Genomic DNA, 57,671 nt, shown 5'->3' with positions numbered 1-57,671 from the left:
TATCTATCCATTTCAGGATTTTTTTCTTCAAAAAAACTCATACAATTTTAATTTAAACAAATTTACGGATTTTAAACTTCTTTTTAAACAAACCACTTCTGTTCGGTATAAAATACAAAAAAGAGAGAAATGAATTCCTCTCTTTTTCTTAGATGTATCTGACTTTTATGCAAAAATCATTATACAGCTATACAATATTGTCTTATACCAGCACAGACCCATCCCGGGCAACACTTTGTCTGTGGACTCGTACAAAAGATCTGTGGATTACATCCTCTAATTGCACCTTGTACATTTTTCATTGCTCCTCTTGAAAGTTTTTTTAGATTTTTCATAATTATTTTGGTTTAGTATTAATTTCCTACTCTTTAAGATTTTCGGACTCCTCTCTGTTTTATTTCCTTTTACGGAGACTTAAATATACACATTCTTTTATTAATCAATCAATTATAATCAAAACAATCAACACCAAACCAATTAAAAACAGATTATACCGTGAAAAGCCCTATATAAAATACCGTGAAAATACGGATGGTATTTTTGTGGTATTACATATAATTTTGCAGGAGAAACAGGGGTAAAAACACTAAGAAACTAAAATGATTGCAGGAGAGAACCAAACTAACCATGAGAATCAAAAAAGGGTGTTACCGAAAGGTAACACAAGTTCTCCTGCCCCTAAAAACAAGACAGAAATATCCAATTCATTTTTGCAAAGAATTATTTCTCTCTTGAAAAAGGAAGAATTAATTTGATTAAAAAATAAACCCCGAATCTCCTTGGGGTTTATTTTTTTTCTTATTATTCAAACCAGACAGACATTAAAAACTGATAATCAATTACCAAAATATCCTTACGAACGGATAACAAATCTTCCTCAGGACATCTTAATACGAATCGGACATCTATTCCGACACTAAACCGGGTCATTGTGACTGCCTTCAGGAAATATCTATGACTACCCGTTCCAATACTACTTCAAGTTATTTTTATTCTCTACTCTCCTAATCAAAAAACAAGAGTGACTTCATTTAAAAGCAGTAAAAATACTGAACCACTCCTGATCATATAGATCTACCTTTGATAGAGATTTCCAGTGCTATGAAAAAAATATCATACAGGAGGAACCCGAAAAGCCTTAAATAGAGTAGGGAGTTAATTCTAAAAACAACCACATGAAAACAAAAACCTTATTTTTAATTGGTGCAATCGTGGGATTAGTAATTATTTTTTCCCAGCTCACCCCTCAGGAAATGTCTTTTTACAAAGAGAAAGGCAATTACATTGTTGACAACAATTACATGATCAAAGATGTAAAAAAAATCTCTGATGATGATATTAAGACTCTTTTAAATCTCCAAAAAATTCATCAGAATGGCTTAGGAACAAACTTCATTGTATACAAGATGAATCGCCAGTACATTATCCGCGGCTGTCTGATGAAAGCAAATATTGACTGGAAGAAATATGGGGACTTACGATCCAAAGTTGATGGTATCCTGAAAAAATACGGTGCCAAAGAACTTGGAAACGATTATTACGCTATTCAGAACAATCAGTTTGCGACGAATGCAGCATTATTAACTCAAAGAGATATAGCTTCTTTAAATAAGCTGACTGTAAGAGGTGCTGATGAGTATACCATCTGCCCTCCTACTATGGGAAGAAAAAACCTCACCTATGTCATCATGAAGTCTGTAAAAACCAATATTGCTATTGATCCAAAAATCAATGTAAAACTCAACAATGTCCTGGTTAATTACAAATAACAACAAAGGGCTGTTTTATATCCTTTAAGACAGCCTTTTTAACACTGATTGCCATGAAAAGAAAAGTTCAATTATCCGGAATTTTCATTCTACTCTCTCTGGTTTTCATCATAGGTTTGAAAGGGACATTTGACGGCTATTATGGTTTTTACTATGAAAACAAAACATATAACAAGCCTTTAATTTATACAGTTTCCGAAGAGATCACTCAGGCCAAACCTGTAAGCATGTTTACCTCTTACACAGGTTTCGACACAGGCTATGGTTTTTATGCACCCAATGTAGCCAGCGATTTTGTCATCAAGTTTGAACTAAAAGACATGCACGGGCATATTCTTGAAGAAAAAATAATGCCTTCCTTTAAAAGCAAAGAAAGCAGGGTAAGATACACCACAGTCTTCAATATGCTTCTGGATAAGCTTTCTGATAAAAACAAATATGACCCTGCCTATGAGCAATATCTTGATATCATTGTACAACAGATCGCAACTCATGTAATGAGTGAAAACCCTGAGGCCTCAGGCGTCACCACAAAACTATATTTGTATGACTACCCTAGCATCGTCGATTATAAGCAGGGAAAAGTGAATGAAAATTTTATCCTCATTGATGAATTCAAACACTAAACCAATGAAGACACTTAATTCAATGTATGCAAACGTAGAAGATTTCTTTTTTAAGAGAGATGACCGAACAGAATTCCTGAGTTTCTTCAGGGTTTCAATTGGGTTGATTATTCTTTTGCAATTTCTGGCCGTCATCGAAGATTTTGAAACATTATTTTCGAGCAGCAGCATTATCCCTCAGGATATCATGAATGTTTTTACACCGGATTGGTTGATTACCTTTCCGAAAATAGTAAGTTTTTTTCAATCTTTGGGTATTGCAGAAAGTACAACCATCACGATCACCAAAGTCTCATTTATCAGTCTATCAGCTTTTATAATCATAGGATTTTACTCCAGAGTTTCGGCAATTATTCTACTTTTTTTACAAATTGCACTCTTAAAAGGGAGTTCGTTTTTTGCCTATGGAGCAGACTTTTTTACAAGTATGTCTTTATTTTATTTGATTCTTTTTCCTTCTGACCAGAATTTTTCGCTTAGAAATTTAATTTTCAGCAAAAAGACCAGATACATCAGTATCACTCAGGTCAAAAGACTATTTCAACTGCATATTTGTATTGCTTACTTTTTCTCGGGTCTGGATAAAGGTTTGGGATTTAACTGGTGGAATGGGGAATCAATCTGGAAAGCAATTCATTTGCCTTACTCCAATCGGGATTTGAATATTGATTTCAGCTGGTTGGCAGAACATTCTTATTTTTTAATCATTATCGGATGGAGCACGATCCTGATCGAGATGTGCTATCCATTTTTTATATGGCAGAAAACAACACAAAAAACATGGCTTTTCCTGACCATATCAATGCACTTAGGAATTGCTCTTGTCCTCAATCTATACTATTTTTCTGCGATTATGATTATCTGGAATATTACCAATTTCTATTTTGAGCAACCCATAAAAAAAACATCTCATTCAGCAAAAAAAACCTCAACCAATCCATTGGGTGAGAGAGTTATCTAATAAAAAAAAATCCCGAATTTCTTCGGGATTTCTATTTTTATTTTGATTTGTTGATTACTTCTTCGGAGTGATATCCATTAGTTTCATAAACTCATCCAGTTTAGGCATGATGATAATTTCTGTTCTTCTGTTTTCAGATCTGCCGGAAACACTCATGTTTGTCGCCTTAGGGTTATACTCAGAACGACCACCTGCTGTAATTCTTGCAGGATCTACCCCAAATTGTGTCTGAAGAACTTTAGCAACGGAAGTACCTCTTAATGCAGAAAGGTCCCAGTTATCTCTTGGAAGATTGGCAGAATTTAAAGGTGCATTATCTGTATTACCTTCAATCAATACAGAATATTTATCATAATCATTGATCACTTTTGCTACTTTACCTAGCACCTCCTGTGCAGCAGGAAGGATGTTATAATCTCCTGTTTTATACAACATTTTATCAGAAAGGGAAATCATTACCACTCCCTTCAATACTTTCACCTGTACATCTTCATCAGAAACATTATCTAACGATCTCTTCAATTTATTAGACAAAGCAAGATTTAAACTATCATTTTTAGCGTTGCTGGAGATCAATTGCTTGATATATGAATTTGAAGCGTTGATCTCACCTACCAATTTATCAATATTAGCAGAACTTTTCCCGGTGTTTGAAAGACATGCATCTAGTGATGATTTTAAAGCATCATGCTGACTTTTTAGTAAATTATTCTCACCTGCCAATGCAGAGTTTTGAGATTTCAAATCCTGGATTTCTCTTTGTCTTTCTCCAATATTTTCGATACACTGCTTATAGTTTGTGCTCAATGCATCATACTGCTTCTTGCTCACACAAGATGTCATTCCTAGCGCCATTGCAGAAACTGCTAAAATTTTTAAAATCTTCATAAATAATCATTTTTAGACCAATCAAAGTTAGGAAAATTCAATTGAATTATATAGGTTATCTTTGCATAAAAGAAATTCTCAACATCGATGTTGAAAAAATCAAGCTTTATCAATCAATTAGAAAATCTCGTTCAACAGCCAGAAAAACAAACTTTTCTTTTGGCGGTAAGCGGAGGTGCAGACTCTATGGTTTTAGCCTCTCTGTTTAAGGATTTAAGAGATGAAATATCAAATACCGGACAGGCATTTCAGGTAGCTCATATCAATTATAAACTTCGGGGTGAAGATTCAGATCTTGACCAAAAAGTTGTACAGGATTTCTGTGAGAAAAATCATATCAAATTTCATTTGTACAAAGTTTCGGAAAAAGATAAAAAACCGGAAAATTCTATTCAGCTTTGGGCAAGAGAACTGCGGTATAATTTTTTTAAAGAAATTCAGAAAAAAGAGAATCTGACTTTTCTTGTCACCGCTCATCATCTTAATGACCAGCTGGAAACATTCATTATTAATCTGTCAAAAGCTGCGGGTATTAATGGATTGAGTGGTATTCCTTCTCATGATAATAATATACTCCGACCGCTTTTAAGTTTCTCAAAAAAAGAAATTTATGAATTTGCAGAACAAAATGATATTACATTCCGGGAAGATCTTTCGAATAAAAAAAGTGATTATTTACGAAATAAAATCAGAAATGAGGTTGTTCCAAAACTATTGGAGACCAATGATCATTTTCTGGAAAACTTCAGGAAAAGTTCGTTATACCTTAATCAAACCAAAGATTTTGTTCAAAAGCAAATTCTGGAAATAGAAAATAAGCTCACTCTATTTAACCAAGACCATAAAATCTTATCAAAGGAGAAGCTGGATCAGGAAAGTGATTTCGTCAAATTTGAGATTTTAAAAAAATACGGTTTTAATCAGGAAGAAGAAATACCGAAAATTTTTAAAGCAGAAAATAATAGTTCCTTTTTTTCAAAAGAATATAAATTAATTGTCAATCGGGATGAGCTGATCTTTATTGACAAAAACAATGAAAAGGAAATTAAAGATGAAAAAATAGTGATCCATCATTTTAATTTTTCCGAAAACCAAAGGACCATCAATCTCGTAGATTATATTGAAAACATTGATCACATCAATACATCTTTTGAATGGAATTTTGATGCTGAAAAAATTCATTTCCCACTAAGTTTGAGAAAACAAAGGGACGGAGATGAGTTTTACCCAACAGGTTTTTCAGGAAAAAAGAAAGTTTCTAAGTTTTTTAGGGACGAACGACTATCTGCTTTGATAAAGGAAAAGATCTGGTTATTATGTGATTCCAGAAATCATATTCTGGGAGTTATTCCTCTGAGGCAGGATCGCAGGTATCAAACAGATAGAGATACTCAAAAAAAGATAACTGTAGCATGGACAGAAGAACAACTAATTCGTTAGCTGTTGATGATTTTAAGAAAGACAGCAATATTGCTTTTGGTGTTTTATACCAACAGTATTTCGGCTATACCAAAAAATTTATCCTTAAAAACAAAGGTAATGTGGAAGATGCGGAAGATATTTTTCAAGATGCATTACTCATCCTTTATGAAAAATTACACGCTGACAATTTCGAAGTTCAAACCTGCCTGGGAAATTATCTCATTGGAATTTCTAAAAACTTGTGGTTAAAAAGATTGAGAAACAGAAATTTTTATGTAGAATCTCCTGAAAACTATTTTGCAGAAAACTATCAGGAAATCAACTCAGCGATTGAAGATGAAAAGTATTATTGGGAAAAACTTGTTGGCTATGTGAAGTCTATCTCTGTGCACTGTCAAAACCTGATCCATGATATTTTTATTGAAAATAAAAGTATTGAGGAAATTCAGAACAAATACCACTACTCCAGTAAGCATAATGCTCAAAATCAAAAATATAAATGTGTAGAACAAATCAGAAAAATCAGAAACAATGGTATTTTTACAACCTGAAATCCAACACATTATACAAACAATCAAATTGACGGGTGATTTTTTTCTTCTTAATGGAACATATAAAAAAAGAAATAGTATGTTCAAAAAAATAGTATGGAGCCTCCTCCTATTTACAGGAGTTCTATTGAATGCTCAAAGCACAGGTATCAATTTCCAGAAAATTGATTTAGAGGCAGCGAAAAAAATTGCAGCAAAAGAGAATAAACTTATTTTCATTGACTTGTATACTACCTGGTGTGGACCTTGCAAACTTATGGCAAAAAACACCTTCACCGATCCACAAATCGGAGAGATGTTCAACAAAAATTTTGTAAATCTTGCTATAGATGCAGAAAAAGAAGGGGTAAAACTCGCAAAAGAGTTTAAGGTTGTTAATTATCCTTCTTTTTTATTCCTTGATCCTCAGGGTAAACTGGTTCAATATGATTTCGGATATTATAATCCTGAACAGTTTTTAGAAGTTGGAGCTTCTGTTGTAAGAAAAAAGATGTCTCAGCCAAGCAAAACAATAGAACAGGTAAAAGGAAAAATGATTGGAGATAAGATCGAAAATTTCAATGCAAAAGATCATTTGGGGAATACATTTTCTTTGTCAAAAGAAAACAAAAAGCTGGTCGTTGTTTTTATCAGAGGGCAGTGGTGTCCATTTTGTAACAAATACATCGAAACATTACAAAATCTTGCCCCTGAACTCAAATCAAAGAACGCCAGACTCGTTATTATATCTCCTGAAAAACCGGAATTCATAGAAAAGACGATTAATAAAACAAAGACTGAGTATACGGTTTTATATGATGAAGGGTATAAAATTGCAGAGGCCTTTGACGTTCTTTACACTCCGGACAGTGAAACTCTGAATTTCTATAATTCAAAATTAAAAGATGATTTTGCTAAAAGCAGATCAGATAATTCAGGAAGACTCCCTGTATCTGCAACATTTATCCTTAATGGGGATAAAGAAATTACATGGAGACATTTTGACCCTGATTATAAAAACAGAGCTTCTATAGAGGATATTTTAAAAAACTTAGAGTAATTTTTTTAAATCTGTTGCATTGGAAAAGCACTTAGTGTTGTAAAAAAATGAAAATCAATAATCGTTTTGAAATGAGAGAAGAAATAACACTTCTAATACAATTACAGCAGAAGTCTGAATATTTTACCTATCGCACCTAAAAAGAAAGTTTCTAAGTTTTTTAAGGACAAAAAATTATCTATTTTAGCGAAGCAAAAAATTGGATACTGGCTGAAAGGAATAATTCTATATCTGGAGTTATCATTTTCAGATAGGACATAAGATTACACAAAGGATGAGAGAACAAAATGGAGTCTCAAAATTTTTAATGAAACGAAAAAATGAAATTTAGAAATTGGTTTTTATTAATTCTACTATTTTTAGCGACGGGAATTAATGCACAAATAAAAAATCCGGTAAAGTTTAAATTCACGGTCAATGATCTGGGAAACAATCAGTATGAAGCGGTTTTAAATGCCACCATGGAAAGTGGATGGCATATTTACTCCAAAGATCTTCCTGAGGATACAGGAATTCCTACAGAATATAAAGTTTCAGGTAAAAATATTGAACTGATCGGTAAATTTACTGAAATAGGTAAAAAACATGAAGAGTTTTCCGAGGCATTTGGAGGAACTATTGTTTTCTATTCCAATACTGCAGGATTTAAACAGAAGTTTAAATTAAAAGATCCTGCAAAACCAGCAGATGTTACTTCTGAAATTACTTATCAGACTTGTGATGACAGAGTCTGTCTGGCTCCCAATACCCTTGAATTTAATCAAAAAGTGACCCCAAAAGGAGCGACAGAAGAAGTTGCAGATAATGGGAATGCAGAACCTTCGAAAGATTCTGTAAAAGCAGTTGAAACTGTTACAGAGAATACCCCGAAACAAGAGGTTACTGTGTCTGAAGGCTCAAAACTGGATCCTAAACAGCTGAAAATTGAAACGATAGATTTCAAAAAACCATTAACAGATTGCGGTGCCGCTTCAGTTAAAGTGGAAGAAAACTACTGGACTTATTTGTTCTTAGGATTTATCGGAGGATTGATTGCTCTATTAACGCCATGCGTTTTCCCAATGATCCCGTTAACGGTTTCATTCTTTACCAAAGGAAGTAAAAACAAAGCTAAAGGAAAAAGAGATGCCCTTATCTATGGGTTCTTTATCCTTCTTATTTTCGTATTATTGAGTATTCCATTCCATATTATTGATGGGATTGCAGGAAATATTTTCAACGAGATTTCTACGAGTGTATGGCTGAATATTGCCTTCTTCATCATTTTCATTTTCTTTGCCGGAAGTTTCTTCGGGTATTATGATATTACATTACCAAGTTCTATTGCCAACAAATCTTCAAAAGCAGAAGAAGCAGGTGGAATCATCGGAATCTTCTTCATGGCTCTGACATTGGTTATCGTTTCTTTCTCTTGTACAGGGCCTATCCTGGGAAGTTTGTTAGGAAGTGCAGTAACAGGATCATCCAATGTTCCGATGTTATTGACCTTTGCACTGGCAGGTTTCGGATTAGCCTGGGCTATTGTTTTTGGGCTATTGGCTTTATTCCCTCAGGCCTTACAAAGCCTTCCAAAATCCGGAGGATGGATGAATACGGTAAAAGTAGTATTAGGGTTTGTAGAATTGGCGCTGGCTTTAAAATTCTTATCAAAAGCAGATCTTGTATCCAAAACTTTCTTCTTAAAGAGAGAGCTTTTCATTGCAATATGGATCATCATTGCTCTTGGGTTAGCACTGTATTTATTCGGATTAATTAAATTTCCGCATGATGATAAAAAGCCTAAAATTTCTATTACAAGAAAAATATTAGGAGTATTAGGGTTTGGGTTTGTGATTTATTTGATTCAGGGATTAATTCCTTCAGATCGTCCGAAACTGCAATTATTAAGTGGAATTCTGCCTCCGTTAAACGTGAGTTACTTCCATGATGAAAAAGACGGTATTCTGGGAATGCATCCTGAGCACGACTTCTTCAAAGCAGTGGAATTGGCTAAGAAAGAAAACAAACCTATCCTCATTGACTTCACAGGTTACGGTTGTGAAAATTGTAGAAAAATGGAAGAGTTCGTATGGAGCGAAGGAGACATCTTACCTATCCTTCAAAATGATGTTGTATTAGCTTCATTGTATGTGGATGACAAGGAAGAACTTCCTGAGGATCAAAAAACAAAAATTGACCTGGGAGAGGGGCAAATTAAGAAAGTGAAAACGATCGGTGACAGATGGAGTTTATTCCAGCAGGTTAACTTTAATAACAACTCACAACCTCACTATGTGTTAATTACCCCGGATGGAAAAGTAATCAACACTCCGGTTTCCGGCTACATGCCAAAAGAAGATTTTAAAAAATTCCTGGAGTGCGGAGTAAACTACTTCAAACAAAATAAATAAAATTTATTCTAAAATAACACTAAGCCTTATCATTCAATAGATAAGGCTTTTTTCATGTATTGAATTTAACATTATTTAAGTTTAACATAATAATAAAATTAATAAATTATTGTCATTTTCTGATTTTAGGTACAGACTTTGTATCAACTTTTCAAAACAACGATCGGGTTTTTAAATTTTTATCAAATATCTTTTAACATTTTAAAAACAGTAACCATGGCAGAAGTAATTGCACAAGAAAAACAAGGAGGCAGACAGAAAAAGAAACTCATAAGAGTAGACATGACTCCAATGGTAGATCTGGGATTTCTACTCATCACGTTCTTTATGTTTACAACAAATTTTACAAAACCCAATGTAATGGACCTGGGGCTTCCGGCAAAAGGGGATCCACCAAGTTCAGTAGTAATGAATCAAAAAAACCAGGTAACCTTCATTCTTGGAAAAGACAATCGGGTATTCTATCACCAGAGCAACGCTACAGATTTAAATACAGCCAATCTGAAAGAAACAGATTTCAGCGGTATAAAAGTTTCTAAAATTATTTCTGAAGCGTATAAAAATGCTCCGAATCCTGAAAACTTTACGATTATTGTCAAACCAACAGATGAAGCCAATTATAAAAACTTTGTAGATATGCTGGATAATATCGCGATCGCTAAAAAGGAACGCTATGGAGTTACCGACATCAAACCCTGGGAAACAAAAATTTACAAAGAGTTAGTTCAATAAAGGAAGGCCGTCTCAGTTTTGAGATGGCTTTTTTAGTAGCATTTTCCAGACCAGTAGTTTTCCTCTTTTTTGCTTACATTTGAAAGTATAATCCGGTTGACACTATTCTGCATCTCCGGAATTCCTTTAACCTCTTATAAAAATTGAAATTATGCTGAACTTTGAAAGAACAGGAAACGGACAAGAAACTTTGGTATTACTTCATGGTTTTATGGAAAACCTATCCATCTGGAGTGACATGGAACATCATCTTTCTAAAAATTTCAGCCTCTTAAAAATTGACCTTCCCGGCCATGGACAGTCTGAAGTCTTAGGTGAAGTTCATACCATGGAGCTGATGGCAGAAGAAGTAAAAAAGGTGTTAGACAGCCAAAATTTACAAAAAGTACATTTACTCGGTCACTCTATGGGAGGGTATACTTCTTTGGCTTTTGCTGAGAAATATCCTGATACGCTCAAAAGTATGACCTTATTTTTTTCCACCTACTTTCCGGATGACGAAGAAAAAAAACAGCAGCGTATAAAGAGCTACAGAATCATTAAAGATGCATTTGCACATTATGTAAGGGCAGGAATTCCTAATTTATTTAATCCTAACGAAAGAGATATCCTGGAAGGGAAAATTGAAATCGCCCTTGAAACAGCTCTTTCTACAAATAATTTGGGAGCATTAGCCTGTGTAAAAGGAATGGTGGAAAGGACTGACAAAAAGCATATCATGCAAAATCTGGAAGCTAAAATTCTAGTACTGGCAGGAAAGCATGACAATGCTGTGAAAACTGATGCTATGATCAAAAATCTACCGGACAGGACTAATATAAAATCATATATTTTAGATTGTGGTCACAATGGTCATTGGGAGAAACCCGGCATCTGTGCTGAAATTATCAATACTGAACTTTTACATAATCTTCCAAAAAAACTGGTACTTTAAACGATGAGAATCTCAATAATTTCACTCCTTCTCTTTGCATTTTTCAGCTGTAAAAAAGAAAGTAAGTCAATAACAAAAACAACCTCTACAGATACTGTTACGGTTAAAGCTTCCCTGAATACTGACACATTAAAATCCAACACTCCAAAAGAAGAAGTGTTTAATTTTGTAACAGAACTATGTGATAATAAAGGACGTTTTGATGCTAATAAATACACGCGGGAAGAGATTGAAGGTACCTATGCACTCTGGTATACTTTAGGAGGTACTTTACTGGATACCCCATCTGTTTTTGACCTTAGTAACCTCCAGATGGTGAGACGTGATAAGGATAAAATCCTGACAAAATTAGATAGAGATTTCACTGAAAAAAAGAAGCTTATTCAAAATCTTAAAGTAGTGAATGTTCCTTACTGGCAAAATATAAAAAAACTGAAATACGAAGCCCTCCTTCAACAATACCAGATGGAAAAAATGCAGATCTCAGCGTATTCAGATCCTGCTGTTCTTCTCAAAAGCAATACATGTCCCGATTTCTCAAAGGCTTTAAATTCAACGGATGATCAAATGGTTGAAGAGTGGAGAAAACTTCGGGAGGAAATGAGTAAAAGAAATGCCAATCCTCAACGAATTATGAATGAATTTAACAACCATCTCAATTCGCCGGACAAAAGAGATTATGCCATTATTGATCTTATTACTTTTGGATGGGGAAATTGTGCCAATGATGCAGTTGTAAATCCGGTTCATGATGAAAAGATGAGTAAAGAGTTTGAGTCTCTTTTTATCAAGATTGATTCTGACTGTGATGAGCCTTAAACATTTATAAAAAATCCTGTATATTAGTAAAGGATAATTTTCAAGATGGGTTTATTCTCGTTCAAAAAAAAGCACCCAAAAGTAATCGGGCTTACACTTTCAGGCGGAGGAATGCGTGGAATTGCTCATATTGCTGTACTGAAAGCATTGGAAGAGTATGGCCTCAGACCTCAGATTATTTCCGGAACAAGCGCCGGCGCTATCATAGGTGCTTTTTATTCTTTTGGGAAAACCCCGGATCAAATGATGGAGATTGTAAAAGAAACCTCTTTTTTCTCAAGATCTGCATTAAAATTATCCAAAAACGGAATTTTCAGTTCTAATTTCATTTTAAAACTTTTCAAAGATTATTTTCCTGAGGACAACTTCAGTATTCTAAAAATCCCTGTGTATGTAGCAGCCACAGAAATGACTCATGGTATTGTCGATTTTTTTTCGGAAGGACAACTTTTCGCCCCTCTGCTGGCCTCATCAAGCGTACCTTTTATCCTTCCTCCTGTAAGAATTGAAGATAAAATATACGTGGATGGTGGAGTTCTTGATAACTTACCTATTGAACCTATTATTGACAAATGCGATTTTCTTATTGCCTCCCATGTCAATTCAATAAGTTATGATCAATTAAACAAAATGAGCCTTATGAAAGAATTCGACCGGATTCTCCACCTTGCCATTGCCAAATCTGTTTATTCCAAAGTAAAGCACTGTAATATTTTTCTGGATCCTCCAAAAATGACCAAGTTCAGTCTTTTCAACAAGAAATATATGGATGAGATGTTTCAGCAAGTATATGAGTATACCTGTGAGGAGCTGGAAACAAAGGGATACCGTAAAGAATTCGGATTTAGAAAGTTGGAGAGTTAACAAATTCACACTACATAGGCTCTATTTCCCAATATAGCAAACGTTAGCATCTTTACCTTCGGTTACCTTTGCTGTTTTATAATTTTTGACGTTTGCCCCTTATAAATTCTCTTCAATCAGTCTCTTCTTGAAAACGTCAATAGTTCCTGATAAAGAATCCATAGATTTTCCACCTGCTGCATTGATGTGCCCACCACCGCTGAAATATTTTCTGGAGAATTGGTTTACATCCACATCATCTTTACTTCTGAAAGAAATCTTAACAAAATCCTCATACAGATCTTCCATAAAAAATGCAGACATTTTTACTCCGGCAATACTTAATCCGTAATTTACAAAACCTTCTGTATCTCCTTTCTGGAAACCAAATTCTTTGAGTTCGTTTCTTGTAAGACTTAAAATAGCAACCCTACCGTCATTCACCACTTCTATTCTTCCCAGCACCAAAGCAAGCAGGTGAAGTCTTGAAACAGTATTGGTATCCCAGGTGTTGGAAGTGATCATAGCAGGATCAGCCCCATTTTCAATAAGATGAGCAATGATTCTGTGAGTAGTAGCACTTGTAGAACGAAAACGGAAACCGCCGGTATCTGTCATAATACCCGTATAAAGACATTCTGCGATATCCTGATTCACCAGTTTTTCATCATCTAACGCTTCAATAAAATGATAAATCATCTGTGAAGTAGCCGGAATTACCGTATCAGAATATACAAAGTCAAACTTTTCCGGTTGTTGGTGATGATCAATAAGAATTTTTTTACCTGGTGCCTTCACGAGCCATTCTCCCAACAATCCAATTCTTGAAGGGGAGTTAAAATCTAAACAGAAAATAACATCCGCTTCAGCAATCATATCAAAAGCAAGCTTTCTTTTATATTCAGCAATGGTTATTTTTTTAGACTCCGGCATCCATTTAAGGAACTTTGGAAAGTCATTCGGAACAATCACTTCAGCATAGATTCCTTTTGCTTTCAGATAATGCTTCAATCCCAGGCTGGAGCCAATAGCATCCCCATCCGGATTGTAGTGGGTAAGAATAACTATTTTGTTTTCTGGTTTTAGTAATGTATTGATATCTGAAAGTTCTGCTGGTGTAAACATCTTGTGTTCCTTTTCGTTAAAATTTAAGTTTTCAAAGATAGAGCTTTTATATAAATCATTTAAATATTATTTTTGTCGGGAGAATTTGCTTTCTCTTCGGGGTTTGCAAATGTTTGACAAAAAAACACATCAAATATTTTCAAAAAAAGATACGTAAAGTTTGTATCTTATAAAAATTTCTATATCTTTGCAACCTGAAAATTAATAGATTAATTACGATTTAAACATATAGTAATGAGTAAAAGAACATTCCAGCCATCAGAAAGAAAGAAAAGAAACAAACACGGTTTCAGAGAAAGAATGTCTACGCCAAATGGAAGAAGAGTTTTGGCTGCGAGAAGAGCTAAAGGCAGAAAGAGTTTAACTGTAAGTGCATCACGCGCTAAGAGATAATCTTTTTATTATCATATACAAAACATGCTTGAGAAGTTCCTTTTCAGGCATTTTTTGTTGTTAAAATTTACTAAAATTTAGGTTGTATATGCATCTTTTTTCTATTTTTAAAATTTGAAAAACTTTTGTTTAGAAACAGCCTTAAAATTAAATTATGCCACATACAAATATCTCCGGAGACAATATCATAAGTTTGCAACATGCGAAAATTGCACAAAAAAACTTCACTGTACTTTCTGATGTAAATCTTAACATTAAAAAAGGTAGATTTTGCTATCTTATCGGAAAAACAGGTTCCGGGAAAAGTTCACTTTTGAAAACGCTTTACGGACATATTCCTTTAGCATCAGGACACGGAGCTGTGGTAGGATTTGATCTGGCAAAACTTAAACCTTCTGATATCCCTAACCTACGAAGAAAACTAGGTATTGTATTCCAGGATTTCCAATTACTTTCCGACAGAACGGTAGAGAAGAACCTGAAGTTCGTTCTTGAAGCAACCGGCTGGAGTGATAAAGTAAAAATGGAAGACCGCATCAACGAAGTATTAGGTAGTGTTAATATGAAGAGTAAAAAGCACAAAATGCCCCACGAACTTTCGGGAGGTGAGCAACAGCGTATCGCTATTGCAAGAGCTCTTCTTAACCACCCTGATCTTATTTTAGCGGATGAACCAACGGGAAACCTCGACCCGGAAACTTCTAACGAAATCATGACTCTGTTAAAGCAGGTTGCCCTTGAAAATGGCGCTGCTGTAGTAATGGCAACCCACGATTATCACATGATTCAAAATTTCCCGGGAGAAGCAATCAGATGTGAAGACGGAAAAGTATCCGTATTGGATACTGCTGAATTATTTGAATAAAAAATCGAGAGATTTAGAAGTAAAAGTTACTTATTTCAAGCCTCTTTAAAAACATGAAACTCTCTGGTGAGTTCAAGATATTGGTCCGAGTATTGTCTCGGACTTTTTTCTATCGTAAAGTCAGATTCCTCCAATGCTTTTTCAGTCAATGAAAATTCGAGGATAAGCCTTTTGATCTGACCATTTTCAATACCTTTGATATTAACTTTACGAATTAAAAACATCCTGTTTTCTTCTGCCAGCGAAATAAAAATTTCACCGGCCTCAACAGGAATGATAACCGAAAAAATTCCATTCCCGGATAAAAGACACGCTGATTTACTGATTAACTGTATAAAATTAAGTTCTACTGTCTGTCTTGCTATTTTATCCTTTTCAGAACCCGATTCTTCGAAATAAGGTGGATTGGAAACAATCAGATCAAATCGTTCTTCTATTTCGAAAGTTTTAAAATCCTGATGTTTATTTTTTAACCTGATATGAAAAGGAGAATTCTCAAAATTAATCTGAGTAAGAGCAACTGCCTCTTTATTAATATCCAAGCCTAAAAAATTAGCCTGGGAATTTCGCTGCGCCAACATCAATGAAATCAATCCGGTTCCGGTACCTACTTCCAATACTTTTGAAGCCAGGCTCACTTCAGAAAGAGCGCCCAGCAAAACACCGTCTGTTCCTACACGGAAGACGCTTTCAGACTGCTGAATTTCGAATTGTTTAAACTTAAAAGGCTTCACTATAAATTGGTAGGCAATGTAATGATGAATGTTGATCCCTTCCCTACTTCTGATTTCACAGAAATCTCTCCTTTATAATCTTCAATCATTTTTCTTACCATGGATAATCCCAGACCCATCCCACTGTTTTTGGAGGTAAAATTAGGCTCAAAGATCCTTTCATACATATTATCAGGGATCCCAATTCCATTATCCTGAACGGAAATGATCACTCTTCTTTGGTGCTGCTCTACATCTACATTAATAATCAGTTTTCTTTCTTCACTTTCCGCCTGCTTGGCATTGGTCACAAGATTGGTTATGATTCTGGAAAGATAAATTCTATCCATATTGATCATAATATTGCTCTTGTTTGAATGCATAAAAATACTGTCATCATTAAAAACACGAAGAATATCTTCTACCTCAGTATTCAGATTAATCACTTCATTATTTTTTTCAGGAAGTTTGGCAAATTCTGAAAAAGCCGATGCAACAGTGGCAATCAAGTCAATCTGATCCACCATTGTTTTACTCATCAATTTAACCCTCTCTTTGATATTCGGATCTTCCGGATCAAATTTTCTTTCAAAATTCTGGATGGTAAGCTTCATAGGAGTAAGCGGGTTTTTCACCTCGTGGGCTACCTGCTTTGCCATTTCTCTCCAGGCTTCTTCAGACGCTTTAAATCTTAATCTTTCCTTTTGGTCCTGAATCTGGAGAATCATCCTGTTATAAGCCCTTGCCAATGCATTAAGCTCATCATTTTTATAATACCTGATAGGGCGCATTTCATTTTCAAATAATGTAATACGGGTGATCATATCAGAAAATTTGGTAATGGTTTTTGCCAGGCTGTTTGAAGTCACCCAGCTGATCCAGACACTGAATAATATAAGGAAAATATCTACTAAAAGAATATATTTAACATACTGATGAAGAACCTCCAGATAAGCAGATTCATTATGATATAAAGGAATATACACCACCCCTATCGGCTCAAGCTCGTTATTTTTGAGAAGAAGATAGGAAGACGTAAGTCTGGCATCCTTAGCGGAATCATATCTGGTCATATCCACTCTGGCATCAGTTGCCAGAATTCTATTGATGATATCCAGAGGAATTGTTTTCTGATCGATCAGGCTTTCATCTTTATTGGAAAGGAGATAATTTCCTTTCAAATCATAAATGACAATATCATGCTGATTGATATCTGCGATTTCAAAAATTTTATTCCCTAAAACGTTTGGTAAATCCTCTGTTTTCACCAAAGTCCGACTCACCGCATAGTCCAGATACCTCATAACAGCAGTGGTTTTCTCCTGCATATCAATAGTACTCTGCTGCAAAGAGTTATTTCTCAATACAAAATAAGGGACAAGCGAAGTCGCAACAACACTTAAAAAGCATACCAACAGAAAACCAAAAAAAACACGGTTCCTTAAGCTATATCCTTTATACTTATTAATTGACATCCTACTTTTTAATTAACCTAGCAATATACTTACCAATGATGTCAAATTCTAAATTTACTTTATCACCAATTTTCAAATGTTTCATATTGGTAAATTCCCATGTATAAGGAATGATAGCAACTGAAAACTGAGTATCTTCACTTTTTGCCACTGTGAGGCTAATCCCGTTTACTGTAATCGATCCCTGAGGTACGGTTACAAAGTTTCCGTCAGTTTCATATTTCATGGTAATGAAGTAGCTTCCATCTTTATTCTCAATCCCCACTACTTCTCCGGTCTTATCGACATGCCCCTGAACGATATGACCATCAAGCCTGCCATCCATCTTCATACAACGTTCAAGATTCACCACCGTTCCCAATTCCCATTTTCCCAGATTGGTTTTTTCTAGCGTTTCATTGATTGCGGTAACGACATATTGATCCTCTTTAATCTCAACAACGGTAAGGCAACATCCGTTATGAGCAAGACTCTGATCAATTTTCAGCTCGTTTGTAAAAGGGCATGTTAAAGTAAAATCTATATTGCTTCCTTTTTCTTCAATCTTTTTAATAACACCAACTGCTTCAATAATTCCTGTGAACATATTATTTTTTGCTAAATTTGTAAATTATAATCTTCAAAGATAATCAAAATGAGCCCAAAAAACCATAAAGTACGAGTAGGAATTTCAATTGGTGATTTCAATGGCATAGGTCCGGAGATCATTATGAAGTCTCTGACAGACAAAACTATTACAGATTTTTTTACCCCTGTAATTTTTGGTTCGGGAAAGCTGTTCACTTATCAGAAAAACATTTTCAAGCTGAACCTTAATTTCAACTATGTGAATGAAGCTTCCCAGGCACAGGCAGGAAAGCTTAATATGGTAAACCTTACCAAAGAAAACGTTAATGTAGAGCTAGGAGTTCCTACAGAAGAATCTACAAAAATGGCGATTGATTCTTTGGAAGCTGCCACGCAGGCTTTAATGAAAGGAGATATTGATGTTCTTGTAACCGCTCCTATCAATAAAGATGAGATGGTAAAAATGGGATTTAAGCACGCCGGGCATACGGGATATTTTGAAGAAAAATTCGATAAAAAAGGCCTGATGTTTCTGGTAACTGAAGATCTTAAAGTAGCCGTTTCCACCCACCACATCCCTATCGCTCAGGTTGCAGAAAATATTTCTAAAGAAAAAATAAAAAAACAGATTAAAGTATTACATCAGACTCTTATTGAAGATTTCTGTGTTCAAAAGCCTAAAATTGCTGTATTAGGATTAAATCCTCACGCAGGAGACGGCGGAGTGATCGGAAATGAAGAAATCGAGATTATTGCTCCTGCAATCAAAGAACTTTCTGACAACGGAATACTCGCATTCGGACCGTTCCCGGCAGACAGTTTCTTCCAACCCTCTAAGTATAAAAACTTTGATGCAGTTCTGGCTATGTATCACGATCAGGGATTAGCACCTTTCAAGACGTTAGCTTATGAGGAGGGCGTGAATTATACCGCAGGTCTTCCTTTTATCAGAACATCTCCGGATCATGGAGTTGCCTATGATATTGCGGGGAAAAATATTGCTGACGAGCAAAGTTTTACAGAAGCCATTTTCACTGCCATCAAAGTTTTCAAGAACAGAATTGAATATAACGATCTGATGAGCAATCGTCTTCAGCCTAGAAAAATGGTTGTAGATAACGGAATAGATGAGGATCTTCCGGATGAAACTGAAGCATAAATCTTTAAAACGAATTTTTAAATTAATTTGTTTTGGATTTTATTTGTTATTATAAAAAAAATGCATATTTTTGCACACTCATTTTATGGACAAGTTAAGAAACTATGACGTAAGCTTTTCCGGACTTAAAAACGGAAAACACGAGTTCAAGTTTGAGATAGATAAAACGTTCTTTCAATTATTTGATACTGAGCAGGAATTTACAAATCCAAGAATAGACGTGATTGCTTCACTTGATAAGCACACGACTTTTTTAGAATTTGAGATTAAAATAAAAGGACTGGTTGAGCTGGTTTGTGACATCACAAACGAAAATTTCGACTACCCTATTGAGAATGAAATTAAAATTCTGGTGAATTTTGGGGAAGAGTATGATGACAGCAATGAAGATGTGATCACCATTCCTACCGGAGATCATGCATTCAATATAGCACATTTGATTTATGAGAATGTAATGCTTTCCATACCGATGAAAAAGATTTCACCGAATGTAAGTGATGAAGATCTTAAAATTCTTGACCAGTTCAGTCCGAAAGAAATTGAGGAAGAAGAAGAAGAAAAAAAAGAACACGAAAGTGACCCAAGGTGGGATGCTTTAAGAAAATTAAAAGACAATAATTAAATAAAATAATTTAAATATGATGAGATGATGAATCTCATCGCTCATCAATTAAAAAAGTTATTACAAAATGGCACATCCTAAAAGAAGACAGTCGTCCACAAGAAGAGATAAGAGAAGAACTCACTACAAAGCTGTAGTTCCTCAACTAGCTAAAGATGCAGCAACTGGTGAACTTCACCTTTACCACAGAGCTCACTGGCATGAAGGAAAACTTTACTACAGAGGTAAAGTAGTATTGGAGAAAGAAGTAGCAACTACTGAAGAAAACTAAGAGAGGGATTTTTTAAAAAAACCTCATTTTAATACAAAAACCGTCCAAAATTGTTAAATTTGGACGGTTTTTTATTGTTTTTTACGTTTTTTTGGTATCTTTGACCCAAAATCAAATATCAAATTTATGGACATTAAAGACATACAAAATCTTATTAAGTTTGTATCTAAAGCTGAAGTATCAGAGGTAAAGTACAAAACTAAAGATTTCGAAATCACTATTAAAACTCCATTAGCTGGAAGCGATGCTGTTTATGCACAACCTGCAGTTTACCACACTGCACCTCAGGCAGTAGCTGCTCCGGCACCTGTTGCTACTCCGGCTGCTGCACCTGCTGAAAAAGCTGAAGCTGCATCTGATGACAGCAAATATGTAACAATCAAGTCTCCAATGATTGGTACTTTCTATAGAAAACCTGCTCCTGATAAGGATTTATTTGTAAATGTAGGTGACGAAGTTTCTGTAGGCAAAGTGGTTTGTGTAATTGAAGCAATGAAGTTATTCAACCAGATAGAATCTGAAATCAGCGGAAAAATTGTTAAAATCTTAGTGGACGATGCTACTCCTGTAGAATACGACCAACCATTATTCTTAGTAGATCCATCTTAATTTAGAAGTTAGATGTTAGACATTAGATGTTAGATTAAATTCTACATTAAAATAACATTATCTAATTTTCAAATTATCTAATTTTCAAATTGAAGAAGATGTTCAAAAAAATATTAATAGCCAATCGTGGCGAAATTGCAATGCGTATTTTACGTACTTGTAAAGAAATGGGGATCAAAACCGTTGCAGTATATTCTACTGCAGACAAAGACAGTCTTCACGTAAGATTTGCTGATGAAGCAGTTTGTATTGGCCCCGCAATGAGCAAAGACTCATATCTTAAAATCCCTAATATTATTGCTGCTGCGGAAATTACCAACGCCGATGCTATTCACCCGGGCTACGGATTCTTATCTGAAAATGCTAATTTTTCAAGAATCTGCCAGAAGAATGGGATCAAATTTATTGGTGCTTCTCCTGAGCAAATCGAAAAAATGGGAGACAAAGCTAATGCCAAGGCTACCATGAAAGCAGCTGGTGTACCTTGTGTACCGGGTTCTGACGGTTTGATCGAATCTTACGAACACGCTGTAAAAGTTGCCGAAGAAACCGGATATCCGGTAATGATCAAAGCAACTGCAGGTGGTGGTGGTAAAGGGATGAGAGCTGTTTGGAAAGCTGAAGACCTTAAAGAACACTGGGAGTCTGCTATTCAGGAAGCTGTAGCAGCCTTCGGAAACGGAGGAATGTATATGGAAAAACTGATTGAAGAGCCTAGACACATTGAAATCCAGGTTGCAGGAGACCAGTTTGGTAAAGCTTGTCACCTTTCTGAAAGAGATTGTTCTGTACAGAGAAGAAATCAGAAATTAACTGAAGAAACCCCTTCTCCTTTCATGACAGACGAACTTCGTGAGAAAATGGGTGATGCTGCTGTAAAAGCTGCCGAATTCATTGGATATGAAGGAGTAGGAACTATAGAATTCCTTGTAGACAAACATAGAAATTTCTATTTCATGGAAATGAATACAAGAATCCAGGTAGAACACCCTATTACTGAACAGGTAATTGATTATGACCTGATCAGAGAACAAATTCTTCTTGCTGCGGGAACTCCTATTTCAGGAATCAACTATTACCCGAAATTACATTCTATTGAGTGTAGAATCAATGCAGAAGATCCTTACGCAGACTTCAGACCATCTCCGGGGAAAATCACAGGATTAAACATTCCTGGTGGGCACGGAATCCGAGTAGATACTCACGTATATTCAGGATATACAATTCCTTCTAACTATGACTCTATGATTGCTAAGCTTATCACTACGGCTCAAACCCGTGAGGAAGCTATTGCAAAAATGAGACGTGCTCTTGAGGAATTCTATATTGAAGGAGTAAAAACTACCATTCCTTTCCACAGACAACTGATGGACAATGAAGATTATCTTGCAGGAAACTACACGACAAAATTCATGGAAGATTTTGTAATGGATAGAAAATATGATAATCACTAAGATTATTTTAAAATAAAAACTTTAAACTGCCTCTTATTGAGGCAGTTTTTTTTAGTTCATCAATTCAAAAATCTTTTACGATTAATATAAAAACTATCGAAAAACTTCATCACCGACCGTTAATAAAGAATCAGAAAACACAATTCTTTTATAAGAAAGATATAATACCTATAACAACCTGTCAATAAAGAAAATATTTGCTGTTACATTTTTATTCAAACTTAAAATTTACTTCAATTACATCAGTTCACCTCATTAGGTTTTGGTTCAATCATCTCATTATTATTGCGTAAATTTGTTGAAAACCAAAATATATGTCAACAGCAGAAACAACAAAAAACTCACAATATTTCATTGATCTTGAAGACAAACATGGAGCACATAACTATCACCCTCTTCCAGTAGTACTGGATCGTGGAGAAGGTGTTTTTGTTTGGGACGTAGAGGGCAAAAAGTATTATGACTTTCTTTCAGCATATTCTGCTGTAAATCAGGGACACTCTCACCCTAAAATCGTAAATGCACTGGTAGAGCAGGCTCAAAAGCTGGCTTTGACTTCAAGAGCATTTTACAATTCCAGATTGGGAGAATATGAACAAAAAATCACTACTCTTTTTGGGTTTGATAAAGTATTACCGATGAACTCCGGAGCTGAAGCTGTGGAAACGGCAGTAAAATTAGCAAGAAAATGGAGCTACGAAATAAAAGGAATTTCAGAAAACGCAGCAAAAATCATTGTTTGTGAAAATAATTTTCACGGAAGGACTACTACCATTGTTTCTTTTTCTAATGATCCTGATGCAAATCAAAACTACGGACCTTTCACGCCAGGGTTTATCAAAATTCCTTACAATGACATCACTGCACTGGAAGAAGTCCTTAACAGAGAAGCTGGTACTATTGCCGCATTTTTAGTAGAGCCTATCCAGGGAGAAGCCGGAGTATATGTACCAGATGAAAATTTCCTTAAAAACGCTTCTGAACTATGTAAAAAGCATAATGTTCTTTTCATTGCAGATGAAGTACAAACAGGTATTGCAAGAACAGGAAGACTGATTGCATGTCACCACGAAGATGTACAACCGGACATTCTGATTCTTGGAAAAGCTCTTTCAGGAGGTATGTATCCCGTATCTGCAGTATTGGCTAATGATAACATCATGAATGTGATAAAGCCGGGACAACATGGTTCTACTTTTGGAGGAAATCCGATAGCATGTGCTGTCGCAGTCGCTGCTCTGGATGTTGTGGCAGATGAAAAATTGTCTGAAAGAGCAGAAGAACTTGGACAGTTATTCAGAAGCGAGATTGAAAAGCTAATGACAAAGACAGACCTTATCACTAAAGTAAGAGGAAAAGGTCTTTTAAATGCTATTTTGATCAATGATAAGCCTGACAGTTCTACTGCATGGAATCTTTGTCTACAACTTAAAGAAAACGGACTATTGGCTAAACCAACGCATGGTAACATCATCAGATTGGCACCACCATTGGTAATCACTGAAGAGCAACTTCTTGATTGTGTAAAAATTATAGAAAAAACGTTCCTGGAATATAAGAATTAACTTCTTCCAAGAACTTTTTCGTAAAATCTAAGATAATTATTGGACATCTCGGTATAACTATACTGTTTTGTCCAATTTTTTATTTCCCGGCTCAATTCTTCCTTATGAGCATTGTACAATGTCATTTTCTCTTTAAATAAATCAGCCATTTCTTTAGGCTCAAAATTATCAAAATAGAATGCTTTATCTCCACCAATTTCAGGTAAGCTGGTATATTGGGAGAGAAAAACAGGTTTTCCAAAAGCCATTGCTTCAATAGGCGGGATACCGAAACCTTCAGCTATAGAAGGGTGACACATTGCATCACAATGTTGAATAACAGCATATTTTTCTTCTTCAGAAAGATTTTTGAGAAAATGAACTCTGTGCTCAAGATTTAATTCTTTAATTCTATCCCGCACTTCATCGGCATAAGGCTGTTTTTCATCAGACGCTATAAGTACGAGGTCATCTTCAATATAAGGCAGCATTTCAACGAGTGTCAACTGATTCTTTTTATTGAAAAGCACCCCGATATTAAGGATATATTTTTTGTTTTTAAGAAAACTGTATTTTCCTAAAAGATACTCTCTGTTTTCAGGAAGATGAATACCATTATGAATTACTACAATATCTTTAAGCTTATTAAGGGTAAAAAGGTCTTTATTCTGGATTAAATTCTGCTTCGCATACTCTGAAATACAAACAATATAATCCGCATTTTTAACATTATTTTTTACTTTGCCGAGCATTCTCCTTTTTTTGGACTCGGTAAGATTTTCATGTAAAAAATTCAGATCGTGAAGGGTTACAACTTTGATGGTATTCTTGTAATTTCTATGAAAATAGGAAGATAGCTGATGGCTTACATGAATAAGATCAAATTCGCCGCTAAAACGTTCAAAAAAACGGTGTGTTTTACTCCAGAAAACACATTTTGCTGTAGATCCAAACTTTTCAAGCTGTTCTTTATCCCCAAAAAATGATATTTCAAACTTAGAATTATTCTCTTGCAAGCCTTTGGCCAGATTTCGAAATACATTTGCAATTCCTGAGTTGGGGTATCTGAGACGTTCAAGATCAATTAAGATTTTTGCCATATAATAATAACGGAAAATTTTTAAGAAAATTTGTTTTTAAAGAAAACGATTTCTTTTTCTAGACTGTGGTTGTTTTTAATGAACTCATGAGCTTTTTGTCTTTGGCTATCATAAAATTCGTCATTTTTCAAAAGAACTTCCATATATTCAGCAAACTCTTTTGCATCATCTGTCACTAAGCAACCATTGTCATTTTTCTGCGAAAGGCCATCTACTCCACGAGTATTGGTCACAACAGGTAAATTATTACTTAAAGACTCCAGGACTTTAATTTTAACCCCTGTTCCACTCAACATTGGGCATATTGTTATTCTTGCATTATCGTAAAACTCCTGCAAATCATCAACCATGCCATGTACAATCACATTAGGATATTGTTTTTTAATCTCCTTTCCTACTTTTCCAATAATATGAATTTTGATATTCTCTTTTAAATATGGTAAAACTTTTTCTAAAAACCAATTAATACTATTAATATTATGCTGATTATTACTAGCAACATAGACTACATCATAGGTATAATCTTGTTTCAAAGAACGTAATGGTTTTTGGGGAAAGGATATTGGAATATGAATAATTTTACTATCTGTAAACTGCTCAAAAATATATCTTTCTTCTACAGAAAAAGTCCAGATTTCATCAAACTTTCTCATTGCTTTTACTTCAGACTGGAATAGCTTTCCAATTCTGTTGATTTTATTTCTTGATTGTGCGGTAATAAAATCATGAGAATCTAATATCAGATAACTTTTGTATCCCAACTTGTCTATCAGACTACTCCAGGAAGCATAGCTGATAATAATTTTATCATACTTCTTGGCATTAAGGATTTGAGTTACTTTTTTATTTAAAAACGGATTTGAGATATCAATAGTAATCCCTCTCAAAAGTTTGGGTAGAAAGTTAGGGATTTTATAAAAAAGAATAGATTTTATCGGGTGTTTTTTCTTATCAATTTTTCTGTTTGTCAGAATTAAATTAATATTTGGGTAGAGGTCATGAAAAGCCTTTGTGGAAGTGGGTGTCCATGTCCCCCAATCACTGATGGATAAGAAATCAACTTCGTTATATTCAGAAGAATCATTCAAAAATTCTAACATCTGCATGCACCTGGTGATATTACCTGCCTTCCCTTCTGTGGGACAGTCAGGCATAAAGTACAAAATCTTCTTTTTCAAGTTTTTATTGTTTAGTGTAAATTATTTAATCTTTTACCGGATATCAGCAACTTCCTCTGTCTTTTTAAATTTTTCTACAGGATGGTATATAAAATAAAAAAAAACTTTCATCAAATATTATTTTCTAATTCTTTTTTTAGTCATTCAAAATCTGATCCAATACAGCAAAAAACAACTCCGATTTTGACTATTTTTCCCTCAGAACAACGAAAATATTCTCTGTTATATACTATTGCTAATAGCGAGTAATAGGAGATGCAATATTAATAATTTTAATTTAATACTTATTTTACTGATCTTCAACAACATATTTTTATTCAAATTAACGAATCGGGTTAGTTTTTGTTCCCTACTATTCTTGCAAAGTTCAGATAAAAATCAATTTTTATCATTCTTATATATAAAAAACTCCTGATGCCGTCTTGATAACATCAGGAGTTTTGTAGAAATATAGGAAGCTTTTTTATTTTGCCAGATAAAGATCCAATTTCGGTTTACTGAGTTGAAACTCTCTGTATTTAAACACACCATTCTTATAGCCTACAACAGCACCGAAATTGATCGCATCACTCGTTGTTGTCATCGGGAATACACTGGATCTGTATACGTTCTTTTCTACCATAGCTTTTGGAAATGTTTTAAAATTGATTCCGTCTTTGGAAACAGCCAGATAAAGGGCTTCTGAAGTAAATTTTCTTACATCACCTGCAGCAATACATAAGAAATAATATCCGTCTACATAAGCTGCCTGAATATGCCACGGTGCATATACAGGATCAATATCCGTCCATGGTTTATTCATGAAGTTAACCACCTTACTCTTTTTAAAGTTCGAAAAATCTAATCCGTCATCCGAAGTTCTCCTGATGATATAAGATGCATCGTTACCCGGGAAATTAGGGCTTATATTATTTTCTACCTCGTAGCTCACATAGTTTTTTCCGGTATAGACAAAGCTGGGAGAAAGAATATGATTATTATTGGGCGAATGGGGTGCATTGCTTGTATAGGCTACTTCCATAGGTGTCCAGGAAATACCATCAGTAGAAGTTTGTCTCACAATGGCTCTTTGTGGGGTCTTTGCAAGCTTTTTCAGGTTATTTTGGCTTTTGGCACCTCTGGCTTTTAACGCTTTAGCTTTCATAAAACTTCCCCTGAAGTATAATAAAAATTTCCCGTTTTCATACATCCAGTCTACATCAGACCAAAAACCTTGTGGCTTTTCATTGGGACTTTCAGGAATACTTTCAGTTCTGGTGGGTGCTCTTTGAATAGGATTTGAAATTCCATTCGGGGGTCTCCAGGTGAGCCCGTCATTAGAAACAACAATGGTTGGATTTTCATATCGGTTTGAATCTGCATTTGCCCCAACTGCTCCGTTATAAGGAGTGAAAACCATCCAATATTTATAGCCGTTAAATCCACCGGGAAAATATTGTACATCCGGATGACAGTATCCGAAATTGGGTGCACTGATGTCTTTTATAAATTTGGGATTATTTTGTCCCGGATAATTTCCGTTAGCTAGTACCGCAATATTAATCGTTCCGATATCTGTCAGGTAATCTGTGGGACCTGTATAATGTTTATTATCATTGGGAACGGGATTTTCGTTTTCAGCAAATAAACTCTCCTCTTGTCTTGAGCAAGAGAACGAAAAAAAGGCAAGCATAAGCAAAAAGAGAGCCGGCTTACTTATATGATTTGACATCCTTAGTGTAATGTATTATTGATTATTCTCGTATTCAAATTTTACAATATCATTTTGAAGAAAGCCAATTCCAAGCTGCGCATCAACTAAAACCATCAATTTTTGATTACAGCATATTTTTGAATCTCTTAGATTACAACAGGTCAAATTATCAAAAATGTAATATTTTCCAGTAGATCTTTCACCATTCATCAACATATATATGTAAATTTTTTGCGAATGTACTCAAAATACTATTTCAAAACGCTAATTAATATTAAAATTTTATTAATTTCGGGAATAAATCATTTCTCCATTTCTTACTCATTTCTAGCAATTTAGAAGTACGATTCAGTATTTAACTCCATTTTCAAGCATCAGAATATTTCCCAAAAAAAGGAGTTATAAATAATGATTTTAAATTAAAACCGTCCCAACTTTGACGATGAGACGGGGCTTTTATTCAGTATTAAAAGTCTATCCTGTGATGACTTTATTGTAGATTTCAATATGTTCTTTAGCACATTTTTCCCATGAAAACTGTTGAGACCTCTCTAATCCTTTTTGAGCATATTGCTTGCGAAGCTCTTCATCAAAATACAAATCTTTCATCGTTTTTACCAAGCTTTTTTCATCTTCCGGATCCAGAGTAATCCCCGCCTCCCCTACAACTTCAGGTAAAGAAGAGGTATTGGAAGTAACAGTGGCCAATCCACATTGCATAGCCTCCAATGGTGGCAATCCGAAGCCCTCATATAAAGACATATAATAAAAAGAATGGGCATTGCTATACAGACTTGCCAACTCTTCATCAGCAACCCTTCCTGTAATAATAATTTTATCTTTTAGTTCTTCCGCACTTTCGTATTCCTGGAATATTTTATTGTAATCCCATCCTGCGGAACCTACCAGAACAAGACTTAGATCATTCACATCATTTTCTTTAATCATTGTTAAAAATGAACGGATAATATGATCTACATTTTTCCGGGGTTCAAGCGTCCCCACACACAGGAAGTATTTTTCCGGAATCTTATATTTTGACTGAATCGTTTTGAATTTCTCAGAATCCCTGCAAACATAAAAGATTTCCGGAGATGCGGCCAATAAACATACAAATACCCTGTCCGGACTTATTTGAGGAGCATAGGCAAGCAAATCCTTCTTCGTATTTTCTGATACACAAATAACATAGCCGTTATCTCCCACACTCTGAATAATCTTTTCAATAAATTCCGAAGTAAAATGCAGTTCCGGAAACAGGATCGGAATCAGATCATGGATGGTAACGATAGTCTTTAAATTCGGATACTTCTTTACTCTGTCATTAATCGGATAATAAAAAGAATGAAAAACCTGCGAAGATCTGATCATCTTTTCATCATATCTATTTTTGAAATTAAAAATTTCCAGTTTTTTGTAGAGTTTTTTAAACAGTTTTTCTTTTCTGAGAGGTAAGAATTTTCTTCTTACTCTTTGGTTTACTCCCTTAATCTGTATTGAATTATCGTCAAAGAACTGATCAACTTCCGTCGTAGTGGTTTCCAGATTGAGTAAGCTGAAATGAGAATAATGAAGCTCTATTTCTTTACTATTTCCCAATTTCTTAAAGAGTTCAAATGCCACCCGGAAAATACCTGTTCTGTTATCCTTATAAAAATCGGCAATGATATCAGCGTCTAAAATTACTTTCGTCTTCATATAATAATTCAAAATATTATGTCGTGGGATTCCTTTTTTATAATTCTACTCTTTTCTGATACCATTTCAAATCTCTGTTCCAGTTGGACTGCAATACAATCCCCATATAATTCTCTTTAATGGTTTCCCTGGTATGTCCTTCTTTTACAAAATCATGAAATTGCTTTTTATAATGGAATACTTTAAACAGGGGTTCTTTAGGCAAAATAGGAATGACATTTGATTTCAGAAGCCATTCTCCATACCAGGTAAATTCACTTGGATACTCCTTGATCAGATCCACATAATCAATATGGTTGGCATCCAGATAATTTTCCTGAAAAGACTTCCATACTTTATTGGACCAAATCGTAGGTGAAGGCCCATAATCATAACATATACCTTCACGGCCCAATTGCTTCATTACTCTTCTGCTTATGTTTTCAAAATACCCTTTAGGATCGTCATTTTTAAAATGCTTACGATTGATACTCAACCACGAAAACAACTCTTTCTGCTGGTGAATGATCGTAAACGGAACCTCTCCCTGAATAAAATCAGAGATATAAAAATCCTTGATAAAGTAAGAATCCGAATCTAAACAGATGTAATTCTCCGTGATATTAATCCTATGAAGTTGTGATTTTATAATTTGCTGGTATTGCCATGGATTAGACTTTGACATATCACACTGAATAATATCACTGTCTTTAATCACTTCAAAGTCTGTCGGGATGTTTGTCTTAAAATAATCAAAATCACTATCATTAACAGAAATCAGTACTTTGATTCCATCTTTATTATATTTAACGATAGAATCCAGTAATCTTTTACACTGGTTAAAATCAGGTTTATATGTCTTAATAAAAAGAAGGATTTTTTCCATATTTTTTAATAAAATAGATTGTATCAAGTCGGTAATTATCTCTGATTCAATTTCAATAAAACAAATAATTTTATGAAAGATTCATCATTATATGCTTTACTTAACTTATTTTCTACTCCTCATTTGAGTTCTTAATCAAAATATTGTCCCAGAACAGAAAGCATATTTCCAACCGACACAAAAGTAGAGATTAAGTTTAGAAAAGCCAACAGCAAGTTACAAATGATTGTACCTTTCATAAATAATAGAAAAGGGATTATAAAAAAAAACAAATGTTTTTTTTTATAATCCCTTTTAAAATTACTATTTATACCTAATCACCAGTGCAGCAATTACACCAGCTTAATAGAATCGTCTGAGTAAAAAAAATAATCCCCATCATAAATCACCTCGTAACCACATAATTTTAAGTAAATTTGCACAAAATTTAAATTGAAAATGGAGAAAGTAAGAGTACGTTTTGCTCCAAGTCCTACGGGACCTTTACACTTGGGAGGCGTAAGAACCGCATTATATGATTATCTTTTTGCTAAAAACCAGGGTGGTGAATTTGTATTGAGAATTGAAGATACAGATACCGCAAGATACGTAGAAGGAGCTGAAGAATATATTGAAGAAGCTTTAGAATGGTGCGGAATCATCCCTGATGAAAGTCCTAAGAAAGGAGGGAAATTTGCCCCTTACAGACAATCTGAAAGAAGAGATATCTACGACCGATATACAGAACAAATCTTAAAAACAGACTATGCTTACCTGGCCTTTGATACTCCTGAAGAGTTGGATGCCATGCGTGCAGAATTTGAAGCAAAAGGAGATGTTTTCTCTTATGACAATAAAACAAGAAACCGTTTAAGAAATAGTCTTGCTCTTTCTGAGGAAGAAGTTCAGAAATTATTGGCTGAAAAAACGCCATACGTGGTAAGATTTAAAATGCCTGTTGACAGAATTTTAAATCTTGAAGACATTATCCGTGGAAAATCATCTGTTAACACCAATACTTTAGATGACAAAGTTTTGGTAAAAAATGACGGGATGCCAACCTATCACTTTGCGAACATCATTGATGACCACGAAATGGAAATTTCTCACGTAATCCGTGGTGAAGAATGGTTACCTTCTTTAGGACTTCATACTTTATTATATGAAGCAATGGGTTGGGAAGCTCCTCAATTTGCACACCTTTCATTAATTTTAAAACCGGAAGGAAAAGGAAAACTAAGCAAAAGAGACGGTGATAAATTCGGATTCCCGGTATTCCCTCTTGATTTCAAAGATCCGGAAACAGGTATTGTTTCTAAAGGATACAGAGAAAACGGGTATCTTCCTGAAGCCTTCATTAATATGGTCGCTTTATTAGGATGGTCTCCTGCAGATGATAAAGAGATTCTACCTTTAGAAGAAATGATTAAAGAATTTGATCTTCATAAAGTACACAAGGCAGGGGCAAGGTTCAGTAAAGAAAAATCAGAATGGTTCAACCATCAGTATATTCAGATGAAGTCTGATGAAGAGCTTTTACAAATCCTGAAAAATACTGAACTTGATCTTTCTGCTGCATCTGATGAAAAGCTATTAAAAGTGATCCACTTAATGAAAGAAAGAGCTACTTTCCCGAAAGACATCTATGAAAATGGAAAATTTTTCTTCGAGGCACCGACAGCCTATGACGAAAAAGCATCCAAAAAAGCATGGAATGACGAAACTTCTGTCATTTTAGGTGAACTGGCTTCAACATTTGAATCTACAGATTTCGATGCTGAAACATTAAAGCAAACCATGCATGACTTCGCAGAAAGCAAAGGATTAGGAATGGGAAAAGTCATGATGCCATTACGCTTATCTTTGGTGGGAGAATTGAAAGGACCCGATGTTCCGGACATCCTGGAAATCATTGGAAAAGAAGAAAGTATCGCCAGAATAAGCAATGCTATAAATAATTTTAAATAAAATTACCATAATTTTTCATACATTTGAAAGATTTAATTTACTTCAAGAAATGGAATATTTAAGTTTCGAACTTCCTATCAAAGAATTGATGGATCAATACCAGACCTGTTCTTTAGTAGGAGAAGAAAGTGGTGTTGATGTAAAATTAGCATGCAGCCAGATTGAGGATAAGATTTTAGAGAAGAAAAAAGAGATCTATGGAAATCTTACACCTTGGCAAAGAGTACAACTGTCCCGTCACCCGGACCGCCCTTACACATTGGACTACATCCATGGAATGGCAGACAAAGGCAGTTTCTTAGAACTTCATGGAGACAGAAATTTCGCTGATGACCCGGCAATGATTGGAGGATTGATTACCCTGGATGGTCAAAGAGTAATGATCATAGGGACTCAAAAAGGAAGAACAACGAAAGACAGACAGTACAGAAGATTCGGGATGCCAAATCCTGAAGGATACAGAAAAGCTTTACGATTAATGAAGCTTGCTGAGAAATTCAATATCCCTGTAGTAACTTTAGTAGATACACCGGGAGCTTATCCGGGATTAGAAGCTGAAGAAAGAGGGCAAGGTGAAGCTATTGCAAGAAATATTTTTGAAATGGTTCAGCTGAAAACGCCTATCTTCACTTACATTATTGGAGAAGGAGCCAGTGGTGGAGCATTAGGAATCGGTGTTGGAAATAAAGTATATATGTTGGAAAACACATGGTATACGGTAATCGCACCTGAAAGCTGTTCTTCCATATTATGGAGAAACTGGGATCACAAAGAGGATGCAGCCAATGCCCTGAACCTTACTCCACAAGATGCTTTAAGAGAAAAGTTTATCGACGGAATCGTTGAAGAACCTCTGGGAGGAGCTCATTATGACACGGAGACTACTTATTTAAACTTAAAGAATTCTATTCTTCAAAATATCAAAGCCTTCTCCAAATTTACAGGACAGGAGCTTGAAACCCAAAGACAAGACAAATTTATTGCGATGGGGCAATTTAAAGGATAAAAAAATAAAAAGGTTAAGAATTTTTCTTAACCTTTTTTCTTTAGTTTTCTTCTATTCTAATCAGCAACATTAAGAGCAATCTCAATATCCTGACTAATTTTCTTTAACGAAGAATATTTTGCATCACATACCATAGTTGTCAACACATACTCTCCTTTATCTATTAAAATGAAGTTCTCCCCTTTTGCAGGAACACTTAAATTATAATACTTCTTCCCACTTATTTTTACAATCAGATTACAAGCTGATCTGTTTTTAATATTGATATAAGCTTCATTTTTATTCATATCATTATTAAAAATATGGGTCAGCATCGCCGCAGTCTTTTTATTTGCTTCACTGGGTTCTGATTTAGAAACGCCGGCACTTTTTACAGATCCTGCAGAAGCATACCCTGATCTGGCCTCTTCTTTAAGTGCATTGATGGCATCATTTATTTTATCCGTATTCTTTGCAGTATTGGCAGCAGCAGTTTTATTTGCAGCTACTACTTTACCACTATTCAATTCATTATTTTTAACAATGTTTTCAATTTTCTCTTTACTGATAGGCTTAATGGTAGGTTTAGCTTCCGGAGAATTATCTGCCATAATCATATCAATCAGCTTTCTTTTAAAATAGTCTGTTTTTGCATGACCGGGATTTTGTTTTAGAAATCCGGCAATCACTCTTGCCTCTTTTGAAGATTCTGCATCCTGTTCCGTATAAATAATAATTGTTTCTTTTTCTACAACAGCTTTAGATTTTGATTTTTTCTTTTTTTGAGAAAAACCAAGCGAAAAAATGCATATAAAAAGAAGAAGGAAGATTTTTTTCATTAATCAAATCTTTAAAATACTATTAAATATATTAATAACGTGAAAAGTCATTTTTTAGTTTATCATTAAAATCATTATCTTTGCACTGCTCTAAATTAAAGCTAAAAATTAATACTAATCTTAAATAAAAAAATAATAGATATTATGTCTTATACACCAGCTGCTGCAGACGTAGCAAAATTGAGAAACCAAACAGGTGCAGGTATGATGGACTGCAAAAAAGCCCTAGTTGAAGCTGAAGGAGACTTCGAAAAAGCGGTAGATATCCTTAGAAAAAAAGGACAAAAAGTTGCTGCTAACAGAGCTGACAGAGAATCTGCTGAAGGAGCAGTAATCGCAAGAGTAAACGAAGACAACACTTTAGGTGTAGTAATCTCTCTAAACTGCGAAACTGACTTCGTTGCTAAAAATGAAGCTTTCATCGAGCTAGCTTACGAATTAGCTGAAATGGCAATTTTTGCTGCTACTAAAGAAGAGCTTTTGGCTACAGATTTCCACGGACTTACTGTTGCTGAAAAATTAGTTGAGCAAACAGGAGTTATCGGTGAAAAAATCGAAATCGGTTCTTTCGAAAGAATCCAGGGAGATTTCTTAGGAGCTTATATCCACGCTGGAAACAAAATTGCTGCAATCACTTCTCTTTCTGCTAAAGTAGACGGAGCTGACGAAGCTGCTAAAGCTGTTTCTATGCAGGTTGCTGCTATGAACCCAATCGCTTTGGATGAAACAAGAGTTTCTCAGGAGACAATCGATAAAGAATTAGAGATCGAAAGACACAAACTTACTGAAGAAGGTAAGCCTGCAAACATTATCGACAATATCCTTAAAGGAAAAATGCAGAGATTCTACAAAGACAACACTTTGGTACACCAGGATTTCATTAAAGAACCAAGTATCTCAGTTGCTGACTACGTAAAATCTGTAAACGCAGACTTAAAAGTAACAGGATTTGTAAGAGTAAGCTTAGCTTAATCAATCTTTCAAAAAAATATTGGATCCCGATGAATTTCATCGGGATTTTTTTATTAATCACATGAGTGAACATGAACACAATATGAAGTTAATCTTAAATATTAAATAAATAAACCAAAAACCATATTTTAAAGTTTTTTTTCATGCAAAAATCAGATTATTAATACTTATTTTTGCGGCCCTTATAATAAAGCATGAAAAAATTTCTACTAACTATTTGTACTTTTATTTGTTTATTTGCTAATGCACAATTGGACACAGAGCATTGGTTTGCTCCGATGTCAGCAAGTTCACTTCAAGGAAACAATCCACCGCAATGCTATTTATATTTATCAACCAACGAGATTTCTCCGTTTTCTGTACAAGTTTCTAATAACAATACAGTATTTTCTACGGTACAGGTAAGCAAAGGTAATCCTGTTCAGCTTGCTATTCCGAGCAATTATATGATTGCATCCACCCCAAACAATCTGTTTACCCAAAACACGATGGGACTTCATGTTAAGGGATCGAAAAAATTCTTTGCCAACTTCAGGTTTTCAGTTCCCCAACAAGCAGAAATCATTACCTCAAAAGGAATGGCTGGGGTTGGAAAAACCTTCTTTATCGGAACCGCTCCTACTACTTCACCAAAAGAATATGTAAATTCTACAGTAGGAGTAACGGCTACGGAAGACAATACCACAGTAACAGTATCCGGATATAACCCTAGTATTATTTTCGCTGATGGAAGTGTCATGTCTGACAGAACTTTTACGATCAACAAAGGAAAATCTTATATCCTTGATGTTAATAGTGACATGGGAGGAATAAATAACAGAAGAGGATTGCTGGGCGCAAAGCTTGTTGCCAATAAACCGGTATCTGTTACTAACGGAAACTTCAATGGACTATATACCACTCAAAACAGCACCAATGTGGATATATTGATGGATCAGGCTGTTCCTACGGAAAGACTTGGAAAAGATTTTGTGATGGTAAAAGGAAATGGACCCAGCACTGTAGGAATGGAAAAAGCCTTAATTATTGCGACAGAAAATGGCACAACCCTTACCGTTAATGGAAATTCCATAGCCGGTGTCAGTCTTAACGCAGGAGATTATCGTTTGATTGAAGCTACAAGCTATGTAAATCAAGGAAATGGAAACTACAACATGAGTATTTCCTCAAATAAAAACATCTATGTCTATCAGCTTCTTGCCGGAGCTTCCGGAAGTACAGTATATCAGACAGGAGGAATGAACTTCATCCCCCCATTAAGTTGCTTTCTACCCAAAGAGATTGATGAAATAGGATATATCAATCGTATTGGTGGTGATAGTTATAATACTAAGCTTAACATTATTACTCAAACCGGCGCCACAGTAACAGTAAATGGAAATACTATTACCGGATTTGCCCCTATAAACGGAAATCCCAACTGGGTTACTTATTCAATGCCCAATGTAACAGGAAATGTTACAGTATCTTCTACAAAGCCTGTTACAGCAGGAATTGCAGCAGGAAACGGAGCAGTAGGATACGGAGGATACTTTGCCGGTTTTTCTTCTATTCCGGTCATTTCTAAAACAGGTGATTGTTATAACGGAGTACTTCTTGAAGTAGATTCAGGACATGACGGCTATCAATGGTATTTTAACGGGGCACAAATTCCGGGCGCCACAACACCTTCTGTTAATCCTGATCTGTATGGAACGGGAGTTTATACTTGCTATATAACTAAAAACAACTGTGAATCAAGGTTCACTGCAGAATATGATTACACCAAATGCCCCCCTGTTACAACCACAACTTATGAGATAGGATCATGTAATACGAAAATAATTACTCCTGTATTTACCAATTCTACCCAACCGGCTGTTCCCGCAAACACCACTATTATTGTGCAACCTACCAATGGAAGTGTCGCTATCAACCCTACAACTGGTCAAATTACCTACAGTCCCAATGCAGGAATAACAGCAAATTCTACTGATACATTCACCTATTATATTCAGGGAAATGGAAATCCTGCTGCTTTTGAATATTTTAAAATTATAGTTAATACACACTTTCTTCAAACAACCAATGCAACAATATCTTCTTGTGCTGCAGCCAACGGAAACGGAACATTCAATCTGACGACAGTAAATGTTACTCCGGATACTACAGCTACAATTACCTATTTTACTAATGCTAACTTAACGGGGCCAATTGCGATACCAGCATCTTACTCAGGCCCTGCAGGAACGGTATATGCTAACGTAACTTCTATATATGGATGTTCTCTGGTTGCCGCTATTACATTAAATACATTTCCTTCTCCAAATATCAACACCAATAATTATAATGCTAATATTTGTGATGATCATTTTGAAGGTCTTATCAATGTCAACTTTGCTAATGTAACTCCGCAGATTGTAAACAACTTTGCCAATTTCACTGTACAATATTACCTTAATCAGGCTGATGCCAATGCCGGAAATAGCAATACGCTTCCCACCAACTGGACATTTACAACCAATACAACAGTATATGTCCGGGTATCTTCTACAACCGGAGGATGTCCTCCTGCTTTTGGACAAATCAACTTCACGATTGGTAATAAAGTATCATTGATCACCAGTTCAGCACAAACAGATGCCTGTGATGATGATCTGAATGGCTCGGAAACAGTAAATCTTAATGATTACAAAGCTTTATTTACAACAGACCCAAGTGTTATTTTATCATTTTATACTTCACTTGCCAATGCACAAACGGGAATCAATCCAGTTCCTGCCTCACAAATTCTTACCTCTACAGGTATTTTTTACATAAGGTTTCAAAGCAGCACGGCATGTCCCGGTACAGGAAATTTAACGCTTACTTTAAAATCTCCAAAAAAATCAACGACATTATATGATCAGATTATCTGTTCCAATGAAAAAATATTATTGGATGCAGGGCCCGGATTCTCATCGTATGCATGGAGCAACGGAGCAACCACCCAAACTATCTCTGCTAACGCTGGAAACTATTATGTAGATCTGGGGTTTAATGGCTGTATATATCGTCAATATGTAAATATAACAACAGCGCAGTCACCTACTATTACAAAAATTGATGTTACAGGAACTACAGCAACCGTTTTTGTGACCGGAGGAACACCTCCTTACAAGTATTCATTAAATGGTTTTGATTATCAGACATCTAATGTATTTACGGGATTATCAAGAGGTATACATACCGTGTACGTGCTAGGCTCAGACGGGTGCCGTCATGTCACCAAAGAGTTTTTGATCATTAACCTTATCAATACTATTACTCCTAATGGTGATGGTATTAATGATATTTTAAATTATTCCGAATTAAGAATAAAACAAAATGTCACTATTGAAGTAGCAGACCGATATGGATCATCTGTCTATAAATCTACCGACAAAAGCTATATTTGGGATGGAAAATCAAATGGCAGAAACCTTCCTACCGGAACCTATTGGTATGTTATCAAATGGACAGAACCCGACACTCAATTACCAGTTTCGTATTCAGGGTGGCTTTTAATTAAAAATAGAGAATAATTTTTAACTTTTATTTACAGTTTATTAAACATATTTCAATTTTTATTTTAATTTTGTGGAAATCCTAATTCCATACACATGAAAAGATTTCTACTCAGTCTAGTATTAACTTTTTTAACAGTCAGCACGGTCTTTGCACAAAGAGATACTGAACACTGGATTGCTCCATACTATACTTCATCCGGGAGTTTTACGGATATGATCTATCTTTCTACTGATTCCATAACCCCTTTTGATGTAACCATATACAATAACAATGCGGTTGTCACAACGGTGACTATCAGTAAAGGAAATCCGCAAACCTATAAATTGAACAGTGACCTTATTTCTACCGGCACCTCATCTAATGCATTCGTTGTTGGCAACAGAGGGCTGTATTTAAAGGGTTTAAAACCTTTTTACTGCAGTTTAAGGCTTGCCAATAGTGTTCACGGAGAAATTATCACCAGTAAAGGAAAGGCCGGGATTGGAAACACATTTTTTGTAGCCACCAGCCCCAATACAAATACGAATGGTATTTATAATTTTACCGCAGGAATTTTAGCTACCGAAGATAACACCCATGTAACGGTAACATGGAATCCGCCTGCTCCTCCCGGAAACCCGGTAGTTTTTATTAACGGTACTCCTACCGGTAATTCCGAATCCTTTACATTACAGAAAGGACAATCATTTATTTTTGCAGGATCAGGGAGTAATCAAGGAAATCTCAAAGGATTTATTGGAGCTAAAGTTGAATCAGACAAACCTGTTACCCTTACTAACGGAAGTTGTAATGGTAACTTCTCTGCCACAACAATTAACGGAAGTGACCCTATTCTTGACCAGTCTGTACCGGTTAACAGACTTGGAAATACATTTGCTATGGTAAAGACAAGATCTACCAAACCAGCTCTAAACATGGAAGGGGGTCTCATTATAGCCACAGAAGATAATACTGAAATATACATCAATGGGGCCACTACCCCAGCGCAGACTCTCAATACGGGGCAGTTTTATAGAATTGATGAAACCAGCTACGTTACACAACCAGGTACTGGTACTCATTCAAACATGTTTATTTCAACAACTAAAAATGTGTACTTATATCAGTTTGTTGGGGTAAATGACAGTGATGCTACCAATGGATTCAATTACATCCCGCCATTGAACTGTTTCTTGCCTAGAAAAATTGATGAGATCGGAAAGATCAATGAAATGCCTCTTGGAACAGGGGGAGCCAGCACCACGCAATCTGACTTAGTTGTAAAGTTAAATATATTAACAGAGGCAGGAGCCACAGTACTTGTCAACGGAAACCCGCCATTGCCAGCAGAAGGGCCATACCAACTATCAGGAAATACAAACTGGGTGACATATGCTATTAACAGCATTACAGGAAACCTTAGCATCACCTCTACAAAAGCTGTAACCGCCGGTATCAACGGAGGATATAGTTCAGCAGGCTACGGAGGCTACTTTGCAGGATTCTCGTCGATCCCGATCATTTCAAAAAAGACAGGAGAGTGTGTTCCCGGACTTATTTTGGAACTGGATGACGGATATGATGGCTATCAGTGGTATCGCAACGGAACTTTAATCCCGGGAGCTACTGCAAATACATATACCCCAACTGATTCAGGAAATTATACAGTAAAAGTATCAATGGGTTCATGTCCTCCGGTGACAACTCCTATCTATAAAGTACAAAACTGTTTAAAACTTACCACCCAGACGCTTAATATATGTGCTACTAAAACGATTACACCAACGTTTACCTCTTCTACACAAACTCCGGTTCCAAGTACTGTAATCATTTTAACACCCCCTACAAAAGGGACAGCGGTTCTCAATCCAAATGGTACTATCACCTATACTCCAAATGCCAATTTTGAGGGAACTGATCAGATTGTATATAAATTCTGCGGTGATTCTGTTGAGTTCACAGATTGTGAACAAATTACTTTAAACCTGAAAGTTATTCCTTTTGTTGTACAGGATGTCACTATAACAGCATGTTGGTACGATGTAGCACCTTATGCTTATTTTGATCTGACTAAAGCGAAAGTGACAGACTATAATGCAGTAACCAAAAAATACTATCGTACAATGGCTGACCTTACTGCAGGAACCAATGAAATTACAACGCCTGACAATTTCCCTTCAACAGGTGGAGTAGTCTATGTAAGAGTAACTACTGTTGAAGGTTGTGCGGCCACTGCAAAAATTACACTTGTTCCGCTTCCTATTAAAAAATCTCCGGTTCTGGTAGATCAGTATATTTGTATGGATGCCAGAACAAATCTTGATGCAGGACCAGGATATGATTCATACCAATGGAGTACAGGTGCTACAAGTTCAGGAATAAGAGATGTGGGAGTAGGTGAATATTCTGTAATACTTGGTAAAAACGGATGCTTCCTTACACAAATTGTAAAAGTGAAAAAAGCAGATGACCCTGTTATTCAAAGCATTGAGATCAACAATAATAATGCAACGGTAATAGTAACCGGAGGTAAACCTCCTTATAAATATGCAGTTGATGGGACAGGTACCTGGCAAGACTCTAACATATTTACAGGATTAACGAGAGGTCAGCATACCTTCTATGTAAAGGATGTCTATAACTGTACTCCTGTTGCCGTAGAAATTACAATTCCTAACCTATTAAATGCTATTACTCCTAATGGGGATAATGTAAATGATTTTATAGATTACAGTGAACTGGCATATAAAGAAAACCTTACCTTCTCCATATATGACCGATATGGAAACACCATATTCACGGGTAATAAATTCAACAATTTCAAATGGGACGGAAAACATTTTGACAAGAGAATTGTTACCGGGACTTATTGGTATCATATTACCTGGAATGAAGCAAATAAAAACAAAACTCCAATAAAATATACCGGTTGGATCCTTGTAAAAAACAGAGAATAATCGTTAAAACATACATTTTATAAGCCGTGATTATCCAATCGCGGCTTATTTTATCAATACAGTAATAAAAATCATAAAATATTTTAAATATCAATCAGTTATTCTGTTATTTTTGTAAAAAATCTAATTCTATCTCTATGAAAAAAATTCTATCAGTTATTCTGTTACTGTTTGCGGCCATCAATATGTTGTTTGCCCAAAGAGATACAGAACATTGGTTTGCACCCATGGCAGCCAGAGCGGGGAAAGTGGTCACCCCCAAACAGGCTCTGTATTTCTCAACAGATTCAGTCACCCCTTTTGACGTAGAGATCTACAGCAATAATGCTCTGTTAGGCACCGTTACAATCAGTAAAGGGGCTCCACAAACATTTGACGTACCTATCAACAGAATGGTAGCGAGTACCAATGGGGAACTTTTCAATCCCGGAAATAAAGGGCTGTATACTAAGGGAACAAAGCCCTATTTTGTGACCTACAGATTCTCGGTAAATTCTCATGGTGAAATACTAACTTCAAAGGGTAAAGCTGGAATTGGAACAAAGTTTTATGCTGTAACAGCCCCTATTGAAGAACTCAATAACGAGTATAATTTTACCGCCGGAATTCTCGCAACAGAAGATAACACTCATGTTACGGTATCCAACTACTCACCTAACATCATATTCACCAATGGATGGACGGGAGCAACCAATCCTACCCTTACTTTCACTTTAAATAAAGGACAATCTTATATTATTGAAGGCATGGGTGATAAAGCATTAAATAAAGAAGCTTTTATCGGAGCTAAAATAGAATCAGATAAACCGATCTCTGTAACCAACGGGAACTTTAATGGTCAGTTTGCGATGGCTGCCGGAGGATTTTATGATGGTTCCGACATTATCATGGACCAATCTGTACCTGTAGACCGCTTAGGAAATGAATTTGTTGTGGTAAAAGGAAACGGAAATATTGCCAAATACATGGAAGACGCCTTAATTGTTGCAACAGAAGGTGGTACCCAGGTATATATCAACAACGGAACTACACCTGTAGCCACATTAGCTGAAGGCGAAAGTTATAGAGTTAATAAGGTGAACAATACCAACTATATCAATCAGGGAAATAATCATTACAACATGTACATACGAACAACAAAAAATGTATATGTGTATCAGTTAATGGCAGGGGTTTCTACCAGTAATGCGACATTAGGATTCAATTACATCCCTCCGTTGAATTGTTATTTACCAAGAAAAATTGACGAGATAGGGAAAATCAAGGATCTTCCTTATCAGGGAACTCTTTCGGGTCATATTGTAAAGTTGAATATCCTTACAGAAGCAGGCGCTACAGTTACAGTAAACGGAGTTGCGCCCCCGGCTACACAAGGACCTTATCCCGTAACTGGAACCTCTAACTGGGTTTCTTATTCTGTACCGGACATTACGGGAAATGTTACCATTACTTCTACAAAAGCTGTTACAGCAGGTATTTCCGGAGGGAGTGGTGTCGTAGGTTACGGTGGTTATTTTGCAGGGTTTTCCTCCATTCCCGTTATTGCAAAACAAGATGGAGAATGTATTCCGGGAATTACCCTTGAAGTAGGCGACAGTTTTGATACCTACCAATGGTATAGAGATGCTACCCCGGTTCCGGGTGCAACAACCAATTCATTTACCCCTACACAATCAGGAAATTACACTGTAAAAATTACCGTTGGAAGTTGTCCTCCGGTCATTACTCCGGTATATAAAGTATATACTTGTCTAAAGAAAACAACCCTTAATGATACGGTGTGTGACGGAGTAAAACAGTTTGTCCCAACTTTCTCCAGCTCTACCCAAACAGTCGTTCCCGGAACAGTTACAATCATTACTCCTCCGGCTAATGGTAATGTTGTCATTGACCCTCTTACAGGAGTCATCAGCTATGCGCCAAACTTTAATTATTTTGGTGCCGACACTTTCGTTTACAAATTTTGTGGCAACAATCCTGACTTCACAGATTGTGAAGAAGTTACAATGAATTTAATTGTATCAGAAAGCCCAATAGTAAATGATACATCAATAAGAACATGTTTCTTAGAACCCAATCCCACAACAGGACTTTTTAACCTTGCAAATGCCAGTGTAACAACAGCTACCGGTATTACCAAAAAGTACTACCCTTCTCTTACAGATGCTCACGCGGGAACAAATGAAATTTTAAATGCAACAAATTATATAGCCCCAAATGGAGTCGTTTATATAAAAGTAACTAATGCCAACGGATGCTACAGAGTGGCAAAAGTAACTTTAATTGTTATTCCTCCTGTAAAATCTGATGTTCTGGTTGATAAAATTATCTGTGTAGAAGGCAAAACGACCTTAGATGCAGGGCCAGGATTTAAAAGCTACGAATGGAGTACAGGAGCGACCACGCAAGTCATCAAAAATGTGGGAGTAGGAACGTATTGGGTAAAACTCAAGACAGGAGATTGTATTACCACACAAACGGTGAAAGTATATCCTTCAGAACAACCAGTGGTATCTAATATCGAAATTTCAACGAATACAATAACAGTTTACGTTATAGGGGGCACACCTCCTTATCAATACTCTATTGACAATATTAACTGGCAGGACTCCAATGTATTTGCAAATATGCCAAGAGGCGATGTGAGTGTATATGTAAAAGATGACTATAACTGCGTTCCGATAAAAGTAGATATCACGATTCCTAATATTATCAATGTAATTACTCCTAATGAGGATGGGGTAAATGATGCCATAGATTATTCATTACTGGCCAATAAAAACAATCTTATCTTTAATATTTTTGACAGATATGGAGCTAAGATCTTCCAGGCCGATAAGTCTAATGGATACAAGTGGGATGGAACTTCCGGAGGAAACAAAAAAGTTCCTACAGGAAGCTACTGGTATGAAATCGGATGGAATGAGCCTAACGGCAAGCAGACTGCGATTAAATACAGCGGTTGGATTCTGGTAAAAAACAGAGAATAAACATTTAAAAATAAAATTTTCAAAACCATGGTTTCATAATCATGGTTTTTTTATTATCTTTTCAATCATTCAATACATTTTATTGTTAAATTTGTGACAAATACTAATACTGAATGAAGAAAACTCTATCTTTTCTATTTATAATTTGCATTTTCTCCTCTATCTTTGCCCAATTAGACAGAGAACATTGGTTTGCTCCCATGGTAGACAGGTCAGGTGCCCCAAATCCATACCAGAATCTTTACTTGTCAACTAATAGAACGACTCCTTTTCCTGTCAGTATTTACAACAACAATGTTCTGATTGGGACAGTAACCATCAACAAAGGAAATCCTCAGAAATTTGAGGTCTTAAGAAATTATATCATTACGACCCAGCAGACGGATTTATTTACCCCTACCACAAAAGGATTATATGTAAAAGCCGAATTTCCTTTTTATGCTAATTTAAGATTTTCAGTATTTAATCATGCAGAAATTATAACGTCTAAAGGAATCCCTTCCACAGGGAAAAATTTCTTCACGGCTTCTGCACCTATCACCGTAAATAATGATATTCTAAACTTCATGACCAGTGTCCTGGCGACAGAAGATAATACTACGGTCACTATTACAGGATACAAGCCAACCGTACAGTTTTCAAATGGTACCACTGGTGCCAGCAATCCTACAATGACATTCAATCTTAACAAGGGACAATCTTATATTATTGACGGGATTGGAAACATTGCAGGAAACTTCGACGGATTCATCGGATCCAAAATCACATCCAACAAACCGGTTAATGTTACCAATGGAAATTTCAACGGTCAATACGCCGGAAACTTCCCTACCAGTTCAGATATTTTAATGGATCAGGCAGTGCCTGTTAACAGGCTGGGTAATGAATTTGCTTTAGTAAAAGGTAACGGAAGTATTGGTGCAAATATGGAAGGTGCGGTGGTAATAGCCACCGAAGATAATACACAGATTTTTGTCAACAATGAACCTGTTGCGATTGCAACCCTCAATACCGGAAGCTATTTTGTTATCCCAGATACAAAATACAGTTTTCAGGGAGGTACTCATTATAACCTATACATTAAAACTTCAAAAAACGCTTATGTTTATCAGATTTTAGCCGGAGATTCCAGTACGGGGCAAGAAACAGCAACCGGCGGATTCAACTTTATTCCTGCATTAAATTGCTATCTTCCCAAACAGATCAATGAACTGGGGCTCATCAACGAAAACTTTGTTCATTCCGGAGCTAATATTGGAGGAATTCTCAATATTCCCACAAAATTAAACATTATTACACAAAGAGGTGCCAATATTTACGTAAACGGAGGCGTGCCCCCTACTACAACAGGTCCCTACAATATGACGGGAACCAATAATTGGGTTACTTATGGAATACCCAATGTCACGGGAACCATTACAATAGTTTCTGATAAGGCTGTTACAGCAGGCATTACAGCCGGAAGTGATGCTGTAGGATATGGTGGATTTTTTGCCGGATTTCCGACACAACCTGTTATTTTAGTATCGGGCGGAAGCTGTATCCCTGGAACAGTTCTTACGGTAGATCCCATTATCTATGATACTTACCAATGGTACAGGAATGGAATACCTGTCACTAATGCTACAGGAGCTTCTTTTACCCCTACACAATCCGGATATTATACATGTTCCGTGACTATGGGAAGCTGCGCACCTTTAGTAACTGAACAGTTTAAAGTGTTAAACTGTACAAAACTGACAACAACGTCTTATGATGTATGTAACACAAAAACAATTACCCCTACCTTCAGCAACTCCTTGCAAACGCCTGTTCCTTCTACTGTCGCCATCACAAATCCGCCTGCGTTGGGTACAGCAGTTATCAATCCTGCTACGGGAGTTATTACCTACACAGTTAATACACCGGGAACGGTAGGAAATGATACCTTTACTTACACTTTCTGTGGTAATGATCCAGACTTCCCTGATTGTGAAACAGTAACCGTAAATATCAATATCCAAGCTCTTATAGTAAGCAACGTCACATTAAAAGCCTGCGACATAAACGGTCTGGGAACTTTCAACCTTACTACAGCAAGTGTAACTAATAATTCTCCGGTCACGATTACTTATTATCCCACATTAGCAGATGCTCAGACCGAGAATGCAGCAGCACTGATAACAAACCCGAATGCCTATTCAGCACCAAACGGTACCATAGTGTATGCCGTAGTAAAGAATGCGATAGGTTGTAAAAGTATTGCCCAAATAACCCTTTCTCTTTTCAATAAGGCTATTGTATTAGATAATTACAATGGTATTTTCTGTGATGATGATCTGGATGGAACTGTTATCGTTATGCTTTCAAACATTACCGGTATTGTACTCAATAATCCTGCTTATTTTACCAATGTAAGATATTATGCAAATCTTGCTGATGCCAATGCAGGAAATGCCAATACCCTTCCCAATAACTTCAGTTATACCACTACAACTACAATTTACATTAGAGTAGATTCTCCGGATGGATGTGCATCAGTCATTAAACCTTTACAACTAAGTATCGGAGCAAAAGTACCATTATTGAAAACAACAGCTACCGAAAGCGTATGTGATGATGATTTTGACGGTGTAAAAACAGTAAACTTAGCTCAGTTTATTCCACAGTTCACTATAGATCCCAATGTCACATTTACTTTCCATGTAAGTTTGTCTGATGCTAAAAACAATATAAATCCTGTTACAGCAAACTTAAATCTTAGCTCTACCCAGACAATTTATATCCGTTTTGAAAAAAATGGAATATGTCCTGAAGTAGGTTCTGTCACCATAACTGTAAAAGTTCCTAAAAAATCAGATCTGTTAAAAGATCAGGCAATTTGCCCAAAAACCACAACCACTCTGGATGCAGGGCCGGGATTTGAAAGATACTTATGGAGTACCGGAGCTACCACTCCTTCTATTACCAATGTTCCTGTTGGAAGTTATTGGGTTGAACTCACTTCAAACGGGTGTGTTTACAAACAGTCTGTGAATGTCACAGAACTTCTGCCCCCAATGATTACCTCCATTGAGATCGACGGAACAACGGTGAAAATAGGGGTAAGTGGTGGAACCCCTCCTTACGAATACTCTTTAGACGGTGTCGTTTGGCAAAGTACCAATGTTTTTTATAATGTACCCAGAGGAGGCCATACCGTTTTTGTGCGAGATTCAAAATTGTGTGAAGAAGTTAAAAAGCCTTTTGCAATTATTAATCTTATCAATACAATTACACCCAATGGAGATGGTTACAATGAAGTGGTTGACTATTCTGCACTGATGGCTAATGATAATCTTGTCTTCCGGGTTTTTGACAGATATGGAGCCGAAGTTTTCAGAGGCAGCCCCGAAAACAGATACACCTGGGACGGAAGAATAGGTGGTAGATGGGTGCCTACAGCAACCTATTGGTATTTTATTACCTGGACGGAATACGGCTCAAATCTTTCCATACATTATTCGAGTTGGCTCTTGGTAAAACACAGATAAAATAAACCGAAAAAATAAGCTAAAAAAAAAACTACTAATTGCTCAATCATTGAATAGCAGAATAATTTATATTTCTTCGTTTTTTATGGTTTTATGCATTATAAAAACAATTTTAAAGGTTTTGCAATAAGTTTATAACACTCCTTAACAGTTTAATGCTAAAGTTTAATATAACTTTAACCACGATTATTGATCTAATAAGGTACAAATTGCCCTATTTCTACGTAATTTTGCCAATTGTATGAAGAAACTGTTTACGCTGCTATTATTGATTTTTCTGGCAAAAATCAATGCTCAAATATATTCCGGAGAGGTATTCCTGCGAGACAATTCAATTTTGTATCTCAATCAGGTATATGTTACCAATCTGAACACCCAAAAAACTGTTCTTACAGATTATAACGGCAATTTTAATCTCCCTGCCAATGTTGGGGATGTTGTCCGTTTTACCTCCATTGTTACAGAAAGAAAGGATATCAAACTTACGCCTCAGCTCATGGCTCAAAAAAACCTGGTAGAGCTTAAAATTGCTTATTATGAAATCCAGGAAATTGTTCTTAGCAGGTTTAAACCTACCGGAAATCTTAGATACGATGTCAACTCACTAAGGAAAGAAGATAAGGCATTAGCTATTAAAAAAGTTATTGGCCTACCTGAGCCTAAAGGAGATGGCAATCCACCAGAACTTCCTGTAGCGGGCTTGAGAGACGGAGGACTTACCTTCAGCCTGGAAAGTATCTATGATATCCTTTCCGGAGAAAGAAAGAAAAAGCAACGTTATCTGGCCTTCGAAAGAATGAATACCTCTGTTAGCCAGATCAAGAATTACTTAGGTAAAGATTATTTCCTTAAGTTTAAAATTCCTGAAAACCTCATTGATAACTTCCTTCAATTCGTATATACCTCTGAAAATATTCAGTCATATGTATTGGCAGGAAACTTTGAAGCAGTAAAAATACCTATTGAAAAATATCTCCCTATTTATCAGAGAAGATTAAGAAATTCGCATCTCCAGGAAGTTGTTAAAGAATAAAAGCAACAAGAAACCCATCTATCAATCCATGTAATTATTACATGGATTTTTTTTGACGGAAGCTGAGAAATAAAATCGTCAACAATTTAAGCTACATGACTATTTAGATATCAATTATTCATTTTTTTAGCATAAATTTCTATAATATTCAAAAATATATTTATTTTTATATCACAATTATGTGTTTAAAATAAAAAGAATAATATTTCGTTATTATCAAAAGACTAATTGCCCACCAGACACAAATTAAGAAAAGTACCAAATCTTAACTTAATCTATATTAATGAAAAAAATACTTTTACTTCTTGGCATGATTCTGTTTTTCAGTCTTTCAGCCCAAAAAAGAGGAAAGGATTATAGTGAAATTCTGAAAAGCAATAACATCTATGAAATCAATGCTTTCCTGAGAGATGCTCACCCTGATGATCCCCGCAGATCTGTTCTGAAACCTCGTGTCATGGAAATGATGAAAGAGTATATCAAAAATGCTCATCCGGCAGATCAAAAAGTAAAAGATATGCAGGAAATGCTTGCTCTTTTGAGAAGAAGACCTTCCACAAAAATTACCTTTGATGAAATGAATGCGATCATAAAGCAAAAACAAATCGCAAAGTATAAGGCCGAACTGGCCGCGAAACAATCTACTACAGCCTATACCCCCAGCAACGCTCAAAACACTTTTGTCATCAATGCAAGCGCGAATGCTGCTGTTCCCAATGCTGAAGCAGAAGAATTCAATATGCTAATGGCCGTAACACCTGTAGAGCATCAAAACAGAACGGTAAAGATTCTTAATTCTTTATTTGATAATGATCCTAATGCCAAAGAATGCATTGTCCTTATCAGAAATAAATCAGATTGTAATATTATTGTAAGAATGGAAAGTGTTGGCACAACCAAATACCGTCTTGCAGTACCTGCTCAGGGGGAGAGCTCAATTGTGATAGAAAAAGGACAGTACCTTTTCACCAGTCTCGTTTGTGGTGCCCAGTATGCTTCTCAAAAAACAATTGAAAGACCAATCATGGTAGCCCTCGGAAGCACAGCATCCCCATAATCAAGGGAGTAAACCTATTTTCAAAATGTCTTTTACCTTTAAAAGACAAAAAGTCTATACAAATTTTACTATTTTTGCAGTCATTTTAAATGACTCATGGGCAAGAATAAATTAGCAAGATTCGCAGAAAACAAAATATTACCGAATGTAATCCAACCTACAAGAGAAGAAGCTTTAAAAGGTTTCGAGCTAAAAGGAAAATGGAGAGAAAATTTCTTTAAAAATAACAATCCGATTGTTCTGGAGTTAGGATGTGGTAAAGGAGAATATTCTGTAGGGCTTGCCAAAACATTTCCTGAAAAAAACTTTATCGGGATTGATATTAAAGGGGCAAGATTCTGGTTTGGTGCAAAAGAAGCTGTAGAAAACAATATGAATAATGTAGGCTTCTTGAGATCACAGATTGAACTTGTTGATCATTTTTTTGCCGAAAATGAAGTGGATGAAATCTGGATTACTTTTCCGGATCCACAGATTAAATATAAAAGAACAAAACACAGATTAACTCATCCGGATTTTTTAAACCGATATAAAAAATTCCTGAAACCTGGAGGTATCATCCATTTGAAAACCGATTCCGAGTTTTTACATGGTTATACATTAGGATATCTGCAGGGAGCCGGTTATGAAATCATTACTGCCCATCACGATATTTACGGGGCCCCGGAATACGACCCTGATACGCCACATCTGAGAGACATCAGAACGTATTACGAAGAACTATTCTCGGCTAAAGGAAAAACCATAACCTATATCAAATTCCGGATAAGCTGATGAAATAAACATAATTGATGAAAAAAAAAATTGTAACGATTGTATTCTTTACATTCCTGATCCAGAGCTTTGCTTATGCACAAAAACGAAGTAAAGACATTTTAAAAAGCACAAATATCCAGGAAATTGAAGAGTACTTAAAAAAAGCACATCCCGACGATCCCAAAAAAAGTGTTCTGAAGCCTAAGCTCATTGCTTTAAAAAACTCAGAGTGGACCAAAGGAGCGAAAGACGCCAAGCCTATGGAGGCAAGGCCTGTTATTTCTGATATTCCCAATAGTCTTATGAGGAACCCCGGTTCTGAAGAAGCTGAAGAATTTAAAAGACTTATTGCGGAATCATCTGTCGAACACAAAAAGAAGGCAGTACAACTTCTGAATGCAATGCTCAATGAAGATATTAGCAGAAAAGAAGCTATTCTTTTGTTTAAAAACAAATCTGACTGCAATATTGTGCTCAGGATTGAAGGAAAAGATTTCTACAACCTTGCCGTTCCGGCTCGCGGAGAAAACTTTATTGTCATTAATAAAGGCTCTTATACACTCAACAGCAATGTTTGCGATGCAAAATACACTTCTAAAAAGGAGGTGAAAAAGAGTATATTTGTAACGATTGGTAATCCTGAGAAACCAGAGACAGAACAATCTCTTATTAATAAAGATACAGAACCGGAAAAACCTTTAAAAAAAGAAAAGCAAAAAAATAAACGGGTATGAAAAGACTGTTAGCGATCATGGGTACTTCACTTATTCTTACCAGCTGTAATGTTAATTATGGAGGCTATCCGATAAGAAACCCCTACCCTGCCAATAATTCAGGCAATGCAACCAATACAGTAAGAGAATATAATGAACTGATAAAAACGTACAAACCTGAAACTGCAGATGTACTCAATGACCTTCTTAATGATGATGATCCGGGTAACCCCAGAACATCTATTTCAGTTACCAATAATTCCTCCTGTAATATGGTTCTTACGGTAAGTGGCAATAATTTCTTTAAAAAGATTCCTATTGCTGCCGGAAAAATAGGATATACAATGGTTCCTAAAAATCAAAATTACAGTTTATCAGGTATGGTTTGTAATTCGAGGTATCAATCCAACAAATATATTACAAGCTCTTATACAATAACCCTTAGAAACTAAATACCTCCACAGAATTCTGTGGAGTTTTTTATTCCTTGTTCTCTTTTTAAAAATATCTTTATGCAAAAGAAAAAACAAAGGAACACCTTTTCAGATGGGCATAAAACAAATAAAAAACGCTGGATCGAAATCCAGCGTTTTTCCTATATTAAAGAAAATCTTTAATTATTCAGCATCGAAATCAGCATCTTTATCAGCAGATACTACTTCTCCTTCTTCTTTAGATTTTTCTTTATCAGCTTTTCTTTGAGACTGACCTTCTTTGATAGAATCAGAAACAATGCTCAAGATCATATCAATAGATTTAGAAGCATCATCGTTTCCTGGGATAACGAAGTCTACTTTTCTAGGATCAGAGTTTGTATCAACGATACCGAAAACTGGAATACCTAATTTCTTAGCTTCAGTTACCGCGATGTGCTCTCTTAAGATATCAACTACAAAGATTGCAGAAGGAAGTCTAACCATGTCAGAGATAGAACCTAAGTTTTTCTCTAAGTTAGCTCTTTGTCTGTCAACCTGTAATCTTTCTTTTTTAGATAAAGTTTCGAACGTACCGTCTTTTTTCATTTTGTCGATAGAGTTCATCTTCTTTACAGCCTTTCTGATAGTAACGAAGTTCGTTAACATACCTCCCGGCCATCTTTCTGTAATATAAGGCATATTAAGTTCAGAAGCGTGTTTTGCAACAACTTCTTTCGCCTGCTTCTTAGTAGCTACGAAAAGAACTTTTTTACCTGCAGAAGTTAATTTTTCTAAAGCGCTGCACGCTTCATCCAATTTAACTGCTGTTTTATGTAAGTCTACAATGTGAATACCGTTTTTCTCCATAAAAATGTATGGAGCCATATTTGGATTCCACTTTCTAGTCATGTGACCGAAGTGTACACCAGCCTCTAAAAGGTCTTTTACATTTGCTTTTGCCATGTTTTCTGTTTTTGTTAGTTTACTTTCCGTCTTTTAAACAATCAACAACTTCTTTAGATGGGAGAAGCGTTTGGATGCTAAACGTAACGGGCAATTTTAAGTTTAGATTAATAGATTTCAGATATAAGATCCCAGACAAAAAAAGGTCTGAAATCTGACATCTCCAATCTGATGTCTGAAAAAAAATTAACGTTTTGAGAATTGGAATCTCTTTCTTGCTTTTTTCTGACCTGGCTTCTTTCTTTCCACCATTCTCGCGTCTCTTGTAAGTAAACCAGCAGGCTTCAATGCTAATCTGAACTCAGCGTTGATCTCGCATAAAGCTCTTGAAATACCTAATCTGATAGCTTCTGCCTGACCTGTATTTCCACCACCGAAAACATTTACGGTAACGTCATACTGACCAACAGTCTCAGAAAGGATAAACGGTTGGTTCAATTTATAAACCATCACGTCTGTAGAGAAATAAGTTGCAGCATCTTTACCGTTTACTGTAATAACACCAGAACCTGGTCTTACATAAACTCTTGCTACAGAAGTTTTTCTTCTTCCGATTTTGTGAACTATAGACATAATTAATTATTTAAATTCGTTAACATTAATTGTTTTAGGCTGTTGAGCTTCATGTTTGTGCTCAGTTCCTTCATATAAATAAAGGTTCTTAAGAATAGCAGATCCTAATCTGTTTTTAGGCAACATCCCTTTTACAGATTTCTCTAATACTTTTAAAGAATCTTTCTTTTGAAGTTCAGCCGCAGTCATAGACTTCTGTCCACCAGGATAACCTGTATGCCAGATGTAAGTCTTATCAGCCCACTTATTTCCGGAAAGCGTAATTTTCCCAGCATTCAAAACGATCACGTTATCACCACAATCTACGTGAGGTGTAAAGTTCGTTTTGTGCTTACCTCTCAAAATCTTTGCAACCGTAGAAGCTAGTCTTCCTAACGGTTGTCCTTCAGCGTCTACCACAACCCATTCTTTATTAGCAGTAGCTTTGTTCGCTGAAACAGTTTTGTAACTTAATGTATTCACACGTTTTAGTTAAAGATTAAACATAATTTACCCCTAAAAGGGTGTGCAAAGGTACAAATTATTTTCGTAACCCAAAAACATATTTTATTTAATCTGTGGAATATCTGTTATTCAGCCCTCTAATAATAGATTTTAACAGTTTTTATGGTTTTGGCATAAATTTTGTGAATTGTTGTTGCGATGAAAAAAAGCGTTTAGAAGGTTCTAAAAACACAAACTGATAAAGTGAGAGTTTCTTCCCTCAACTCTTTCTTTATTAACCTTACTTTAATATTTTCACAAAAACTTACCAATACATTTATTATATTTTCTAAATTTTTATATTTGTGGCGATCATATCCATAATCCATGAGCCACGGAAAACTAAGAGAAAACAAAACCTGCCTGAACTGTGGGCATCAGGTTGAAGAAAGATTCTGCCCGCACTGCGGACAAGAAAATATTGAAAGCCGACATCCTTTTTATTACCTTTTCACCCATTTTATAGAAGACTTCACTCATTACGACGGACAATTCTGGGGAACACTGAAAAATCTAATGTTTAAACCCGGGGTTCTTACCAATACATATCTTGAAGGGAAGAGACAAAAATTTGTTCCTCCGGTAAAGCTGTATATCTTTGTCAGTTTCATCACCTTCTTTGTCTTTGCACTTTTCCCATTGATTAATTTAAATTTTGATGGTACAAAGGAGCAACATGGCCCGGATAAAGCAAGTGTTTTTGAAAAAATGAAATCTTTAAAAACACATAAAATACTGGATAGTATAAAGGCTAAACCCATACTAACCCAGGAAGATTCTATAACTATCAAAAGCTTAAATGCTCTACCAGACTCTACAAAAATAGACGATCTGGAGGAAGCACTAGAGATGGGCAATAAAATAGATGAGAACGTTCAATATGGCGGTTATAAAACAAAAAAATCTTACGATTCAGCTGCGGCCAAGAACCCTTCCATTTTTGATTTCATCCAAATACCAATAGCTCATAAGTTCTTTGAACTGAAAGAAAGGGGAGTTACAAAAGGGGAAATCGCCAAGAACCTGACAGCAACATCCTTCCATAATCTGCCCAAAGCTCTTTTTATTTATCTTCCTCTTTTTGCTTTCTTTTTATGGATTTTCCATAGCAAAAAAAAATGGTGGTATTTTGATCACGGAATATTCACCCTGCATTATTTTTCTTTCCTTTTACTGAATATATTGTTTGTATTCTTGATCGGAAAATTGACAAGCCTGACACATATTGGAGTGATTAATTCCATTTTATATATTATATTGTGTGTCCTTTTGATTTATAGTATCGCTTATTTCTTCATTGCACACCGTCGTGTTTATCATACACACGGAGTAGTAAGCTTCTTTATCGGAGGTCTTTTATTTGCTATTAATTTCTTTACATTTATGATATTAGTTGTGGGGCTCGCTCTGGTGAGCTTCCTGATGATCCACTAAAAAAGAGGCTACTTAATCAGGTAGCCTCTTTTTTATTTTCTTAACGATTTGCTTCCTCTAAAGCTGGCAAACAAATAATAAGCTACAAAAACCGTAGAAAACTTTAAAATAGAAGGAATAGCCAATTCTAATTTAAAAAGTAATGTCCCTGCCAAAACAAGAATTCCCATAGCAACAAAAGACAATCCCAATTTTTGAGGCAATGTAAAATTGGGAGTATCCAGATAGTAAGCAATCCCCCAGGCTGAACCAAAGGCAATGGCATAATAAATATCCAGTCCAATATTTTCAGTACTTAAAAAGAAATAATTGATAAGGAAACTGACTATTGTTCCTAAGGTGAAATATATCAAAGCTTTTTGCATGTCTGTAAAATTTGGTGCAAAAGTAGAGAATTTAATTTGAGAATAGAGAATACAAGTATTTTGACCATGAAATCATCCTAAATGATTTTAATTCTGTAACTACCGAACTTTCATGATATTAAATTATAAACTCAAAACTGGGGAGATATAATTAAATAAGAACAATTAAACAATTCATAATCAGTAGCATAACATCAAACACGAGGTTCTTTTTTTATTATTATATTTGGAAACTTAGAAACTTTCTAGAATTTTTATGGAAACCCAAAAATATACTCCAACCAACAAGGTAAGAATCGTAACAGCTGCCTCATTATTTGATGGTCACGATGCTGCGATCAATATTATGCGTCGTGTCATCCAGGGAACAGGATGTGAAGTGATCCATCTTGGACATGACAAATCTGCAGAGGAAGTTGTGAATACAGCCATCCAGGAAGATGCCAATGCTATTGCATTAACGTCCTATCAGGGAGGTCACAATGAATATTTTAAATATATTTATGACCTTTTAAGAGAAAAAAACTCACCCCAAATCAAAATTTTTGGTGGTGGTGGAGGTGTCATTCTACCAGAAGAAATTGAAGACATCATGTCTTACGGAATCGACAGGATTTATTCTCCGGACGACGGTCGTGAACTTGGTTTACAGGGAATGATCGATGATCTGGTTAAAAGATCAGATTTCGCGACAGGAAAAGAAGTAACTGCGGAAGATTTAGATTCAATTAGTTTTGAAAACTCAACCAGCATTGCTAAAATCATCTCTGCCGTTGAAAACTTTTCAGAAGACAAAACCGAATTAGTAAAAGCTATTGACGAAAAATCAAAAGAGTTAAATATTCCAATTATCGGTATCACCGGAACCGGGGGTGCCGGAAAATCTTCTTTAACAGATGAACTGGTAAGACGTTTTCTTCGTTCAAATCCAGGTAAGAAGATTGCTATTATTTCAATTGATCCTTCCAAAAAGAAAACGGGAGGCGCACTACTTGGTGACAGGATCCGTATGAACGCGATTAATGATCCCAGAGTGTATATGCGTTCAATGGCCACCAGAGAAAATAACGTTTCTGTTTCTCCATTTATCCATTCTGCGTTGAATGTATTAAAACTGGCTCATCCTGATGTCATTATTCTTGAAACTTCAGGAATCGGGCAATCCGGATCAGAAGTTTCTGATTTTGCTGACGTTTCAATGTACGTGATGACTCCTGAATATGGGGCTTCAACACAGCTGGAAAAAATCGACATGTTGGATTATGCAGATTTAGTGGCGTTGAATAAATCTGATAAAAGGGGAGCTCTTGATGCCCTTCAGGCGGTAAGAAAACAATTCCAGAGAAATCATTTATTGTGGGACAGCCCGTTGGATGACATGCCAGTGTATGCAACGAAAGCTTCTCAGTTCAATGACCACGGAACAACCGAATTATACAACCGATTAGTTGAAAAAGTTAATGAGAAGTATTCGGATTTAAATTTACAAGGTTTTGTTGAACAGGAAATTACAGACGAAGTAACCATCATTCCTCCAAAAAGGGTACGTTACCTTTCTGAAATTGTTGAAAACAACAGACAATACGACGCCAATATTGAAAAACAGGCAGAATTGGCCAGAAAAATGTATCATATTGAAGGCGTGAGAAACTTCCTTTCCAATGAAACTTTAGATGCTGAGTACCAAAAAGCTGAGAAAGATCTTCAACAAGAGAATATCGACTTCCTAAAAACCTGGGATGATACGAAGAAAGCTTTCCATGCTGAGTTTTATTCCTATTTTGTAAGAGGAAAAGAAATCAAGGTGGAAACCTCAACAGAATCTTTATCTCATTTAAGAATTCCAAAAATTGCTTTACCAAAA

The 57,671-nt window shown here is 35.7% G+C and carries 50 protein-coding genes (2 of these 50 cut by a window edge); 33 read left to right on the top strand and 17 right to left on the bottom strand.

The window, feature by feature from the left end; translation table 11 throughout:
* A protein-coding gene (locus C1631_RS07705; RefSeq protein WP_103247132.1) for an O-methyltransferase crosses the window boundary here: on the bottom strand, positions 1-41 show its start. 607 nt of this gene lie to the left of the window's left edge; only the first 41 of its 648 coding nucleotides appear in the window; it begins with the start codon at positions 39-41; the stop codon falls past the left edge of the window.
* Between the two features lie 138 nt (positions 42-179).
* A complete protein-coding gene (locus C1631_RS25100) occupies positions 180-335 on the bottom strand; it encodes a CCPGW family putative bacteriocin (protein ID WP_438502069.1) in 156 nt (51 codons plus the stop codon).
* Positions 336-1,175: 840 nt separating this feature from the next.
* Here C1631_RS25100 and C1631_RS07700 point away from each other — a divergent pair.
* From C1631_RS07700 to C1631_RS07690, 3 genes are read left to right on the top strand one after another with little or no spacing between them, the layout of a single operon-like run.
* The gene (locus C1631_RS07700; protein WP_109711557.1) at positions 1,176-1,769 is read left to right on the top strand and encodes a hypothetical protein; all 594 of its coding nucleotides are present in this window, start codon (positions 1,176-1,178) and stop codon (positions 1,767-1,769) included.
* Between the two features lie 53 nt (positions 1,770-1,822).
* On the top strand, positions 1,823-2,395 hold the full coding sequence (locus C1631_RS07695; RefSeq protein ID WP_103247134.1) for a hypothetical protein: 573 nt from the start codon (positions 1,823-1,825) through the stop codon (positions 2,393-2,395).
* A 4-nt stretch (positions 2,396-2,399) separates the two neighbouring features.
* Positions 2,400-3,356 carry an HTTM domain-containing protein gene (locus tag C1631_RS07690; RefSeq protein ID WP_103247140.1) on the top strand — a complete coding sequence of 319 codons (957 nt, stop codon included), beginning with the start codon at positions 2,400-2,402 and terminating at the stop codon, positions 3,354-3,356.
* Positions 3,357-3,410: 54 nt separating this feature from the next.
* Here C1631_RS07690 and C1631_RS07685 read toward each other — a convergent pair whose 3' ends face one another.
* Positions 3,411-4,244, bottom strand: a complete 834-nt coding sequence (locus C1631_RS07685; protein ID WP_103247135.1) for an OmpA family protein — start codon at positions 4,242-4,244, stop codon at positions 3,411-3,413.
* A gap of 87 nt (positions 4,245-4,331) precedes the next feature.
* On the opposite strand from C1631_RS07685, the gene tilS reads away from it, so the two are divergent.
* From tilS to C1631_RS07645, 8 genes are all read left to right on the top strand, one after another.
* On the top strand, positions 4,332-5,684 hold the full coding sequence (gene tilS, locus C1631_RS07680) for a tRNA lysidine(34) synthetase TilS (RefSeq protein ID WP_109711555.1): 1,353 nt from the start codon (positions 4,332-4,334) through the stop codon (positions 5,682-5,684).
* Positions 5,657-6,217, top strand: coding sequence for an RNA polymerase sigma factor (locus C1631_RS07675; RefSeq protein WP_103247137.1), 561 nt, complete (start codon positions 5,657-5,659; stop codon positions 6,215-6,217). Before tilS ends, C1631_RS07675 begins: the two co-directional genes overlap by 28 nt.
* A gap of 79 nt (positions 6,218-6,296) precedes the next feature.
* Positions 6,297-7,256 carry a peroxiredoxin-like family protein gene (locus tag C1631_RS07670; protein ID WP_165828255.1) on the top strand — a complete coding sequence of 320 codons (960 nt, stop codon included), beginning with the start codon at positions 6,297-6,299 and terminating at the stop codon, positions 7,254-7,256.
* 320 nt (positions 7,257-7,576) lie between these two features.
* A complete protein-coding gene (locus C1631_RS07665; protein WP_109711551.1) occupies positions 7,577-9,646 on the top strand; it encodes a protein-disulfide reductase DsbD family protein in 2,070 nt (689 codons plus the stop codon).
* A 216-nt stretch (positions 9,647-9,862) separates the two neighbouring features.
* Positions 9,863-10,378 carry a biopolymer transporter ExbD gene (locus C1631_RS07660; RefSeq protein WP_103247196.1) on the top strand — a complete coding sequence of 172 codons (516 nt, stop codon included), beginning with the start codon at positions 9,863-9,865 and terminating at the stop codon, positions 10,376-10,378.
* A 151-nt stretch (positions 10,379-10,529) separates the two neighbouring features.
* Positions 10,530-11,312 (top strand): alpha/beta fold hydrolase, encoded by a 783-nt coding sequence (locus C1631_RS07655; RefSeq protein WP_109711550.1) that lies wholly within the window; start codon positions 10,530-10,532, stop codon positions 11,310-11,312.
* A 3-nt stretch (positions 11,313-11,315) separates the two neighbouring features.
* On the top strand, positions 11,316-12,131 hold the full coding sequence (locus C1631_RS07650; RefSeq protein ID WP_103247194.1) for a hypothetical protein: 816 nt from the start codon (positions 11,316-11,318) through the stop codon (positions 12,129-12,131).
* Positions 12,132-12,176: 45 nt separating this feature from the next.
* Positions 12,177-12,995, top strand: a complete 819-nt coding sequence (locus C1631_RS07645; protein ID WP_109711548.1) for a patatin-like phospholipase family protein — start codon at positions 12,177-12,179, stop codon at positions 12,993-12,995.
* 99 nt (positions 12,996-13,094) lie between these two features.
* Here the strand turns inward: C1631_RS07645 and C1631_RS07640 are convergent, their stop codons facing one another.
* Entirely contained in the window at positions 13,095-14,099 is a 1,005-nt protein-coding gene (locus tag C1631_RS07640; RefSeq protein ID WP_109711547.1) for a DHH family phosphoesterase, read from the bottom strand.
* Positions 14,100-14,333: 234 nt separating this feature from the next.
* On the opposite strand from C1631_RS07640, the gene rpmH reads away from it, so the two are divergent.
* Together rpmH and C1631_RS07630 are read left to right on the top strand one after the other, a co-directional pair.
* A complete protein-coding gene (gene rpmH / locus C1631_RS07635) occupies positions 14,334-14,492 on the top strand; it encodes a 50S ribosomal protein L34 (protein WP_040997588.1) in 159 nt (52 codons plus the stop codon).
* A 154-nt stretch (positions 14,493-14,646) separates the two neighbouring features.
* Positions 14,647-15,357, top strand: coding sequence for a cell division ATP-binding protein FtsE (locus C1631_RS07630; protein WP_027375447.1), 711 nt, complete (start codon positions 14,647-14,649; stop codon positions 15,355-15,357).
* Between the two features lie 35 nt (positions 15,358-15,392).
* Here the strand turns inward: C1631_RS07630 and C1631_RS07625 are convergent, their stop codons facing one another.
* From C1631_RS07625 to C1631_RS07615, 3 genes are read right to left on the bottom strand one after another with little or no spacing between them, the layout of a single operon-like run.
* Entirely contained in the window at positions 15,393-16,091 is a 699-nt protein-coding gene (locus C1631_RS07625; protein WP_103247190.1) for a tRNA1(Val) (adenine(37)-N6)-methyltransferase, read from the bottom strand.
* A complete protein-coding gene (locus tag C1631_RS07620) occupies positions 16,091-17,545 on the bottom strand; it encodes a sensor histidine kinase (RefSeq protein ID WP_103247189.1) in 1,455 nt (484 codons plus the stop codon). Before C1631_RS07620 ends, C1631_RS07625 begins: the two co-directional genes overlap by 1 nt.
* 1 nt (position 17,546) lies before the next feature.
* Positions 17,547-18,131, bottom strand: coding sequence for a riboflavin synthase (locus C1631_RS07615; RefSeq protein ID WP_103247188.1), 585 nt, complete (start codon positions 18,129-18,131; stop codon positions 17,547-17,549).
* A gap of 48 nt (positions 18,132-18,179) precedes the next feature.
* Here C1631_RS07615 and pdxA point away from each other — a divergent pair, with 48 nt between their 5' ends.
* From pdxA to rocD, 6 genes are all read left to right on the top strand, one after another.
* Positions 18,180-19,271, top strand: a complete 1,092-nt coding sequence (gene pdxA / locus C1631_RS07610) for a 4-hydroxythreonine-4-phosphate dehydrogenase PdxA (RefSeq protein ID WP_103247187.1) — start codon at positions 18,180-18,182, stop codon at positions 19,269-19,271.
* A gap of 85 nt (positions 19,272-19,356) precedes the next feature.
* Positions 19,357-19,893 carry a YceD family protein gene (locus C1631_RS07605; protein ID WP_103247186.1) on the top strand — a complete coding sequence of 179 codons (537 nt, stop codon included), beginning with the start codon at positions 19,357-19,359 and terminating at the stop codon, positions 19,891-19,893.
* 67 nt (positions 19,894-19,960) lie between these two features.
* Positions 19,961-20,164: a 50S ribosomal protein L32 gene (rpmF, locus tag C1631_RS07600; protein WP_039365059.1), complete on the top strand. Its 204-nt coding sequence runs from the start codon at positions 19,961-19,963 to the stop codon at positions 20,162-20,164.
* 126 nt (positions 20,165-20,290) lie between these two features.
* Positions 20,291-20,773, top strand: a complete 483-nt coding sequence (gene accB, locus C1631_RS07595; RefSeq protein ID WP_109711545.1) for an acetyl-CoA carboxylase biotin carboxyl carrier protein — start codon at positions 20,291-20,293, stop codon at positions 20,771-20,773.
* Positions 20,774-20,871: 98 nt separating this feature from the next.
* Positions 20,872-22,227, top strand: a complete 1,356-nt coding sequence (gene accC, locus C1631_RS07590; RefSeq protein ID WP_103247185.1) for an acetyl-CoA carboxylase biotin carboxylase subunit — start codon at positions 20,872-20,874, stop codon at positions 22,225-22,227.
* Positions 22,228-22,541: 314 nt separating this feature from the next.
* Complete coding sequence (gene rocD / locus C1631_RS07585) at positions 22,542-23,792, top strand: ornithine--oxo-acid transaminase (protein ID WP_103247184.1); 1,251 nt, start codon at positions 22,542-22,544, stop codon at positions 23,790-23,792.
* On the opposite strand, the gene C1631_RS07580 is transcribed toward rocD, so the two are convergent.
* The 5 genes from C1631_RS07580 to C1631_RS07555 all read right to left on the bottom strand — a co-directional run bounded on the left by C1631_RS07580 (position 23,789) and on the right by C1631_RS07555 (position 30,305).
* The gene (locus tag C1631_RS07580; RefSeq protein ID WP_103247183.1) at positions 23,789-24,871 is read right to left on the bottom strand and encodes a glycosyltransferase family 4 protein; all 1,083 of its coding nucleotides are present in this window, start codon (positions 24,869-24,871) and stop codon (positions 23,789-23,791) included. The two genes, rocD and C1631_RS07580, sit on opposite strands and share 4 nt — an antisense overlap.
* Before the next feature lie 20 nt (positions 24,872-24,891).
* Positions 24,892-26,049 carry a glycosyltransferase gene (locus C1631_RS07575; RefSeq protein ID WP_109711543.1) on the bottom strand — a complete coding sequence of 386 codons (1,158 nt, stop codon included), beginning with the start codon at positions 26,047-26,049 and terminating at the stop codon, positions 24,892-24,894.
* Between the two features lie 463 nt (positions 26,050-26,512).
* On the bottom strand, positions 26,513-27,760 hold the full coding sequence (locus tag C1631_RS07570) for a hypothetical protein (RefSeq protein WP_228441121.1): 1,248 nt from the start codon (positions 27,758-27,760) through the stop codon (positions 26,513-26,515).
* 456 nt (positions 27,761-28,216) lie between these two features.
* Positions 28,217-29,440, bottom strand: a complete 1,224-nt coding sequence (locus C1631_RS07560) for a glycosyltransferase family 4 protein (protein ID WP_103247179.1) — start codon at positions 29,438-29,440, stop codon at positions 28,217-28,219.
* A 37-nt stretch (positions 29,441-29,477) separates the two neighbouring features.
* The gene (locus tag C1631_RS07555; RefSeq protein ID WP_103247178.1) at positions 29,478-30,305 is read right to left on the bottom strand and encodes a DUF6492 family protein; all 828 of its coding nucleotides are present in this window, start codon (positions 30,303-30,305) and stop codon (positions 29,478-29,480) included.
* 438 nt (positions 30,306-30,743) lie between these two features.
* Between C1631_RS07555 and gltX the strand changes: the two genes are divergently transcribed.
* Positions 30,744-32,252, top strand: a complete 1,509-nt coding sequence (gltX, locus tag C1631_RS07550) for a glutamate--tRNA ligase (RefSeq protein WP_109711541.1) — start codon at positions 30,744-30,746, stop codon at positions 32,250-32,252.
* A 49-nt stretch (positions 32,253-32,301) separates the two neighbouring features.
* Positions 32,302-33,258, top strand: coding sequence for an acetyl-CoA carboxylase carboxyltransferase subunit alpha (locus tag C1631_RS07545; protein ID WP_103247176.1), 957 nt, complete (start codon positions 32,302-32,304; stop codon positions 33,256-33,258).
* 56 nt (positions 33,259-33,314) lie between these two features.
* Here the strand turns inward: C1631_RS07545 and C1631_RS07540 are convergent, their stop codons facing one another.
* Positions 33,315-34,076: a DUF6759 domain-containing protein gene (locus C1631_RS07540; protein WP_109711539.1), complete on the bottom strand. Its 762-nt coding sequence runs from the start codon at positions 34,074-34,076 to the stop codon at positions 33,315-33,317.
* Positions 34,077-34,220: 144 nt separating this feature from the next.
* On the opposite strand from C1631_RS07540, the gene tsf reads away from it, so the two are divergent.
* From tsf to C1631_RS07490, 10 genes are all read left to right on the top strand, one after another.
* On the top strand, positions 34,221-35,048 hold the full coding sequence (tsf, locus tag C1631_RS07535; RefSeq protein ID WP_103247161.1) for a translation elongation factor Ts: 828 nt from the start codon (positions 34,221-34,223) through the stop codon (positions 35,046-35,048).
* Between the two features lie 194 nt (positions 35,049-35,242).
* A complete protein-coding gene (locus tag C1631_RS07530; RefSeq protein WP_109711537.1) occupies positions 35,243-38,590 on the top strand; it encodes an FIDD domain-containing protein in 3,348 nt (1,115 codons plus the stop codon).
* 78 nt (positions 38,591-38,668) lie between these two features.
* Complete coding sequence (locus C1631_RS07525) at positions 38,669-41,512, top strand: T9SS type B sorting domain-containing protein (RefSeq protein ID WP_103247164.1); 2,844 nt, start codon at positions 38,669-38,671, stop codon at positions 41,510-41,512.
* Between the two features lie 137 nt (positions 41,513-41,649).
* On the top strand, positions 41,650-44,502 hold the full coding sequence (locus tag C1631_RS07520) for a T9SS type B sorting domain-containing protein (RefSeq protein ID WP_103247165.1): 2,853 nt from the start codon (positions 41,650-41,652) through the stop codon (positions 44,500-44,502).
* A gap of 113 nt (positions 44,503-44,615) precedes the next feature.
* The gene (locus C1631_RS07515) at positions 44,616-48,014 is read left to right on the top strand and encodes an FIDD domain-containing protein (protein WP_103247166.1); all 3,399 of its coding nucleotides are present in this window, start codon (positions 44,616-44,618) and stop codon (positions 48,012-48,014) included.
* Between the two features lie 241 nt (positions 48,015-48,255).
* Positions 48,256-49,047, top strand: coding sequence for a hypothetical protein (locus C1631_RS07510; RefSeq protein ID WP_103247167.1), 792 nt, complete (start codon positions 48,256-48,258; stop codon positions 49,045-49,047).
* 283 nt (positions 49,048-49,330) lie between these two features.
* On the top strand, positions 49,331-50,104 hold the full coding sequence (locus C1631_RS07505) for a DUF6759 domain-containing protein (protein ID WP_103247168.1): 774 nt from the start codon (positions 49,331-49,333) through the stop codon (positions 50,102-50,104).
* 96 nt (positions 50,105-50,200) lie between these two features.
* Positions 50,201-50,878 (top strand): tRNA (guanosine(46)-N7)-methyltransferase TrmB, encoded by a 678-nt coding sequence (trmB, locus tag C1631_RS07500; RefSeq protein WP_109711535.1) that lies wholly within the window; start codon positions 50,201-50,203, stop codon positions 50,876-50,878.
* 17 nt (positions 50,879-50,895) lie between these two features.
* Positions 50,896-51,594, top strand: coding sequence for a DUF6759 domain-containing protein (locus tag C1631_RS07495; protein WP_103247170.1), 699 nt, complete (start codon positions 50,896-50,898; stop codon positions 51,592-51,594).
* Positions 51,591-52,025 (top strand): DUF6759 domain-containing protein, encoded by a 435-nt coding sequence (locus C1631_RS07490; protein ID WP_103247171.1) that lies wholly within the window; start codon positions 51,591-51,593, stop codon positions 52,023-52,025. Before C1631_RS07495 ends, C1631_RS07490 begins: the two co-directional genes overlap by 4 nt.
* A 165-nt stretch (positions 52,026-52,190) precedes the next feature.
* On the opposite strand, the gene rpsB is transcribed toward C1631_RS07490, so the two are convergent.
* From rpsB to rplM, 3 genes are all read right to left on the bottom strand, one after another.
* Entirely contained in the window at positions 52,191-52,952 is a 762-nt protein-coding gene (gene rpsB / locus C1631_RS07485; protein ID WP_103247172.1) for a 30S ribosomal protein S2, read from the bottom strand.
* Positions 52,953-53,138: 186 nt separating this feature from the next.
* Positions 53,139-53,525, bottom strand: a complete 387-nt coding sequence (gene rpsI / locus C1631_RS07480) for a 30S ribosomal protein S9 (RefSeq protein WP_045501218.1) — start codon at positions 53,523-53,525, stop codon at positions 53,139-53,141.
* Between the two features lie 6 nt (positions 53,526-53,531).
* On the bottom strand, positions 53,532-53,987 hold the full coding sequence (rplM, locus tag C1631_RS07475; RefSeq protein ID WP_047385928.1) for a 50S ribosomal protein L13: 456 nt from the start codon (positions 53,985-53,987) through the stop codon (positions 53,532-53,534).
* A 348-nt stretch (positions 53,988-54,335) separates the two neighbouring features.
* Between rplM and C1631_RS07470 the strand changes: the two genes are divergently transcribed.
* Positions 54,336-55,442: a DUF3667 domain-containing protein gene (locus tag C1631_RS07470; RefSeq protein ID WP_103247173.1), complete on the top strand. Its 1,107-nt coding sequence runs from the start codon at positions 54,336-54,338 to the stop codon at positions 55,440-55,442.
* Positions 55,443-55,474: 32 nt separating this feature from the next.
* Here C1631_RS07470 and C1631_RS07465 read toward each other — a convergent pair whose 3' ends face one another.
* Positions 55,475-55,807, bottom strand: coding sequence for a hypothetical protein (locus C1631_RS07465; protein ID WP_109711533.1), 333 nt, complete (start codon positions 55,805-55,807; stop codon positions 55,475-55,477).
* 256 nt (positions 55,808-56,063) lie between these two features.
* Between C1631_RS07465 and C1631_RS07460 the strand changes: the two genes are divergently transcribed.
* A protein-coding gene (locus tag C1631_RS07460; protein ID WP_109711531.1) for a methylmalonyl-CoA mutase family protein crosses the window boundary here: on the top strand, positions 56,064-57,671 show its 5' end (the start). Its footprint extends 1,740 nt past the window's final position; 1,608 of the gene's 3,348 nt are visible here — the first part of the coding sequence; the start codon lies at positions 56,064-56,066; the stop codon falls past the right edge of the window.

The sequence above is a fragment of the Chryseobacterium phosphatilyticum genome (genome assembly GCF_002899825.2).
GTDB lineage: Bacteria > Bacteroidota > Bacteroidia > Flavobacteriales > Weeksellaceae > Chryseobacterium > Chryseobacterium phosphatilyticum.
This window is presented reverse-complemented; position numbering and strand designations above follow the sequence as displayed.

What these genes read in the sequence shown, in the direction of transcription:
- C1631_RS25100 (WP_438502069.1), bottom strand. Translation starts at nt 335, where the DNA reads ATGAAAAATCTAAAAAAACTTTCAAGAGGAGCAATGAAAAATGTACAA.
- C1631_RS07700 (WP_109711557.1), top strand. Translation starts at nt 1,176, where the DNA reads ATGAAAACAAAAACCTTATTTTTAATTGGTGCAATCGTGGGATTAGTA.
- C1631_RS07695 (WP_103247134.1), top strand. Translation starts at nt 1,823, where the DNA reads ATGAAAAGAAAAGTTCAATTATCCGGAATTTTCATTCTACTCTCTCTG.
- C1631_RS07690 (WP_103247140.1), top strand. Translation starts at nt 2,400, where the DNA reads ATGAAGACACTTAATTCAATGTATGCAAACGTAGAAGATTTCTTTTTT.
- C1631_RS07685 (WP_103247135.1), bottom strand. Translation starts at nt 4,244, where the DNA reads ATGAAGATTTTAAAAATTTTAGCAGTTTCTGCAATGGCGCTAGGAATG.
- tilS (WP_109711555.1), top strand. Translation starts at nt 4,332, where the DNA reads ATGTTGAAAAAATCAAGCTTTATCAATCAATTAGAAAATCTCGTTCAA.
- C1631_RS07675 (WP_103247137.1), top strand. Translation starts at nt 5,657, where the DNA reads ATGGACAGAAGAACAACTAATTCGTTAGCTGTTGATGATTTTAAGAAA.
- C1631_RS07670 (WP_165828255.1), top strand. Translation starts at nt 6,297, where the DNA reads ATGTTCAAAAAAATAGTATGGAGCCTCCTCCTATTTACAGGAGTTCTA.
- C1631_RS07665 (WP_109711551.1), top strand. Translation starts at nt 7,577, where the DNA reads ATGAAATTTAGAAATTGGTTTTTATTAATTCTACTATTTTTAGCGACG.
- C1631_RS07660 (WP_103247196.1), top strand. Translation starts at nt 9,863, where the DNA reads ATGGCAGAAGTAATTGCACAAGAAAAACAAGGAGGCAGACAGAAAAAG.
- C1631_RS07655 (WP_109711550.1), top strand. Translation starts at nt 10,530, where the DNA reads ATGCTGAACTTTGAAAGAACAGGAAACGGACAAGAAACTTTGGTATTA.
- C1631_RS07650 (WP_103247194.1), top strand. Translation starts at nt 11,316, where the DNA reads ATGAGAATCTCAATAATTTCACTCCTTCTCTTTGCATTTTTCAGCTGT.
- C1631_RS07645 (WP_109711548.1), top strand. Translation starts at nt 12,177, where the DNA reads ATGGGTTTATTCTCGTTCAAAAAAAAGCACCCAAAAGTAATCGGGCTT.
- C1631_RS07640 (WP_109711547.1), bottom strand. Translation starts at nt 14,099, where the DNA reads ATGTTTACACCAGCAGAACTTTCAGATATCAATACATTACTAAAACCA.
- rpmH (WP_040997588.1), top strand. Translation starts at nt 14,334, where the DNA reads ATGAGTAAAAGAACATTCCAGCCATCAGAAAGAAAGAAAAGAAACAAA.
- C1631_RS07630 (WP_027375447.1), top strand. Translation starts at nt 14,647, where the DNA reads ATGCCACATACAAATATCTCCGGAGACAATATCATAAGTTTGCAACAT.
- C1631_RS07620 (WP_103247189.1), bottom strand. Translation starts at nt 17,545, where the DNA reads ATGTCAATTAATAAGTATAAAGGATATAGCTTAAGGAACCGTGTTTTT.
- C1631_RS07615 (WP_103247188.1), bottom strand. Translation starts at nt 18,131, where the DNA reads ATGTTCACAGGAATTATTGAAGCAGTTGGTGTTATTAAAAAGATTGAA.
- pdxA (WP_103247187.1), top strand. Translation starts at nt 18,180, where the DNA reads ATGAGCCCAAAAAACCATAAAGTACGAGTAGGAATTTCAATTGGTGAT.
- C1631_RS07605 (WP_103247186.1), top strand. Translation starts at nt 19,357, where the DNA reads ATGGACAAGTTAAGAAACTATGACGTAAGCTTTTCCGGACTTAAAAAC.
- rpmF (WP_039365059.1), top strand. Translation starts at nt 19,961, where the DNA reads ATGGCACATCCTAAAAGAAGACAGTCGTCCACAAGAAGAGATAAGAGA.
- accB (WP_109711545.1), top strand. Translation starts at nt 20,291, where the DNA reads ATGGACATTAAAGACATACAAAATCTTATTAAGTTTGTATCTAAAGCT.
- accC (WP_103247185.1), top strand. Translation starts at nt 20,872, where the DNA reads ATGTTCAAAAAAATATTAATAGCCAATCGTGGCGAAATTGCAATGCGT.
- rocD (WP_103247184.1), top strand. Translation starts at nt 22,542, where the DNA reads ATGTCAACAGCAGAAACAACAAAAAACTCACAATATTTCATTGATCTT.
- C1631_RS07580 (WP_103247183.1), bottom strand. Translation starts at nt 24,871, where the DNA reads ATGGCAAAAATCTTAATTGATCTTGAACGTCTCAGATACCCCAACTCA.
- C1631_RS07570 (WP_228441121.1), bottom strand. Translation starts at nt 27,760, where the DNA reads ATGTCAAATCATATAAGTAAGCCGGCTCTCTTTTTGCTTATGCTTGCC.
- C1631_RS07560 (WP_103247179.1), bottom strand. Translation starts at nt 29,440, where the DNA reads ATGAAGACGAAAGTAATTTTAGACGCTGATATCATTGCCGATTTTTAT.
- C1631_RS07555 (WP_103247178.1), bottom strand. Translation starts at nt 30,305, where the DNA reads ATGGAAAAAATCCTTCTTTTTATTAAGACATATAAACCTGATTTTAAC.
- gltX (WP_109711541.1), top strand. Translation starts at nt 30,744, where the DNA reads ATGGAGAAAGTAAGAGTACGTTTTGCTCCAAGTCCTACGGGACCTTTA.
- C1631_RS07545 (WP_103247176.1), top strand. Translation starts at nt 32,302, where the DNA reads ATGGAATATTTAAGTTTCGAACTTCCTATCAAAGAATTGATGGATCAA.
- C1631_RS07540 (WP_109711539.1), bottom strand. Translation starts at nt 34,076, where the DNA reads ATGAAAAAAATCTTCCTTCTTCTTTTTATATGCATTTTTTCGCTTGGT.
- tsf (WP_103247161.1), top strand. Translation starts at nt 34,221, where the DNA reads ATGTCTTATACACCAGCTGCTGCAGACGTAGCAAAATTGAGAAACCAA.
- C1631_RS07530 (WP_109711537.1), top strand. Translation starts at nt 35,243, where the DNA reads ATGAAAAAATTTCTACTAACTATTTGTACTTTTATTTGTTTATTTGCT.
- C1631_RS07525 (WP_103247164.1), top strand. Translation starts at nt 38,669, where the DNA reads ATGAAAAGATTTCTACTCAGTCTAGTATTAACTTTTTTAACAGTCAGC.
- C1631_RS07520 (WP_103247165.1), top strand. Translation starts at nt 41,650, where the DNA reads ATGAAAAAAATTCTATCAGTTATTCTGTTACTGTTTGCGGCCATCAAT.
- C1631_RS07515 (WP_103247166.1), top strand. Translation starts at nt 44,616, where the DNA reads ATGAAGAAAACTCTATCTTTTCTATTTATAATTTGCATTTTCTCCTCT.
- C1631_RS07510 (WP_103247167.1), top strand. Translation starts at nt 48,256, where the DNA reads ATGAAGAAACTGTTTACGCTGCTATTATTGATTTTTCTGGCAAAAATC.
- C1631_RS07505 (WP_103247168.1), top strand. Translation starts at nt 49,331, where the DNA reads ATGAAAAAAATACTTTTACTTCTTGGCATGATTCTGTTTTTCAGTCTT.
- trmB (WP_109711535.1), top strand. Translation starts at nt 50,201, where the DNA reads ATGGGCAAGAATAAATTAGCAAGATTCGCAGAAAACAAAATATTACCG.
- C1631_RS07495 (WP_103247170.1), top strand. Translation starts at nt 50,896, where the DNA reads ATGAAAAAAAAAATTGTAACGATTGTATTCTTTACATTCCTGATCCAG.
- C1631_RS07490 (WP_103247171.1), top strand. Translation starts at nt 51,591, where the DNA reads ATGAAAAGACTGTTAGCGATCATGGGTACTTCACTTATTCTTACCAGC.
- rpsB (WP_103247172.1), bottom strand. Translation starts at nt 52,952, where the DNA reads ATGGCAAAAGCAAATGTAAAAGACCTTTTAGAGGCTGGTGTACACTTC.
- rpsI (WP_045501218.1), bottom strand. Translation starts at nt 53,525, where the DNA reads ATGTCTATAGTTCACAAAATCGGAAGAAGAAAAACTTCTGTAGCAAGA.
- C1631_RS07470 (WP_103247173.1), top strand. Translation starts at nt 54,336, where the DNA reads ATGAGCCACGGAAAACTAAGAGAAAACAAAACCTGCCTGAACTGTGGG.
- C1631_RS07465 (WP_109711533.1), bottom strand. Translation starts at nt 55,807, where the DNA reads ATGCAAAAAGCTTTGATATATTTCACCTTAGGAACAATAGTCAGTTTC.